The sequence below is a fragment of the Streptomyces sp. GbtcB7 genome (assembly GCF_019091445.1).
Taxonomy (GTDB): domain Bacteria; phylum Actinomycetota; class Actinomycetes; order Streptomycetales; family Streptomycetaceae; genus Streptomyces; species Streptomyces mirabilis.
In genome coordinates this window covers 1-57671 of record NZ_JAGXJM010000053.1, presented here as the reverse complement: position 1 = coordinate 57671, position 57671 = coordinate 1, and the positions used below count along the sequence as shown (strand labels likewise).

Annotated in this window: 42 protein-coding genes, 9 tRNA genes, 1 pseudogene and 1 riboswitch (1 of these 53 running past the window's edge); of the genes and pseudogenes, 26 read left to right on the top strand and 26 right to left on the bottom strand. The window is 70.6% G+C overall.

The window, feature by feature from the left end; translation table 11 throughout:
- Positions 1–1318 carry the 3' portion of a N,N-dimethylformamidase beta subunit family domain-containing protein gene (locus KVT44_RS49345; RefSeq protein WP_217574986.1) on the top strand. The gene continues 236 nt to the left of window position 1, outside the view, so only the last 1318 of its 1554 coding nucleotides appear in the window; its start codon lies beyond the left edge, outside the window; its stop codon occupies positions 1316–1318.
- Positions 1319–1392: 74 nt separating this feature from the next.
- Positions 1393–2292, top strand: a complete 900-nt coding sequence (locus KVT44_RS49340; RefSeq protein WP_217574984.1) for a phosphoribosylaminoimidazolesuccinocarboxamide synthase — start codon at positions 1393–1395, stop codon at positions 2290–2292.
- Between the two features lie 61 nt (positions 2293–2353).
- Here the strand turns inward: KVT44_RS49340 and KVT44_RS49335 are convergent.
- The 8 genes from KVT44_RS49335 to KVT44_RS49300 all read right to left on the bottom strand — a co-directional run bounded on the left by KVT44_RS49335 (position 2354) and on the right by KVT44_RS49300 (position 7133).
- Positions 2354–2426: transfer RNA gene (locus KVT44_RS49335), tRNA-Gly, on the bottom strand.
- 22 nt (positions 2427–2448) lie between these two features.
- Positions 2449–3105 (bottom strand): response regulator transcription factor, encoded by a 657-nt coding sequence (locus KVT44_RS49330; RefSeq protein WP_190173682.1) that lies wholly within the window; start codon positions 3103–3105, stop codon positions 2449–2451.
- A complete protein-coding gene (locus KVT44_RS49325) occupies positions 3102–4418 on the bottom strand; it encodes a sensor histidine kinase (RefSeq protein WP_217574994.1) in 1317 nt (438 codons plus the stop codon). Before KVT44_RS49325 ends, KVT44_RS49330 begins: the two co-directional genes overlap by 4 nt.
- Before the next feature lie 20 nt (positions 4419–4438).
- Entirely contained in the window at positions 4439–5257 is an 819-nt protein-coding gene (locus KVT44_RS49320) for an ABC transporter permease (RefSeq protein WP_217574982.1), read from the bottom strand.
- Complete coding sequence (locus KVT44_RS49315; protein ID WP_217574980.1) at positions 5254–6306, bottom strand: ABC transporter ATP-binding protein; 1053 nt, start codon at positions 6304–6306, stop codon at positions 5254–5256. Before KVT44_RS49315 ends, KVT44_RS49320 begins: the two co-directional genes overlap by 4 nt.
- A 130-nt stretch (positions 6307–6436) precedes the next feature.
- Positions 6437–6512, bottom strand: a tRNA-Gly gene (locus tag KVT44_RS49310).
- A 79-nt stretch (positions 6513–6591) separates the two neighbouring features.
- Positions 6592–6663: transfer RNA gene (locus KVT44_RS49305), tRNA-Gly, on the bottom strand.
- 152 nt (positions 6664–6815) lie between these two features.
- Positions 6816–7133, bottom strand: coding sequence for an Lsr2 family protein (locus tag KVT44_RS49300; protein ID WP_075031378.1), 318 nt, complete (start codon positions 7131–7133; stop codon positions 6816–6818).
- Positions 7134–7494: 361 nt separating this feature from the next.
- On the opposite strand from KVT44_RS49300, the gene purS reads away from it, so the two are divergent.
- From purS to purM, 7 genes are all read left to right on the top strand, one after another.
- Entirely contained in the window at positions 7495–7758 is a 264-nt protein-coding gene (gene purS / locus KVT44_RS49295; protein ID WP_005482678.1) for a phosphoribosylformylglycinamidine synthase subunit PurS, read from the top strand.
- Positions 7755–8435 carry a phosphoribosylformylglycinamidine synthase subunit PurQ gene (gene purQ, locus KVT44_RS49290; RefSeq protein ID WP_054235044.1) on the top strand — a complete coding sequence of 227 codons (681 nt, stop codon included), beginning with the start codon at positions 7755–7757 and terminating at the stop codon, positions 8433–8435. The genes purS and purQ overlap by 4 nt, the downstream gene beginning before the upstream one ends.
- The gene (gene purL / locus KVT44_RS49285) at positions 8432–10690 is read left to right on the top strand and encodes a phosphoribosylformylglycinamidine synthase subunit PurL (protein ID WP_054235043.1); all 2259 of its coding nucleotides are present in this window, start codon (positions 8432–8434) and stop codon (positions 10688–10690) included. The genes purQ and purL overlap by 4 nt, the downstream gene beginning before the upstream one ends.
- Positions 10691–10914: 224 nt before the next feature.
- Entirely contained in the window at positions 10915–11748 is an 834-nt protein-coding gene (locus tag KVT44_RS49280) for a maleylpyruvate isomerase family mycothiol-dependent enzyme (RefSeq protein ID WP_217574978.1), read from the top strand.
- Positions 11749–11908: 160 nt separating this feature from the next.
- Positions 11909–12700 carry an META domain-containing protein gene (locus KVT44_RS49275; protein WP_217574976.1) on the top strand — a complete coding sequence of 264 codons (792 nt, stop codon included), beginning with the start codon at positions 11909–11911 and terminating at the stop codon, positions 12698–12700.
- A 61-nt stretch (positions 12701–12761) separates the two neighbouring features.
- Positions 12762–14288: an amidophosphoribosyltransferase gene (gene purF, locus KVT44_RS49270; protein WP_099921838.1), complete on the top strand. Its 1527-nt coding sequence runs from the start codon at positions 12762–12764 to the stop codon at positions 14286–14288.
- A 43-nt stretch (positions 14289–14331) separates the two neighbouring features.
- The gene (gene purM, locus KVT44_RS49265) at positions 14332–15432 is read left to right on the top strand and encodes a phosphoribosylformylglycinamidine cyclo-ligase (protein ID WP_180292937.1); all 1101 of its coding nucleotides are present in this window, start codon (positions 14332–14334) and stop codon (positions 15430–15432) included.
- Positions 15433–15576: 144 nt separating this feature from the next.
- On the opposite strand, the gene KVT44_RS49260 is transcribed toward purM, so the two are convergent.
- Together KVT44_RS49260 and KVT44_RS49255 are read right to left on the bottom strand one after the other, a co-directional pair.
- On the bottom strand, positions 15577–15831 hold the full coding sequence (locus KVT44_RS49260; protein ID WP_037615441.1) for a DUF3073 domain-containing protein: 255 nt from the start codon (positions 15829–15831) through the stop codon (positions 15577–15579).
- Between the two features lie 321 nt (positions 15832–16152).
- Complete coding sequence (locus KVT44_RS49255) at positions 16153–17241, bottom strand: Glu/Leu/Phe/Val dehydrogenase dimerization domain-containing protein (protein WP_217574974.1); 1089 nt, start codon at positions 17239–17241, stop codon at positions 16153–16155.
- A 245-nt stretch (positions 17242–17486) separates the two neighbouring features.
- On the opposite strand from KVT44_RS49255, the gene KVT44_RS49250 reads away from it, so the two are divergent.
- Together KVT44_RS49250 and bldC are read left to right on the top strand one after the other, a co-directional pair.
- On the top strand, positions 17487–18335 hold the full coding sequence (locus KVT44_RS49250) for a hypothetical protein (RefSeq protein ID WP_099921841.1): 849 nt from the start codon (positions 17487–17489) through the stop codon (positions 18333–18335).
- A gap of 706 nt (positions 18336–19041) precedes the next feature.
- The gene (gene bldC / locus KVT44_RS49245; protein ID WP_003949541.1) at positions 19042–19248 is read left to right on the top strand and encodes a developmental transcriptional regulator BldC; all 207 of its coding nucleotides are present in this window, start codon (positions 19042–19044) and stop codon (positions 19246–19248) included.
- A gap of 450 nt (positions 19249–19698) precedes the next feature.
- On the opposite strand, the gene KVT44_RS49240 is transcribed toward bldC, so the two are convergent.
- The 9 genes from KVT44_RS49240 to KVT44_RS49200 all read right to left on the bottom strand — a co-directional run bounded on the left by KVT44_RS49240 (position 19699) and on the right by KVT44_RS49200 (position 28713).
- On the bottom strand, positions 19699–19887 hold the full coding sequence (locus KVT44_RS49240) for a DUF6274 family protein (RefSeq protein ID WP_190173688.1): 189 nt from the start codon (positions 19885–19887) through the stop codon (positions 19699–19701).
- A 356-nt stretch (positions 19888–20243) separates the two neighbouring features.
- A tRNA-Asp gene (locus tag KVT44_RS49235) sits at positions 20244–20318 on the bottom strand.
- 93 nt (positions 20319–20411) lie between these two features.
- The gene (hrpA, locus tag KVT44_RS49230) at positions 20412–24389 is read right to left on the bottom strand and encodes an ATP-dependent RNA helicase HrpA (RefSeq protein WP_217574973.1); all 3978 of its coding nucleotides are present in this window, start codon (positions 24387–24389) and stop codon (positions 20412–20414) included.
- Between the two features lie 67 nt (positions 24390–24456).
- Complete coding sequence (locus KVT44_RS49225; RefSeq protein ID WP_254650935.1) at positions 24457–24819, bottom strand: hypothetical protein; 363 nt, start codon at positions 24817–24819, stop codon at positions 24457–24459.
- A gap of 176 nt (positions 24820–24995) precedes the next feature.
- Entirely contained in the window at positions 24996–26624 is a 1629-nt protein-coding gene (locus KVT44_RS49220; RefSeq protein WP_254650934.1) for a hypothetical protein, read from the bottom strand.
- A gap of 69 nt (positions 26625–26693) precedes the next feature.
- Positions 26694–26767 (bottom strand) — tRNA-Phe (locus tag KVT44_RS49215).
- Between the two features lie 24 nt (positions 26768–26791).
- A tRNA-Asp gene (locus tag KVT44_RS49210) sits at positions 26792–26866 on the bottom strand.
- A 47-nt stretch (positions 26867–26913) separates the two neighbouring features.
- Positions 26914–26986 (bottom strand) — tRNA-Glu (locus KVT44_RS49205).
- 80 nt (positions 26987–27066) lie between these two features.
- Positions 27067–28713: a metallophosphoesterase gene (locus KVT44_RS49200; RefSeq protein WP_217574972.1), complete on the bottom strand. Its 1647-nt coding sequence runs from the start codon at positions 28711–28713 to the stop codon at positions 27067–27069.
- Between the two features lie 94 nt (positions 28714–28807).
- Here KVT44_RS49200 and KVT44_RS49195 point away from each other — a divergent pair, with 94 nt between their 5' ends.
- From KVT44_RS49195 to KVT44_RS49170, 6 genes are all read left to right on the top strand, one after another.
- Complete coding sequence (locus tag KVT44_RS49195; protein ID WP_067377126.1) at positions 28808–29158, top strand: metallopeptidase family protein; 351 nt, start codon at positions 28808–28810, stop codon at positions 29156–29158.
- Between the two features lie 176 nt (positions 29159–29334).
- Complete coding sequence (locus tag KVT44_RS49190; protein ID WP_099921846.1) at positions 29335–29856, top strand: hypothetical protein; 522 nt, start codon at positions 29335–29337, stop codon at positions 29854–29856.
- Between the two features lie 358 nt (positions 29857–30214).
- Positions 30215–32473, top strand: a complete 2259-nt coding sequence (locus KVT44_RS49185; RefSeq protein ID WP_217574971.1) for a DEAD/DEAH box helicase — start codon at positions 30215–30217, stop codon at positions 32471–32473.
- A 257-nt stretch (positions 32474–32730) separates the two neighbouring features.
- Positions 32731–35847, top strand: a complete 3117-nt coding sequence (locus tag KVT44_RS49180; RefSeq protein WP_217574969.1) for an FG-GAP-like repeat-containing protein — start codon at positions 32731–32733, stop codon at positions 35845–35847.
- 58 nt (positions 35848–35905) lie between these two features.
- Positions 35906–37441, top strand: a complete 1536-nt coding sequence (locus KVT44_RS49175; protein ID WP_217574967.1) for an amino acid permease — start codon at positions 35906–35908, stop codon at positions 37439–37441.
- A gap of 109 nt (positions 37442–37550) precedes the next feature.
- Positions 37551–37623 (top strand) — tRNA-Lys (locus tag KVT44_RS49170).
- Between the two features lie 72 nt (positions 37624–37695).
- Here KVT44_RS49170 and ribA read toward each other — a convergent pair.
- Positions 37696–38322 (bottom strand): GTP cyclohydrolase II, encoded by a 627-nt coding sequence (ribA, locus tag KVT44_RS49165; RefSeq protein ID WP_060898662.1) that lies wholly within the window; start codon positions 38320–38322, stop codon positions 37696–37698.
- Positions 38323–38528: 206 nt separating this feature from the next.
- The gene (locus tag KVT44_RS49160) at positions 38529–39032 is read right to left on the bottom strand and encodes a MarR family winged helix-turn-helix transcriptional regulator (RefSeq protein WP_099921850.1); all 504 of its coding nucleotides are present in this window, start codon (positions 39030–39032) and stop codon (positions 38529–38531) included.
- A 72-nt stretch (positions 39033–39104) separates the two neighbouring features.
- Between KVT44_RS49160 and KVT44_RS49155 the strand changes: the two genes are divergently transcribed.
- From KVT44_RS49155 to KVT44_RS49130, 6 genes are all read left to right on the top strand, one after another.
- Complete coding sequence (locus KVT44_RS49155; RefSeq protein WP_217574966.1) at positions 39105–40247, top strand: dihydrofolate reductase family protein; 1143 nt, start codon at positions 39105–39107, stop codon at positions 40245–40247.
- A gap of 73 nt (positions 40248–40320) precedes the next feature.
- Positions 40321–40394: transfer RNA gene (locus KVT44_RS49150), tRNA-Met, on the top strand.
- 151 nt (positions 40395–40545) lie between these two features.
- Complete coding sequence (locus KVT44_RS49145) at positions 40546–40737, top strand: hypothetical protein (RefSeq protein ID WP_190173693.1); 192 nt, start codon at positions 40546–40548, stop codon at positions 40735–40737.
- A gap of 191 nt (positions 40738–40928) precedes the next feature.
- The gene (locus KVT44_RS49140) at positions 40929–42041 is read left to right on the top strand and encodes a PP2C family protein-serine/threonine phosphatase (protein WP_254650940.1); all 1113 of its coding nucleotides are present in this window, start codon (positions 40929–40931) and stop codon (positions 42039–42041) included.
- 256 nt (positions 42042–42297) lie between these two features.
- A riboswitch (cyclic di-AMP (ydaO/yuaA leader) is annotated at positions 42298–42455 on the top strand.
- A gap of 11 nt (positions 42456–42466) precedes the next feature.
- Positions 42467–43504: a M23 family metallopeptidase gene (locus tag KVT44_RS49135; RefSeq protein WP_217574962.1), complete on the top strand. Its 1038-nt coding sequence runs from the start codon at positions 42467–42469 to the stop codon at positions 43502–43504.
- A 58-nt stretch (positions 43505–43562) separates the two neighbouring features.
- Complete coding sequence (locus KVT44_RS49130; RefSeq protein ID WP_217574960.1) at positions 43563–44507, top strand: aldo/keto reductase; 945 nt, start codon at positions 43563–43565, stop codon at positions 44505–44507.
- Between the two features lie 3 nt (positions 44508–44510).
- Here the strand turns inward: KVT44_RS49130 and KVT44_RS49125 are convergent, their stop codons facing one another.
- From KVT44_RS49125 to KVT44_RS49110, 4 genes are all read right to left on the bottom strand, one after another.
- On the bottom strand, positions 44511–45908 hold the full coding sequence (locus KVT44_RS49125; RefSeq protein ID WP_190173697.1) for a PrsW family intramembrane metalloprotease: 1398 nt from the start codon (positions 45906–45908) through the stop codon (positions 44511–44513).
- Between the two features lie 67 nt (positions 45909–45975).
- Positions 45976–46815 (bottom strand): tRNA (guanosine(46)-N7)-methyltransferase TrmB, encoded by an 840-nt coding sequence (trmB, locus tag KVT44_RS49120; protein WP_217574958.1) that lies wholly within the window; start codon positions 46813–46815, stop codon positions 45976–45978.
- Positions 46816–46986: 171 nt separating this feature from the next.
- Positions 46987–48201 (bottom strand): L-2-hydroxyglutarate oxidase, encoded by a 1215-nt coding sequence (gene lhgO, locus KVT44_RS49115; RefSeq protein ID WP_217574956.1) that lies wholly within the window; start codon positions 48199–48201, stop codon positions 46987–46989.
- A 181-nt stretch (positions 48202–48382) separates the two neighbouring features.
- The gene (locus KVT44_RS49110; RefSeq protein WP_099921857.1) at positions 48383–49807 is read right to left on the bottom strand and encodes an MFS transporter; all 1425 of its coding nucleotides are present in this window, start codon (positions 49805–49807) and stop codon (positions 48383–48385) included.
- Between the two features lie 748 nt (positions 49808–50555).
- On the opposite strand from KVT44_RS49110, the gene KVT44_RS49105 reads away from it, so the two are divergent.
- Positions 50556–52655 (top strand): asparagine synthase-related protein, encoded by a 2100-nt coding sequence (locus KVT44_RS49105; RefSeq protein WP_217574954.1) that lies wholly within the window; start codon positions 50556–50558, stop codon positions 52653–52655.
- Positions 52656–53076: 421 nt separating this feature from the next.
- Entirely contained in the window at positions 53077–56640 is a 3564-nt protein-coding gene (locus tag KVT44_RS49100; protein WP_308314342.1) for a BTAD domain-containing putative transcriptional regulator, read from the top strand.
- A gap of 46 nt (positions 56641–56686) precedes the next feature.
- Here the strand turns inward: KVT44_RS49100 and KVT44_RS49095 are convergent.
- Positions 56687–57583: pseudogene (locus KVT44_RS49095) on the bottom strand (NPCBM/NEW2 domain-containing protein); the annotation flags it as partial.
- 15 nt (positions 57584–57598) lie between these two features.
- On the opposite strand from KVT44_RS49095, the gene KVT44_RS61250 reads away from it, so the two are divergent.
- Positions 57599–57671 (top strand): hypothetical protein (locus KVT44_RS61250; protein ID WP_368857610.1); only part of this gene is annotated, 73 nt, incomplete at its 3' end.

Genomic DNA, 57671 nt, shown 5'->3' with positions numbered 1-57671 from the left:
CAAGCCCCCCATCCCCCGCCCCCGCGCCGGCGGCCCCCGCTCGGCCGACGACGTGCACCGCCAGATCAAGGGCTTCGCCTCCAACGGCGCGGCCGCGCCGGGCGAGGCCATCGACTTCCACGTCACCGTCGACCCGCCCCAGGAATTCAGCGTCGACATCTACCGCATCGGGCACTACGGAGGCGACGGGGCCAGCAAGATCACCACCAGCCCCCGCCTGTCGGGCATCGTCCAGCCGCCGCCCCTCACCGCCGACAGAACCGTTTCCTGTCATCACTGGTGGCTCTCCTGGCGCCTGCAGATCCCGAGCTTCTGGAACATCGGCGCGTACGTGGCCGTACTCACCACCGCCGACGGCTACCGCTCCCACGTCCCCTTCACCGTCCGCGACAACCACCCCGCGGACCTCCTCCTCCTGCTCCCGGACGTCACCTGGCAGGCGTACAACCTCTACCCGGAGGACGGGCACACCGGCGCGAGCCTCTACCACGCCTGGGACGAGAACGGCCGTCTGCTCGGCGAGTCCGAGGCCGCGACGACGGTCTCCTTCGACCGCCCGTACGCCGGCGCGGGCCTTCCCCTCCACGTCGGCCACGCCTACGACTTCATCCGCTGGGCCGAGCGCTACGGCTACGACATCGCCTACGCCGACGCCCGCGACCTGCACGCCGGCCGTGTCGATCCCACCCGCTACCGCGGCCTGGTCTTCCCGGGGCACGACGAGTACTGGTCGTTGGCCATGCGCCGCACCGTGGAACTCGCCCGCGAAAGCGGCACCTCCCTGGTCTTCCTCTCCGCCAACACCATGTACTGGCAGGTGGAGTTGGCCCCGTCCCCGTCCGGCGTCGCCGACCGCCTGCTGACCTGCCGCAAACGCAGAGGCCCGGGAAGGCCGGCGCTGTGGCGCGAAATCGACCGTCCTGAGCAGCAGCTCATCGGCATCCAGTACGCGGGCAGGGTCCCGGAACCCCACCCCCTGGTCGTGCGCAACGCCGACCACTGGCTGTGGGAGGCGACCGGCGTACACGAGGGCGACGAACTCGACGGCATGGTCGCGGGCGAGGCCGACCGTTACTTCCCGCGTACCCCGCTGCCCGAGCACCAGGGCCGCATCCTGCTCGCCCACTCCCCTTACCAGGACAGCGAGGGCGCCACCCGCCACCAGGAGACCTCCCTCTACCGGGCTCCCTCCGGCGCCCTGGTCTTCGCGGCCGGGACGTTCGCGTGGTCCCCGGCCCTGGACCGCCCCGGCCACGTCGACGCCCGTGTCCAGCGAGCCACCGCGAACCTCCTCGACCGCATCTGCAAACGCGACTGACGAACCCCCTGGCCGAAGCCGCTCTCCGGATACGGGAGAATCGAGCCACTTGGACAGAACCACGGGGAGGAACCGTGTCCGGATTCGTCGAAAAGCCCGAGCCCCTCCAGGTCCCGGGTCTGGTACATCTGCACACCGGCAAGGTGCGCGACCTGTACCAGAACGAGGCGGGCGACCTCGTGATGATCGCCAGTGACCGCATGTCCGCCTACGACTGGGTGCTGCCCACCGAGATCCCCGACAAGGGCCGGGTCCTCACCCAGCTCTCGCTGTGGTGGTTCGACAAGCTCGCCGACCTGGTCCCCCACCATGTGCTGAGCACCGAGCTCCCGCCGGGCGCCCCCGCCGACTGGGAGGGCCGCACCCTCATCTGCAAGTCCCTGCGGATGACGCCGGTCGAGTGCGTCGCGCGCGGCTATCTCACCGGCTCGGGCCTCGTCGAGTACGACGAGTCCCGCACGGTCTGCGGCCTCGCCCTCCCCGAGGGCCTCGTCGACGGCTCGGAACTCCCCGCGCCGATCTTCACCCCCGCCACCAAGGCCGCGGTCGGCGAGCACGACGAGAACGTGTCGTACGAGGAGGTCGCCCGCCAGGTCGGCGCCGAGACGGCGGCCCAGCTGCGCCAGACGACCCTCGCCGTCTACGGCCGCGCCCGTGACATCGCGCGCGAGCGCGGCATCATCCTCGCGGACACCAAGTTCGAGTTCGGCTACGAGGGCGAGACGCTCGTCCTCGCCGACGAGGTGCTGACCCCGGACTCCTCCCGCTTCTGGCCCGCCGACGTGTGGGAGCCGGGCCATGCCCAGCCGTCCTTCGACAAGCAGTTCGTCCGCGACTGGCTGACGTCTCCCGAGTCGGGCTGGGACCGCAGGAGCGAGCAGCCCCCGCCGCCGCTGCCGCAGCACATCGTGGACGCGACCAGCGCCAAGTACATCGAGGCGTACGAGCGCCTGACCGGCATCAGCTGGAGCTGAGGACGCGAAGGAGCACACGAAGAAGCCCCCGACCCTGAAGGGTCGGGGGCTTCTTTCTCTGAGCGGACGACCAGGTTCGAACTGGCGACCTCAACCTTGGCAAGGTTGCGCTCTACCAACTGAGCTACGTCCGCATGCGCTGTGGTGCGAGAACAACTATACCCAACCTCGCTCCCGTGCGAGACGCACCGCCGCGTGACGGTTCTCCGCCCCGAGCTTCGAGACGGCCGACGAAAGATAGTTGCGTACCGTCCCCTGGGACAGTGCCGCCCGCTCCGCGATCTCCGCGACGGGCGCCCCGTCGGCGGCGAACTCGAGTACCTCGGCCTCGCGCGCGGTCAGCGGCGAGTCCCCGGCGGAGATCGCGTCCGCGGCCAATTCCGGGTCCACATAACGGTTTCCCGCGTGCACGGTACGAATGATCTCCGCGAGCCGCTGTGCGCTCACCGTCTTCGGGACGAACCCGCGCACACCTGCCGCGAGCGCTCGCTTCAGATGCCCCGGCCGCCCGTGACTCGTCACGATCAGCACCTGACAGCCGGGCAGTTCGGCCCGTAGCGATGTGGCCACCCTCACACCGTCCGCCCCCGGCATCTGCAGATCCAGAACGGCGACATCGGGCTCGTGCGCCAGCGCCATCGCCAGCGCCTCGGGCCCGGTCGCGGCCTCGGCGACCACCACGAGGTCGTCCTCCAGTCCCAGCAGCGCGGCGAGCGCACCCCTGATCAGGTGCTCGTCGTCGGCGAGCAACAGCCGCACGGGCGGTGCGGATGGGGCGGGTGGGACGGGTGAGGTGGGTGGGGTGGACGTCATGAGGTGACCTCGCGCACAGGGTGGGGGACGGGTCGGGGCGACCCACCCGGTTCCGGGGCCGGAGCCTGTTCCGGGACCGAGTCGGGGGGCAGCGGCACCTCGGCGGTCAGGCGGAACAGGTCACTCCCGGCGGGCCCGGCCCGCAGCACCCCGTCCACCTCCCTGAGCCGCTCCCGCAGCCCGGCGAGCCCGGATCCCCTTCCCGGTTCGGCGGTATCGGTGTCGGTACTGGAACCGGTACCGACACCGGGCGCCCCGTCGTTCTCGACGGTGAGGGTCACCCGGCCCTCCGCCACCCGCAGGGACACCGCACACCGTCCGGCGTCCCCGTGCCGCAGCACGTTCGTCGTCGCCTCCCGTACGACCCAGCCGAGCGCGGACTGGATCTCCGCGGGCAGTCCGGTCACCGGGCCGCTGACCTCGCAGTCGATGCCGGCGGCCGTCAACACGCCCTGCGCTCCCGCGAGTTCGGTCCGGAGATCGGCCTCGCGGTAGCCGCGTACGACCTCGCGGACCTCCCGTTGTGTCTCCCGCGCTATCCGCTGGACCTCGATCATCTGCTCCACGGCCTCCGGCCGTCCGCGCCGGGCCAGTTGCACGGCGAGCTCGCTCTTCAGCGCGACGACCGCAAGGTTGCGGCCCATCACGTCGTGCAGATCGCGCCCGAAGCGCAGCCGTTCCTCGGCGACGGCGAGCCGGGCCCGGGTCTCGCGGGCCTCGTCGAGTTCGTAGACGGCGTTCAGCAGCCAGACGGAGAAGGCGGAGGTGAAGGTGAAGAAGCCGGCGGCGAGGACGACCGCGCCGGCGGCGACGGCGGCACCGGGCGCCGGGACACCCGCCGGGACGGCCACGGCGCCGGCACCCACGGCGGCGCCGAGCACGCCGTACACCATGCGTCGTGTCTCGCGCACCGCGAGCGCCAGAGTGCCGATCCCGAACGACAGGACGCCGACGAACACCGTGCCCGCCGCCGCCCCGTTGTCCGCGCCGCGCGGGCCGTGCAGCGCGACCACCAGGCTCACGACGGCGATCACCACGGTGGCGGTGCCCAGCGCCCAGAGCAGCCGTACCGGCAGCGGGCGGCGGCCGCGAGTCCAGTCCAGGGTCAGCGAGGCGGTCACCGCGGCGAGCGCGGCGTGCACGCTCACCAGCAGGAACAGGATCCAGTTCACCGGGGCGGGCACGTATCCGAAGGCCGGCAGCGCGAAGGTGGCGACCTCGACGAACGGGAAGGTGTGGAACGACCACCGTGTGTACGTCTCGACCTTCGCCGGCGTGCTCTTGCCGCGCCACCAGCCACCGCGCCCGCCCATGCCCACCACCGAGTCCCTGGTCAACGCCGCGGCTCCCAGCGGAACCACCGCCGTACAGCAAACACCGCGAACACGATCCAGGCCACCGCCGTCCCGAGCGCGCCCAGGGTGTCGTGCGCGGAGAGGCCGCCGGTCCAGCCGCCGCGTATCAGCGTGATCACCGGGGTCAGGGGCAGCAGTTCGCAGGCCGAGGCCAGCTGGTCCGGCATGACCTGGAGGGGGAAGAAGGTGCCGGAACCGAACAGCGACACCAGCATCAAGGGCATGGTGGCGACCTGGGCGCCCTCCACGCTTTTGCTGAAGTTCGCCGTGATCGCCGCGAGCGGCGGCCACATGGCCAGGCCCAGGAGCAGCCCCAGGACGGCGAGATGGGGTGCCCGGGGCGCGCCGACGTCCAGCAGCGCGGCGCACGCGACCGTCAGGACCAGGCACTGCACCAGGCCGATCGCGACCGAGGGCAGGGCCGCACCCGCGAGGATCTCCGCGTCCCGCGGCTCCCCGGTGCGCAGCCGTTTGAGGACGAGCTCCTCGCGGCGGGCCGCGTACACGCTCACCAGCGGGCTGTAGACCGCGAAGAGGAGTGAGAAGCCGACGGAGGACGGCACGATGACCGAGCCGACCGAGAGCCCGGTGCCCTTCAGGTCCATCTGGTCGACCGTCGAGCGGAGGCTGAACGGCAAGAGCAGCGGCATGAACACGGCGGCGGCGAGGGTCGCTTTCGAGCGGCCCAGCAGGGTCAGTTCGGCGCGCGCCAGGGCGGCCATCCGCCCCGCGGCCGTCGTCGTACCCATACCCGCACCCGCACCGGTTTGCTCGGTCGCCGGGACTGTCGCGCTCATGCCACCGTCCCCCTTTCCTGCTCCCGCGCATCCGCACCCGGCGCATCCGCACCCCGGACATCCGCACCCCGTACATCCGCGTCCCGCGCACCCGCATCCCGGCCCGCGGCGTCCCGTGCTATCCGTAGGAACGCCTCCTCCAGTGAGGCCGACCGCACATCGAGCCCCCGCAGCTCGACCTGCTTCTGGTGGGCCCACACCAGCAGCGCGGTGGCGGTGCGCTGGAGTTCGTCGGTGCGCAGCCTGACGGCACGGCCCGCCGTCTCGTGATCGGTCACGCCGAGTCCGGCGAGCGGGGGCAGATCTCCGAGGAAGTAGCCGTCGGGCAGTTCGAAGGAGATCCGGGACGGTGAGGACGCGGTCACCTCGGCAGGGGTGCCGGAGGCCGCGATGTGCCCCTCGTGGAGGATCGCGAGCCGGTCGGCCAGCTCCTCCGCCTCCTGCAGGTAGTGCGTGGTCAGCACCACGGTCGTACCGCCGTCGCGCAGCTCGCGCACCAACTCCCAGGTGTCCCGGCGTCCTTCGGCGTCCAGGCCGGTCGTCGGCTCGTCGAGGAAGAGGACCTCGGGGCGGCCGAGGAGCGCGAGGGCCAGGTCCAGGCGCCGTTTCTCGCCCCCGGACAGCTGCTTCACCCGTACCCCGGACCGCCGGGTGAGCCCGACCATCCCCAGGGCCTGAGCGGTCGGCCGGGCTCCGCTCGTGCAGCCCGCCCACATCCGTACGGTCTCCGCGACCGTCAGTTCGGAGGGGAAGCCGCCCTCCTGCAGCATCACGCCGATCCGGGGCCGGACGGCCGCGCGCTCCTCGTACGGATCGTGTCCGAGGACCCGCACCCGGCCGCCCGCTGGAGGGGCGAGGCCCTCCAGCAGCTCGACGGTGGAGGTCTTGCCGGCGCCGTTGGTCCCCAGCAGCGCGAAGAGCTCACCGCGGCCCACGGAGAAGGTGATTCCGCGCACGGCCTCGAAATCTCCGCCGGCTCCCCGTTCTCCCCCGTACACGCGCCGCAGATCAGTGACCTCGATCACGTCATCCTGCTCGTTCGTGTTCATGGAATCAGCGTCCCCGCGGACGGGACCCGACAGCAGTGCGCGGTGTCATCACTCCGCATGACAAATGTCAGGGGACGCTCGTACGCGCACACGAGAAAGACCCCGGTCGATGACCGGGGTCTTTGCTTCCTGGAGCGGACGACGAGGCTCGAACTCGCGACCTCAACCTTGGCAAGGTTGCGCTCTACCAACTGAGCTACGTCCGCATTGCCTCCGACCAGCTTTCACCGGTCGGTGCGAGCACCACCTTACCTGATCCACAACAGTGATCGGTAAGGGCTGCAGAGCGGGTGACAGGAATTGCACACTGCGCCTTCCCCCTGGAAGGGGGATGTTCTGCTACTGAACTACACCCGCGTGACTCCTCGGGGTCCGGCTTTTCGGCCTTGCCCCTCGGCGTGCTCCAGACTCTAGCTGATCAGCAGGGGGTCAGCGCAAGTCGGTTGCGCGCGGGGGCGGATGGCCGGCCGGAGCGGGACCCCGGCGAGCCATCCGGCGGACCCTCGGACTCAGTGCGCCTCGGCGAACGCCTCGTAGACCTTCTTGGGGATGCGGCCGCGCGGGGGGACGTCCAGCTTGTTGGAGCGGGCCCAGGCACGGACGGCGGCCGGGTCGGGGGTCAACGCGGTGTGCGTGTACGCCTTCCCGGACTTCGACTGCTTGCGGCCGGCCTCGACGTAGGGCGCGAGCACCTTACGCAGTTTCTTGGCATTGGCTGGATTGAGGTCGATCTCGTACGACTTGCCGTCGAGTCCGAAGGCGATCGTCTCCGCCGCTTCCGAGCCGTCGATGTCGTCAAAGAGAGTGACCACGACACGCTGCGCCACGAATATCGGTCCCTTCGTGCGGCACCTCTGCGATCGCCCCCCATGACGTGCGTGGACGTCACGGAGTTGTCGGGGAGATGTCGACTGTCCGGCTGTTATTGGGCAAAGTATCGGCTATTGCCAATTCCTTTGTACAGTGCCGGGCATTGCATTGTGAAGCCCGACTAAAACCTTCCGCGTGTCCGAAGGTAATGGGGCCCAGCCGCTCTTCTGCGATTTTTCCCAGGATTTTCCGTACAGGTCCCCGCGTCGATGCGGGATCGTGATCGGGCTCACGTAGGATTCTACGAATCTACGCGAGTAGAAATTTTGTGCGGGTAGTCTGAAGCGACCTGCTCAGCACCACACACCGGGAGTGCCAGTGGCACGCGTCGTAGTCGACGTCATGCTCAAGCCGGAGATCCTCGACCCCCAGGGCCAGGCGGTGCAGCGTGCACTGCCGCGCCTCGGTTTCGAAGGTGTCTCCGACGTACGTCAGGGAAAGCGATTCGAACTGGAAGTGGACGGACCGGTGGACGACGCCGCGCTCGCCCGCATCCATGAACTGGCGGAATCCTTCCTCGCCAACACCGTGATCGAGGACTTCACCGTCAAGGTCGAGGAAGTCGCGGAGGCAGGAAAGTGACCGCTCGTATTGGAGTCGTCACCTTTCCGGGCAGCCTCGACGACCGGGACACGCAGCGTGCGATCAAGCTCGCCGGTGCCGAACCCGTCGCCCTCTGGCACAAGGACAAGGACCTCAAGCAGGTCGACGCCGTGGTGCTGCCCGGCGGTTTCTCGTACGGCGACTATCTCCGGGCCGGTGCCATCTCGCGCTTCTCGCCCGTGATGGAGACCGTGATCGAGCAGGCGAAGTCCGGAATGCCCGTCCTCGGCATCTGCAACGGCTTCCAGGTCCTCACCGAGGCGCACCTCCTCCCCGGCGCGATGCTCGGCAACAACCACCTCCACTTCATCTGCCGCGACCAGAAGCTGCGGGTGGAGAACGCGGAGACGTCCTGGACGGCCGACTACGAGTCCGGCCAGGAGATCCACATCCCGCTGAAGAACATGGACGGGCGGTACGTCGCCGACGAGCACACGCTCGACATGCTGGAGGCGGAGGGCCGGGTCGCGTTCCGTTATGTGGACGTCAACCCGAACGGCTCGCTGCGCGACATCGCCGGCATCACGAACGAGGCGGGCAACGTCGTCGGTCTGATGCCGCACCCGGAGCACGCCGTCGAGCCCCTCGTCGGCTCCGGCCGCACCGACGGCCTCCCCTTCTTCACCTCGATCCTCAAGAAGCTGGTCACCGCATGAGCCGCACGCCTCTGGACACGGTCGAGAACGCGGCCGCGACCCCCGACGTCGAGCTGCCCTGGGCCGAACTGGGCCTGAAGAAGGACGAGTACGAGCGGGTCGTCGAGATCCTCGGCCGCCGCCCGACCGGCGCCGAACTCGCCATGTACTCCGTCATGTGGTCCGAGCACTGCTCGTACAAGTCCTCGAAGGTCCACCTGCGCCAGTTCGGCGAGAAGGCCCCGCAGTCCGACGCCCTCCTCGTCGGCATCGGCGAGAACGCCGGTGTCGTCGACGTCGGCCAGGGCTACGCCGTCACCTTCAAGGTCGAGTCGCACAACCACCCGTCGTACGTCGAGCCCTACCAGGGCGCGGCCACCGGCGTCGGCGGCATCGTGCGCGACATCATCGCGATGGGTGCCCGCCCGGTCGCCGTCGTCGACCCGCTGCGCTTCGGCGCCGCGGACCACCCCGACACCAAGCGCGTCCTGCCGGGCGTCGTCGCGGGCATCGGCGGCTACGGCAACTGCCTGGGCCTGCCCAACATCGGCGGCGAGGTCGTCTTCGACGCCTGCTACCAGGGCAACCCCCTCGTCAACGCCGGAGCCATCGGCGTCATGAAGCACGAGGACATCCACCTCGCCAAGGCGTCCGGAGCCGGCAACAAGGTCATCCTCTACGGGGCCCGCACCGGCGGCGACGGCATCGGCGGCGCCTCCATCCTGGCGAGCGAGACCTTCGACGACGCCAAGCCGTCGAAGCGCCCCGCCGTCCAGGTCGGCGACCCCTTCCAGGAGAAGCTGCTCATCGAGTGCACGCTCGAGGCCTTCGCCGAGAAGCTGGTCGTCGGCATCCAGGACCTCGGCGCGGCCGGTCTGTCCTGCGCCACCTCCGAGCTGGCCTCCAACGGCTCCGGCGGCATGCGCGTCACCCTGGACGACGTACCCCTGCGGGACTCGACTCTCTCTCCCGAGGAAATCCTCATGAGCGAGTCGCAGGAACGCATGTGCGCGGTCGTCGAGCCGGCGAAGGTCGACCGGTTCCTGGAGATCTGCGACAAGTGGGACGTCATCGCCACGGTGATCGGTGAGGTGACGGACGGCGATCGCCTCGAGATCTTCTGGCACGGCGGCAAGATCGTCGACGTCGACCCGCGCACGGTCGCGCACGACGGCCCGGTCTACGAGCGCCCCTACGCCCGCCCCGAGTGGCAGGACGCCCTCCAGGCCGACGACGCGAACAAGCTGCCGCGCCCGGCGACGAGCGAGGAGCTCAAGGACCAGGTCCTCAAGCTCGTGAGCTCGCCGAACCAGGCCTCCAAGTCCTGGATCACCTCCCAGTACGACCACTTCGTGCAGGGCAACACGGTGCTGGCGCAGCCCGAGGACTCGGGCATGATCCGCATCGACGAGGAGACCGGACTCGGCGTCGCCATCGCCACGGACGGCAACGGCCGGTACGCGAAGCTCGACCCGTACACGGGTGCGCAGCTCGCGCTCGCCGAGGCCTACCGCAACGTAGCGACGACCGGCGCCAAGCCGCTCGCCGTCTCCGACTGCCTGAACTTCGGCTCGCCCGAGGACCCGGCCGTCATGTGGCAGTTCGCCGAGGCCGTCCGCGGTCTCGCCGACGCCTGCCTGCAGCTGGGCACCCCGGTGACCGGCGGCAACGTCTCGCTCTACAACCAGACGGGCGAGGCCGCCATCCACCCGACTCCGGTCGTGGCCGTGCTGGGCGTCATCGACGACGTCGCCCGCCGCACGCCGGTCGCCTTCCAGGAAGAGGGCCAGCTCCTCTACCTGCTCGGTGACACCCGCGAGGAGTTCGGCGGTTCGGCCTGGTCCCAGGTCGTCCACGACCACCTCGGGGGCCTGCCCCCGAAGGTCGACCTGGAGCGCGAACGCCTCCTCGGCGAGATCCTCATCTCCGCCTCCCGCGACGGCATGATCGACTCGGCGCACGACCTGTCCGACGGCGGTCTGATCCAGGCCGTGGTCGAGTCGGCGCTGCTCGGCGGCAAGGGCGCCCGGCTGGTCGTCCCCGACGGTCTCGACGCCTTCACCTTCCTCTTCTCGGAGTCGGCGGGCCGCGCGGTCGTCGCCGTCCCGCGCTCGGAGGAGCTCCGCTTCAACGACATGTGCGGTGCGCGGGGTCTGCCCGTCACCCGGATCGGTGTCGTGGACGGAGACGCGGTCGAGGTCCAGGGCGAGTTCGCACTCCCGCTGGACGAGCTCCGCACGGCCCACGAGGGCACGATCCCGGCGCTGCTCGCGTAAGCGGTCGTACGGCGCCGACGGCCCCGACCGTTTCGACGGTCGGGGCCGTTGCCATGCCGGAACGGGCTCGGTCGCCAGGGGCGGGGTCGCGGCGCCCTTCTGTCACCGGCCTCCCAAGAGCCGGCCGAACCCGGCGCCGGCCGGCAGGAGCGCGCCAGCGTGACGTTTCTGTACGGACATCGACTTCTTCACGTCCTCCGCCGGACAGGCCCTAGGCTCGCCCTATGCCGCCGGCCAGGAAACGCACCCGTACCTATGACCCCGCCAAGATCCGCGTGGCCGTGCTCGCGCAGTTCGGGAACGTGCGCCAGGGCGTCCACACCCTGACCGAGGAGCAGCTGGCGCGGCCCGCGCGGCTCGGGGACTGGAGCGTGCGGGAGCTGGCCGCGCACCTCACGATGGCGGTGGAGACCGTGAGCCGCAACCTCGACCGGCCCGAGCCCGGTGCGAAGGAACTCGCGCTGCTGGACTGGCCGTTCGCGACGGCGGCTCGCGCCGGGGACATCGCCGAGGGCACCCGCGAACTCGCCCGCGACAACCCCGACCTCGACGCGCTCTACGCCCGCGTCGAACAGCGGATCACCGAGCGCCTGGCCACGGCCCCCGACGACCGGCTGCTCGCCGCGCTCCCCCAAGCTCTCGGCTCCGCTCGAGCAGGGGGGACCCCCATCGGAGCCATGACCCTCGCCGACTACCTCGTCACCCGCACCGTCGAACTCGTCGTGCACACCGACGACCTGAACCGCGCCGCCGGCACCGACATCCCCCTCGACCGCCAGGCCCTCGCCGCCTGCACCCGGCTGCTCGCCGACGCGCTCGCCGTGAAGGCACCCGGCGCGTCGACGGAGGTGCGGATCCCGCCGTACGCCGTCGTGCAGTGCGTGGAGGGCCCCCGGCACACCCGGGGCACACCGCCGAACGTCGTGGAGACCGACCCGCTGACCTGGATCCGGCTGGCGACGGGACGTACGGACTGGAAGACCGCGCTGGACGACGCGAAGGTCAGCGCCAGCGGTGAGCGGGCCGACCTCGGCGGACTGCTGCCCCTGATGGGCTGACTCCACCCGGCGGCTCACCCTGCTGACCTCACCCGCTGACTCCACCCGGCGGCTGAACCCGCCGACTCCACTTGCGGACCCCACCCGCCGACTCCACCTGCGGAGCCCCCGCACCGCCCCGGAGGGGAACCGGCCACCCCACCCCTCCCGTCACACCGTCATGGACAAGCAGCGACTGACCCTCAGCGTCCTGACCCTGCTTCCGCTCGCCGTGGCCTGCGGCACCGAGACGGCGGGTGGTGGTTCCGTGGGGACCGGATCGTCCCCGGTCACCGGCGTTCACTGGAGTGTCGACACCCTCACCACGCATGGCCGGACCCGGCAGGCGCCGGACAGCGCGTATCTGCGGATCGGCGAAGACGGTCGCGTCAGCGGCAACCTCGGCTGCAACACTTTCGGCTCCACCGTCACCCTCAAGGGTGACCGTGTCGACTTCGGGGAGATCGAGGCGACCGACATGGGCTGCCAGAAGGACCCCATGAGCTTCGAGCAGAGCCTCAGCCGTGCCTACGTCGACAACACGTTCACCAGCGAGGTCAAGGGCGACAAGCTGACGCTCACCACCGACGGCGGCGACCGCGTCGATCTCACCAAGGAGCCGGACGCACCCCTGTACGGCACGAAGTGGACGGTCACCTCCCTCGGGGACGGTGACGTGGCCCAGTCCCTTCCCGAAGGGGCCGACGCCCACTTCACCCTCGACAAGGCGAACGGCACCCTTTCCGGTCGCCTCGGCTGCAACCACGTCACCGCCAAGGCCACCGTCCGCGACGGACATATCACCCTCGGCGCCGCCAAGACCACCCGGATGATGTGCGACGGCTCACTCATGGACACCGAGAGGACCTTGCTGGGCCTCTTCGACAGCACGGTCGTATACGAGTTGAACCACCGATCCATCGCGCTGACCAGCCCAAACGGAAAAACCGTCCAAGCCGTCGCCGACGAGTGATCCGTCAAAGATCCGTATCCCCAATTCGGACCAGTGGTCGATCTCGCCTACACTCGGTGGCGTGCCACGTGGTGACGGTCGACTCAATCATGATCTGCTCCCCGGCGAGAAAGGCCCCCAGGACGCTTGCGGCGTCTTCGGAGTCTGGGCCCCCGGTGAAGAGGTCGCCAAGCTCACTTACTTCGGGCTCTACGCCCTCCAGCATCGGGGCCAGGAATCCGCGGGTATCGCGGTAAGCAACGGCTCCCAGATCCTCGTCTTCAAGGACATGGGCCTCGTGTCCCAGGTCTTCGACGAGACCTCGCTCGGTTCGCTCCAGGGTCATATCGCGGTCGGTCACGCCCGCTACTCGACCACGGGCGCCTCCGTGTGGGAGAACGCCCAGCCGACGTTCCGTGCCACCGCGCACGGCTCCATCGCGCTCGGCCACAACGGCAACCTGGTCAACACGGTGCAGCTCGCCGAGATGGTCGCCGACCTCCCCAAGCAGGACGGCCGCACCACGCGCGTGGCGGCCACCAACGACACCGACCTTCTCACCGCGCTCCTCGCGGCCCAGGTCGACGACGACGGTAAGCCGCTGACCATCGAAGAGGCCTCCGCCAGGATCCTCCCGCAGGTCAAGGGCGCCTTCTCCCTCGTCTTCATGGACGAGCACACCCTGTACGCGGCCCGCGACCCGCAGGGCATCCGCCCGCTGGTCCTCGGCCGGCTGGAGCGCGGCTGGGTCGTCGCCTCCGAGTCCGCCGCCCTCGACATCTGTGGCGCGGCCTACGTCCGCGAGATCGAGCCGGGCGAGTTCATCGCCATCGACGAGAACGGCCTCCGTACCTCGCGATTCGCGGAAGCGAAGCCCAAGGGCTGCATCTTCGAGTACGTGTACCTGGCCCGCCCGGACACGGACATCGCCGGCCGGAACGTGTACCTCTCGCGCGTCGAGATGGGCCGCAAACTCGCCAAGGAAGCCCCTGTAGAGGCCGATCTGGTGATAGCGACCCCGGAGTCCGGGACGCCCGCCGCGATCGGTTACGCGGAAGCCAGCGGGATCCCCTTCGGCGCGGGTCTGGTCAAGAACGCGTACGTCGGCCGGACCTTCATCCAGCCCTCGCAGACCATCCGCCAGCTGGGCATCCGTCTGAAGCTGAACCCCTTGAAGGAAGTCATCAAGGGCAAGCGCCTGGTCGTCGTCGACGACTCGATCGTGCGCGGCAACACCCAGCGCGCCCTGGTGCGCATGCTCCGCGAGGCGGGCGCCGCCGAGGTCCACATCCGGATCTCCTCGCCCCCCGTGAAGTGGCCCTGCTTCTTCGGCATCGACTTCGCGACCCGCGCCGAGCTGATCGCCAACGGCATGACCATCGAGGAGATCGGCACCTCGCTCGGCGCCGACTCCCTCTCGTACATCTCCATCGACGGCATGATCGAGGCGACCACCATCGCCAAGCCGAACCTGTGCCGCGCCTGCTTCGACGGCGAGTACCCGATGGAGCTTCCCGACCCCGAGCTGCTCGGCAAGCAGCTTCTGGAGACCGAGCTGGCCGCGGGTCCCGCAGCCACGGCAGCGGCTGACGCCATCCGTCGCCCGTAAGCGCCGCAGAGCCCCGTATCACCAACCCGAAAGATCCCAGGCAATGTCTTCTGTGTCTGATCAGTCACCTCCGGCGACGGGCACTGCTTCCGGTGCTTCCTACGCGGCTGCCGGCGTCGACATCGAAGCGGGCGACCGCGCGGTAGAGCTGATGAAGGAGTGGGTGAAGAAGACGCAGCGCCCCGAGGTCCTCGGCGGCCTCGGCGGCTTCGCCGGCCTCTTCGACGCCTCCGCCCTCAAGCGCTACGAGCGCCCGCTGCTCGCCTCCGCCACGGACGGCGTGGGCACCAAGGTCGACCTCGCCCGCCGGCTCGGCGTGTACGACACCATCGGCCACGACCTGGTCGCGATGGTCATGGACGACATCGTGGTGTGCGGCGCCGAGCCGCTCTTCATGACCGACTACATCTGCGTCGGCAAGGTCCACCCGGAGCGCGTGGCGGCCATCGTGAAGGGCATCGCCGAGGGCTGTGTGCTCGCGGGCTGCGCCCTGGTGGGCGGCGAGACGGCCGAACACCCGGGCCTGCTCGGTCCGGACGACTTCGACGTCGCGGGCGCCGGTACGGGCGTGGTGGAGGCCGACCGGCTGCTCGGCCCGGATCGTATCCGTACGGGTGACGCGGTGATCGCCATGGCGGCCTCCGGTCTTCACTCGAACGGGTACTCCCTCGTCCGGCACGTCCTCTTCGACCGGGCGAACCTCAGCCTGGACCAGCACGTCGAGGAGTTCGGCCGCTCGCTCGGCGAGGAGCTCCTGGAGCCCACCAAGATCTACTCGCTGGACTGCCTGGCGCTGACGAGGACCACCGACGTGCACGCCTTCAGCCACATCACCGGCGGCGGGCTCGCGGCCAACCTGGCCCGGGTGATCCCGGACGGGCTGCACGCGATCGTGGACCGTGAGACCTGGACGCCGGCCCCGGTCTTCGACCTCGTCGGCAGGACAGGCGAGGTCGAGCGTCTGGAGCTGGAGAAGACGCTGAACATGGGCGTGGGCATGATCGCGATCGTCCCCGAGGAATCGGCGGACGCGGCGGTGACCACCCTCGCGGACCGCGGCGTGGACGCCTGGATCGCCGGTGAGATCACCGAGCGCGGCGAGCACGCGACGGGCGCGGCCCTGATCGGCGACTACGCGAGCTGAGGCCCCAGGGGCAGCACAAAACCCGGTCCGGCGTTGAGGCCCCGGACCGGGTGAAGTGCGGTTACTACGAGAAATCCGCCAACAGAGATCTGCTCACCGCTACAGCTACGAGAGATCGCGGAAACCGCGAGGGACGCTGGTGCGTCAAGCGCCGCGACGTTGAGACTGTGGACCGGACTGGTCGTCCTCATCCTCATCGTCGTCGTTGTAGAGATCCGCGTACTGGGCGTACGGGTCGTCTTCCTCGTCGTCGTCCTCGAACGGCTCGCCATTCGGCGGCTGGCTCGAAGTCGAAGCGCCCAGCTCATTGGCCAGACGCGAGAGGTCAGTCCCGCCGCTGCTGTACTTCAGCTGGCGGGCGACCTTCGTCTGCTTGGCCTTTGCCCGGCCGCGCCCCATGGCTCGACCCCCTCGGATACGGGGCTCGGTGGCCCCAGAGTCTTGACACGCGTTCATGATCTGGAACGGGCTCTCCATGGAGAGACCGGTCCGTAGGGCTTCCACGGTACCTGAGCCCGCGCCCATACGGTACGTCGCCCGCAGGACGCGCCTTGGCCCAGAACCTGCGAGGTGCCCTGTCCCCGCTGGTCAACCGCGATTTTAACCTCTTCTTGGCGTACGACCCGCCGACGGGAGTGAGAGTTCTCTCGAAGTGTCCCCTCGGCGGGTCCCTGACAAGCGTCGAGACACGCGCGGAATGCGACGGAACAGAGGGTTCCGTTATCCGCGGCGGCGCGCCTCCGCCATCCGCTGCTCGGCGATCCGGTCGGCCGCGGCGGCCGGCGGAATCCCGTCCTCCTTCGCACGTGCGAAGATGTCCAGCGTGGTGTCGAAGATCTTCGTGGCCTTCGCCCTGCACCGGTCGAAGTCGAAGCCGTGCAGCTCGTCGGCGACCTGGATGACACCGCCCGCGTTCACCACGTAGTCGGGCGCGTAGAGGATCCCGCGGTCCGCGAGGTCCTTCTCGACGCCCGGGTGCGCGAGCTGGTTGTTGGCGGCGCCGCACACGATCCGCGCGGTGAGCACCGGCACGGACGTGTCGTTCAGCGCCCCGCCCAGCGCGCAGGGGGCGTAGATGTCCAGGCCCTCGGTCCGGATCAGCGCCTCGGTGTCCGTGGCGGCCGTGACGCCCGTCGGGTGCTTGTCCAGGATCCGCTGTACGGACTCGTCGCGTACATCCGTGATCACGACCTCGGCGCCGTCCTCGCGCAGATGGTCCACCAGGTGGTGGCCCACCTTGCCGACGCCCGCGATGCCGACCTTGCGGCCGCGCAGCGTCGGGTCGCCCCACAGGTGCTGGGCACTGGCCCGCATGCCCTGGAAGACCCCGTAGGCGGTCAGGACCGAGGAGTCGCCGGCGCCGCCGTTCTCGGGCGAGCGGCCCGTCGTCCAGCGGCACTCGCGCGCCACGACGTCCATGTCGGAGACGTACGTACCGACGTCGCACGCGGTGACGTAGCGCCCGCCGAGCGAGGCCACGAACCGGCCGTAGGCGAGGAGCAGGGCCTCGCTCTTGATCTGCTCGGGGTCCCCGATGATCACGGCCTTGCCGCCGCCGTGGTCGAGACCGGCCATGGCGTTCTTGTACGACATCCCGCGCGAGAGGTTCAGCGCGTCGGCGACGGCCTCCTCCTCGCTCGCGTACGGGTAGAAACGCGTCCCGCCCAGGGCGGGGCCCAGAGCGGTGGAGTGGATGGCGATGACGGCCTTGAGGCCGCTGGCCCGGTCCTGACAGAGCACGACTTGCTCATGACCCCCCTGGTCCGAATGGAACAGGGTGTGCAGGACGCCGTCGGTTAGGTCGGTCACGGTGGTGACTCCCAGGTAAGTAGCGGCGGTTGTGGACGGTGCCCGTGCGGATGGCGGGCTTCCGTGGGCATGAGATTAGAGCCTGTGCCCGGTCGCCATCCGCGCAGTGTTCAGGATCACCTCCTCCCGGAGTACGTTTCCGCACGGTCGTGGGACGATTTGCAGTGATTTCCCGGTCGCCCGCGTGCCACTCGCCCGGGATCCCGCCCGGGTTTCGTGTCCGGTCCTTTGGGGAGGGAGCAGGGGTGCCCAAGGTGTCCTCGGTGATCGTCCCGTACGCGTCCTATCTGCGCGTGTACGAACCGCTGGCCGCCTTCCCGGAGCCTGAGCGAACCCACTGGGCGCGTTACGCACGACGCGCCGAGCGCCCGTCGTACCAGGACGAGTTGCGCCGCTCCCTGGCCGACCTGCTGCCCACCCCGCCGATCCCCGTGCCGGTGCACGAGAGCGCGGACGCGTTCGTGCTGAGCGTCGACGGAGTGCTCTGCGTCTGTCCCTGGCGCACCCGGCTGCGCGGCTGGCAGGCGCTGGAGGAGCTGGCCGACGAACTGCCCGTGTCCGTCCTGGACGCGGTCCTGCCGCCGCTCGTACGCCGCCAGGCGGCCCTCGACTACGAGCGCTGGCTGGCCCGCAACCCCGACGCCCGCCCGTGGATCCGCACCTCGACCTGGCAGGTGCCGTTGAACTGGTTCGTGCTCGTCACCGACGAGGAGCGGCGGTACGACAAGGGGGCGGGCGGCGACGGAGCGCCGCCGATGCTGCGCTACCGGACGCCGATGGTGCAGGCGCGGCGGCGGACGGCGCGCGCCCTGAAGACCCTGCGGGACACCCTGGACGAGGGACCCCTCATCGACGGCCTGGTGGACGTGGGGCGCTGGCTGGAGGAGTTCCATCCGCGCTCGCTGGTCGAGCTGGACTACGGCGGGCTCGTGCACGCCCTGCCGGCCGGGCACCTCGAGGACGACCACTCGGCGGCCGACGTCGCCGAGGGCATCGAGGCGCTGCGTCATGGGGACGGGGCGGCGGCGGGCGAGGCGTACGGGCGGCTCGTGGAGCGCTGGCGCTCGGTCCGGGACCTGCGTTCGTCGAACTGAGGGACGTCCAGGGTCTTTGGGCCCGCGGGGCGCGTGGGTCCTGTGTGTCGCGTGGGTTCCGTGTGCCCTGTGGGACCTGTGCGTCCTGTGGGGTGTCTGAGTACCTCGGGACCGGCTAAGTGCCTCGGGACGGCTGGGGCGGGGTTTGCCGCACGAGAAGTGTGATGTGCTTCTCACTGGTGTTCGCCCGAACTGACGTATGGTCCTCGCACGCTGAAGAACCCTCACTGCGGGAGAAGACCACGCAGGGCGGGACCTAGGTCCCGATCCGGTCTTTTGTGTCAACGAGTGTCAAGCGTGACGGACGGCACTTACCTGGCTCTTGCATCGCTTGCCCCTCCTCGTGCCAAAATAGGACAAGGAGCCCGGGGGAGGGCTCCATCCGTCCATGTCTGGGCGGGAATCTCGGTATTGCGCGCTATGGGGGGTCTGATGACTCCTGATCGTCCTGTGACTGATCGTCACAGTGGCGTGACTGTCCGCTATGGCATGGTCCATCGGCTTCCGTCGCTGATGAACACCTGGGAGGGCAATTCCATCGGTTTGGCCGACGCGGCTGGACGGATGGTGTAGTTGTAGTGCCGAGGACAAGCCGTTCGTCCTATAACCGACTCGACTCGCGTCCGCCATTTCGGGCAACGCGGGTCAAGGTGCAGAATTTAGAGGAAAGAACCGAGAAGGTTCGGTTCTCCCGAGGAGGCCGCTCATGACCGCTCGCACCCCTGATGCCGAGCCGCTGCTGACCCCGGCTGAGGTCGCCACGATGTTCCGCGTCGACCCCAAGACGGTCACGCGGTGGGCGAAGGCCGGCAAGCTGACATCCATCCGCACGCTCGGCGGGCACCGCCGCTACCGCGAGGCTGAGGTCCGCGCGCTACTCGCGGGTATCCCGCAGCAGCGCAGCGAGGCCTGAACAATCGCATAACCGGGCAATTCGGCAGGTCCCCCCACCTGTGCAAGACGCCCGAACCACAGCTCCAAGCGACGCGGGTCCTGCCCCAACAGGGCTCACGCCCGACCCAGTTACACATGCGACAAGGGTGCGTCGTCGATCGCGCTGGACTCCGCCGGGTCCAGCGCGATTTTTTTTGTGCCCTGCTCAGGCGCCGAAGGGGCGTTGGTGTGGACTGTGCGGTGGGCCTGTGAGCGGCCTTGTCGGAGTCTGGGGCGGGCTGTCGGATCTCCTGTGGGAGCTCTCGGAGAGTGGTGCAATTGCACATATTAAATTGACCAGTTGTAGGTGGGGTGTAAGTTCCGCCCTTCTGAAAACTTATGCGGTGACACCCGTCACATGCCAGAGTCCTTGTTGCCTGTGACGCGTCTGCGCTAAAGGAGTTGGGCGGATGTGCCCTCCCGCGCGAGGTCACGCATGGGAGGGTGTTTCGTCCTCGGTCGCCGTCTCGTCCTCCTCGCCGTGCGCGGAGGGCTCCATGGCCAGTCTCAGGAGCTGATGGCAGATCGGGCAGTGCCGCGTCAGATGGCGATACCCGGAGGCGGCCGACAGATGGGCGCGGAGCAGAGCGCGCGTCTCGTGCCGAGCGGACGCCGCCATGAACCACCTCCAGGAGGTCGAGGGCCCTGGATTCCGGGGTACCCGCCGAATGTGACGGCGTCAAGGTGCGGGGGGCTCCGCCGGTCGGGCGGGGCTGCGTCCTGCGTGCGGTGGGAGGGCCTGGGAAGCGGCCGTGTGGGGGTGGGGGCGCGCGAGGCGCGTGAAGGGGCGTACGGCGCCCGGAGTCTGTGGATACGCGCCCAGGGGCTTGAACGTGCGCTGCGGGGGGTTCGGTCCGCGCGGGGCGGTCCGCGCGCGGGTGGTCCGTGAGCGAGTGGTCCGTGAGTTCGTGCGGCTGCGCGGAGTGCGTACGCACGAGAGCCCGGGTCCGAAGACCCGGGCTCTCGTATCTCTTGCGGTCCTGACGGGATTTGAACCCGCGGCCTCCACCTTGACAGGGTGGCGAGCACTCCAAACTGCTCCACAGGACCAGGTTTCGCAGTCACTTTCTTGCGCTGTGCTGCGAGAAGAGACTGTACAGGAGGGTGAGCCCGGGGTCGAACTCACCCACCGTGCAGGTCCCGTTACGGCACCGCCGCGTCGATCGCCTTCACGATGCGCTTGTCGGAGACCGGGTACGCCGTGCCGAGCGCGTGGGCGAAATAGCTGACCCGGAGCTCCTCGATCATCCAGCGGATGTCCAGGACCTGCTGCGGGACCGGCCGGCCCTGCGGCATCTGCTCCAGGAGCCACGCGTACTCGTCCTGCATCTCGTGGACCTTCTCCATGCGGGTGGTGTCCCGCTGGACGCCGGTCGGCATCTGCTGCAGGCGGCGGTCGGCGGCGACCAGATAGCGCATCAGGTCCGGGAGCCGGCGCAGGCCGGTCGCCGTGACGAAGCCGGGCTTCACCAGGGCGTTCAGCTGCGTCCGTACGTCCGTGAGGTTTGCCAGCAGGGTGGGGCTGCTGGTGGCCTTCAGACGGCGCTCACAGGCCTGCCAGGCGGCGAGGACCTGCTGCACCTGGCCCACCGTCCGGACCGTCGTGTCGACGATCTCGGCGCGCACCTTGTCATACAGCTTCCGGTACGACTCCTCGTCCCACGCCGGGCCTCCGAAGTCGCCGATCAGCTTGTCCGCCGCCGCCGTCGCGCAGTCGTCGAACAGGGCCTGCACGGAGCCGTGCGGGTTGGCGGACAGGGCGAGCTTCTGGGCGTTGGTGAGCTTGTCCGAGGCGAACTTGGCAGGGTTCACCGGGATGTTGCGCAGGATCAGCCGCCGGGTGCCCGTCCACATGGCCTGCGCCTGCTCGGCCTCCGTGTCGAAGAGACGTACGGAGACGGTGTTCGCCGTCGGGCCGTCGTCGACCAGGGCCGGGTACGCCTTCACCGGCTGACCGGCCCGGCGCGTCTCGAAGACGCGCGTCAGCGTGCCGATCGTCCAGTCCGTGAGGCCCGTGCGTTCCAGGGACTCGCCGCCCTCGCGCTCCGCCGTCGCCGCCGCGGCCTGCGAGATCGCCTTGCGCGCCTTCGGCTTCAGCTGGAGCTGGAGGGTCGAGAGGTCCTTGTCCTCGGCCAGCTTGCGGCGCCGCTCGTCGACGATCCGGAAGGTGATCTTCAGGTGGTCGGGGACACGGGACCAGTCGAAGTCGTCGGCCGTGACCGGCACGCCGACCATCCGCTTGAGCTCACGGGCGAGGGTCGTCGGCAGCGGCTCCTGAAGAGGCACGGCCTGGTCGAGGAACCGCTTCGCGAAGTTCGGGGCGGGTACGTAGTTGCGGCGGATGGGCTTGGGGAGGGAACGGATGAGTTCGGTGACCACCTCTTCGCGCAGACCCGGGATCTGCCAGTCGAAGCCCTCGTCCGTCACCTGGTTCAGGACCTGGAGCGGGATGTGGACCGTGACGCCGTCGGCGTCCGCGCCCGGCTCGAACTGGTAGGTCACCCGGAACTTGAGGCGGCCCTGACGCCACGAGTCGGGGTAGTCGTCCTTGCTGACGTCACCGGCTCGCTCGTTGATGAGCATCGAACGCTCGAAGTCGAGGAGCTCGGGCTCGTCATGGCGCTTGTGCTTCCACCAGGAGTCGAAGTGCGCGCCGGACACGACGTGGGCCGGCACCCGCTGGTCGTAGAAGTCGAACAGCGTCTCGTCGTCGACCAGGATGTCCCGGCGGCGGGCACGGTGCTCCAGCTCCTCGACCTCGGTCAGGAGCTTGCGGTTGTCGGCGAAGAACTTGTGGTGCGTGCGCCAGTCGCCCTCCACGAGGGCGTTGCGGATGAAGAGGTCGCGGCTCGTCTCGGGGTCGATACGACCGAAGTTGACCTTGCGTTGGGCGACGATCGGGACGCCGTAGAGAGTGACCTTCTCGTACGCCATCACGGCCGCCTGGTCCTTCTCCCAGTGCGGTTCGCTGTAGGTGCGCTTGAGGAGGTGTTCGGCCAGGGGTTCGACCCACTCAGGTTCGATCCTGGCGTTCACCCGGGCCCAGAGACGGGAGGTCTCCACCAGTTCGGCCGACATCACGAAACGCGGCGGCTTCTTGAAGAGGGCCGAACCCGGGAAGATCGCGAACTTGGCGTTGCGGGCGCCGAGGTACTCGTTCTTGCCCGTGCTCCTCCCGCTCTCGCCCCCGGTCTCCTTCACGTCCTTCATGCCGACGTGCGAGAGCAGGCCGGCGAGGAGGGAGACATGGACGCTCTGCTCCGCCGCGTCGTCCTCGTTGAGGTGGATGCCCATCTGCTTGGCGACCGTGCGCAGCTGGGTGTAGATGTCCTGCCATTCGCGGATACGCAGGAAGTTGAGGTACTCCTGCTTGCACATGCGGCGGAAGGCGGACGATCCTCGTTCTTTTTGTTGCTCGCGGACGTAACGCCAGAGGTTGAGGAAGGCGAGGAAGTCGCTCGTCTCGTCCCTGAAGCGGGCATGCTGCTGGTCCGCCTGCGTCTGCTTGTCGGCGGGGCGCTCGCGCGGGTCCTGGATGGAGAGCCCCGCGGCGATCACCATGACCTCGCGGGCACAGCCGTTCTTGTCGGCCTCCAGGACCATGCGGGCCAGCCGGGGGTCGACGGGGAGCTGGGCGAGCTTGCGGCCGGTGTCTGTGAGGCGCTTGCGTACGTCCTTCTGGGACGGGTCCAGCGCGCCCAGTTCCTGGAGGAGTTGGACACCGTCGCGGATGTTGCGGTGGTCCGGCGGGTCGATGAAGGGGAACTTCTCGATGTCGCCGAGGCCGGCCGCCGTCATCTGGAGGATGACGCTCGCCAGGTTCGTACGGAGGATCTCCGCGTCCGTGAACTCCGGACGGGTGTTGAAGTCGTCCTCGGAGTACAGACGGATGCAGATGCCGTCCGACGTACGGCCGCAGCGGCCCTTGCGCTGGTTGGCGCTGGCCTGCGAGACCGGCTCGATGGGCAGGCGCTGGACCTTGGTGCGGTGGCTGTATCTGGAGATACGGGCGTTGCCCGGGTCGATGACGTACTTGATGCCCGGGACGGTGAGCGAGGTCTCGGCGACGTTGGTCGCCAGAACGATCCTGCGGCCGGTGTGGGCCTGGAAGACGCGGTGCTGCTCCGCGTGGGAGAGGCGGGCGTAGAGGGGGAGGACCTCGGTGAAGCGGTAGTTCTTTTTCGTGAGTGCGTCCGCCGTGTCGCGGATCTCGCGTTCGCCGGAGAGGAAGACCAGGATGTCGCCCTTGCCCTCGGCCTGCAGTTCCTCGACCGCGTCCGTGATCGCGGTGATCTGGTCGCGGTCGGCGTCGTCGCCGTCCTCCTCGAGGAGCGGGCGGTAGCGGACCTCCACGGGGTACGTACGGCCGCTGACCTCGACGATCGGGGCGTCGCCGAAGTGGCGGGAGAAGCGCTCCGGGTCGATCGTGGCCGAGGTGATGACGACCTTGAGGTCCGGGCGCTTGGGGAGCAGCTGGGCGAGGTAGCCGAGCAGGAAGTCGATGTTGAGGGAGCGCTCGTGGGCCTCGTCGATGATGATCGTGTCGTACGCGCGCAGCTCGCGGTCCGTCTGGATCTCGGCGAGCAGGATGCCGTCCGTCATGAGCTTGACGAAGGTGCCGTCCGGGTTCACCTGGTCGGTGAAGCGGACCTTCCAGCCGACGGCCTCGCCCAGGGGGGTGTCCAGCTCCTCCGCCACACGCTCGGCGACGGTGCGGGCGGCGATGCGGCGGGGCTGGGTGTGGCCGATCATGCCGCGGACGCCGCGGCCCAGTTCGAGACAGATCTTGGGGATCTGGGTGGTCTTTCCGGAGCCGGTCTCACCCGCGACGATGACGACCTGGTGGTCGCGTATGGCGTCGGCGATGTCGGACTTCTTCTGGCTGACCGGGAGCTGTTCGGGGTAGGTGACGGCGGGCACGCGGGTGCGGCGCTCGGCCATGCGGGCCTCGGCCTTGGTGACCTCCGCGTCGATCTCGGCGAGCACGGCGGTGCGGGCTTCGGGTTTGCGGATCCGGCGCGCGCCCTCGAGCCTGCGGCCGAGCCGGTGCGCGTCGCGCAGGGACAGCTCGGCCAGGCGGGGGGCGAGGTCGCCGAGGACGGGGGCAGGATGCGTAGACATACGCCGTCCAGGATCTCACCTCGCCGAAATTACTGGCTAACGGTTTTGGGCGGGGCGTGGGGACAGGTCAGGGGGTGCGCTGCGTCGGAGGCTCGGGGGAGGCGGCGAGGGCGGGCTCGGGCGTGGCAGAGGGCGCCGGTGTCGCGGCGGGCGCGGACTCCTGGCGGGGACGGCTTCCCCGGGCCATGGACTGGGCGGTGTTGGAGACGGCTTTGATGCCCAGGTAGGCGGTGGTCATGCTGCTCACCGCGGTGAACGCGGCGGTGAGCACACCGACGATCACGGCCTTGTCGCCGTCGAGCCGCCAGACGCCGAAGATCGCGACGCCCGAGATCGCGAGAATGCTGACGACCACGGCCAACAGCCCGTACCGGGCCCGGTCCTTCTCCAATTCGGTGTCCTGAATCACTCTGGCCACGTTCCGGCTCATGTCTTCCCCGCCCCGAAGAAACCTGCTGGACCGGCCAGAACATAGCGGCGGCCGAGCGCCGGTGCCAAGCGAGCCGCCCGTTACCGGTCGCGCCCGTCACCGGTCGCGCCCGTCCCGGCGCGAAGAAAGGGGCGAACCCTTTCGGGTCCGCCCCTCCTCAGCTGTCCGCGCGGGTGTCATCGCACGTCGACGTAGTCCTCCGCGCCGTCGCCCACGAAGTGCTTGCTGTCGGGATACAGGAAGACGGGTACCCAGGTGCCGTCCTGCTGGGCCTTGAAGCCCTTGCTGAAGGATCCGTTCGATTTCGTGGTGACGGTGGACATCAGGTACCAGGTCTTCTTGCCCTTGGGCCGGAAGAGGATCTCCACCTTCTTGGCGCCGTACGCCTTCCAGGAGGTGGTGCCGGCCTTGCGCTCCTGGAGCACGCCCTTGACGGTGATCGTCCGGCCCTTGGAGACGGGCTCGGGGGACGCGTTGGCGTCCTTGATCCGGGTGAGGGCGCGGTTCCTGCGCAGGCTGCCGCTGACGCCGCCCTTGATGTCCTTGGCGGTGGAGCCCGCGTAGTGCAGCCGCCAGTAGCCGTCCGTGTAGCCCGGCAGCTTCTCGACGATGAACTGCGAGCCGTTGGTGGTCTGCACCGTCTTCTTGGTGCTCCAGCCCGTCCTGCCGTCGGGCGAGTACTGGATGTCGACGCCGATCCGGTCGTTGCTGTCGCGTCCGACCAGGTCGACGATGCCGGTGATGTCCAACTGTGCGTACTCGTCCAGTCGCGCCGTGAACTCGGTGAACTTCGTCGTGGCGGTGGCCGCGACGGTGACGTCGGCCTTCGTGGTGCGCTGGATGAAGGGGTTGTACGGGTACGGCGGGAAGCCGACCTCGTAGACCACCTTGCTGCCGTACGCGTACTTCGAGAAGGAGAAGCGGCCGTTCGCGTCGGTGGTCGACTGGACGGGGCTGCAGGTGGTGCAGTCCTTGTAGTCCATCTGCAGCGCGATGCCGGACAGCGGCTTCCACTCCGTGCCGCTCTGGTACTGGAGCGTTCCGGCGACGTTGAACTTGTCGTTCGCGGTGACGTGGAGGCTGCTCTTGTCCAGGACGATCCGGGTCGGCGCGGTCTTCGGCCTGACCTCTACCCAGGGGCCGGCTGCGAAGCCCAGGTCGCCGTTGTACCGGGCGAAGGTCCAGCCGCCGTCCACCACCTCGTGGGAGGCGGAGAAGTGGCCGGCGTCGTCCGTGACAGCGGTCGTCTCGTCGTTCCCGTCGAACGTGAGGTCCACGGTGGCGCCGGGCAGTGGCACCGTCTCGCGGGTGCTGGGGTCGCGGACGGCCATGTCACCGGTGGCCGTGACCGTCTTGTGCTCGATGTCCGGTTCGGTCGGCGTGACCGAGTAACCGGTGATGACGGGCTGCTTCTGGTAGCGCAGAGTGCCGGCGTTCTGCTGGACGGTGGTCTCGCCCGAGGAGTCCGTGGCCTCGATGTCGATCGTGTAGTCGCCCAGAGTGTCCAGGTGGATGGGCTGGGAGGCCCAGATGCTGTCCCAGGAGCTGTAGTCGTACTTGCGCGTGAAGTCGGTGATCGTGGCCACCGGTGCGTCCGACTCGCCGCTGCCTGCCGGGCGGAGCTTGGCTGTGATCTTGTCGACCGAGCCGCTGTAGTTGAGGCGGACGTCGAGGACCGACCAGTCGGCCTGGTCGCTGTACGCGTTCTCGACGTTCGGCCCCGCGGCGTGGGCCGTGCCGGGTATCGCGAAGGTGCCGACCAGGACGGCGCCGGCCGTCACCAGTCCTCTGGCGATATGTCTCAAGAACCCCCCTAAGGCTCCGCGAGCGACGAAAACCCCCTCCAGTTGACCCGGAGGGGGTTCTCGTTCTTGTGGCTGGGGCCGGGGTCGAACCGGCGACCTATCGCTTTTCAGGCGATCGCTCGTACCAACTGAGCTACCCAGCCACGAGGTTTCATGTGAAACCTCAGCGGTCCTGACGGGATTTGAACCCGCGGCCTCCACCTTGACAGGGTGGCGAGCACTCCAAACTGCTCCACAGGACCAAGCTGTTGCGTGCGACGCGTAAAACAGTGTCGCACACGGCGTTGCGTGCCCCCAACGGGATTCGAACCCGTGCTACCGCCTTGAAAGGGCGGCGTCCTAGGCCGCTAGACGATGAGGGCTATCGGCCCGCCTGGGCGCTTCTCAGCGCGTCGGGGACGTGAGAAGCATATGGGATGGCGGGAGGTATCGCCAAAACGGTTTACGGGGTGGTCGTGGAGGTGGTCGGGGAGGGGGAGGAGGACTGGGGCGCGCCCGGTTGGTTCTCCTTCGGGAGGTGGCGGCTGACCTCGGCCGTCGTCAGGCCCAGGCCCCCCAGTTTGATCTCGTCCCAGGCCTGGAGACGGCGGGTGTCACGGTCGACGTAGAGGACCGAGGCCTCGATGGGGTCCGGGTACTTGCCCTCGATCGCGCGCAGGCCGCTGCCGCCCGTCGAGCCCTCGACGCGCAGGCGGGTTCCGTACTTCATGACCTCCGTCTGTTCGTGGTGGAGGTGACCGGCCAGGACGAGGGGCACCTCGCCGTCCGTCCCGCGGGCCGCCGACGGCTCGTGGGCGATGGCGATGTCGACGGGGGTGCCTGCCGTGCGCTGGCCGCGGAGGGCGGAGGCCAGGCGGGCACCGGCCAGATCCTCCGCCGCGTCGCCGCCGGGGGCGACCGAGCGGTCGGGGGTGAACTGGGGGTCGCCGATGCCGGCGAAGCGCAGGCCCGCGACCGTGATCGCGCGGCCGTCGTCCAGGACGTGCACGTTCTTCAGGCGTTCCAGGTAGCGCTGGGTGACGAGGCTGTCGTGGTTGCCGCGCACCCAGATATAGGGCGCGCCCAGGTCGGGGATGGGGTCCAGGAAGCCGTTCTCGGCCGACGTGCCGTGGTCCATGGTGTCGCCGGAGTCGACGATCACGTCGATCGCGTACTGCTTCACCAGTGACGCGATGATCTTCCAGCTCGCGGGGTTGAGGTGGATGTCGGAGACGTGCAGGACCCGGATCGTGGACGGGTCGGGCTCGTACGTCGGGAGCGTGGAGGTGACGTCGTACAGCTTCGTCACGTTCGTCACCAGACGTGCCAACTCCTTCTGGTAGACGTCGAATTCACTGACGATGTTGCGGGCGTTGCCGACGAGGGAGGGGGCGGAGGAGAGCAGCCCGGAGAACCTCGGTTCCAGCACCGAATTCGGGTTCCAGGTGGCGAAGGCCGTCGCGCCGGAGGCGGTGAGCAGGGTGAGGGCCAGGCCGCCGGCGGCCAGGGCGCGGCGCGGACGGCGGTAGACCGCGAGGCCGAGGGCCGTGGCGCCCGACACGACCGCGACGCAGGACCGTACGGCCAGGTCGAGCGTGCCGTGCTCGACGTCCTGCGCGACCTCGTCCTGCAGGCCCGAGAGCCGCTCGGGGTGGTCGACCAGGGCCTGCGCGCGGACCGGGTCGAGCTGGTCGACGTTCACGTCGAGGCGGACCGGGGCGATGTGGCTGTTCAGCTCCAGGGCGCCGAGCGGGGAGACGTTGATCTTGGTGCCGCCGGTGACCGAGGGGCGCAGGGTCATCGTGGTGTTCATGGGGCCGACCGGGACGCGCACATTGCCCACGACCAGCAGGCCCAGCCAGGCGCCGAGGAGGACGACCGCCATCAGGCCGAGCGCCCGGGTGTACGGGTTCGGCTGCTGGACGAGTTCCTCGGTCACGGGGCGGAAGCGGGGAGAGCGGCGGGAGCTGAGGGCGCGGCGGAGGCGGAGGCGGCGGAGGTGCGGGGTGTGGCGGGGACGGCGTGTGCGGGCCAGGGCGGTGATGACGGCGGATATGGAGGTGGTGACGGCGGATGTGGCGGTGGTGACGGCAGCGGGGACGCGGACCATTGGTCCCGTATGCCCAAGTGCGGGGGTTCGTATGCGGGGTGTACGGGGCTGTCGTCGACTCTCCTGCGAGGCGGTCGTACCGGACAATGGCCGTGTGCTGGAGATGACGCGCGAGGAGTTCGAGGAACTGGTCGCCGAGGCGCTGGACCGGATTCCGCCGGAGCTGACGCGGTTGATGGACAACGTGGCGGTGTTCGTCGAGGACGAGCCCGACCCCGCCGATCCCGAGCTGCTCGGGCTCTACGAGGGAACTCCCCTGACCGATCGCGGGGAGTGGTACGCGGGGGTGCTGCCGGATCGGATCACGATCTACCGGGGGCCGACCCTGCGGATGTGCGAGACGCGGGAGGACGTGGTCGCGGAGACCGAGGTCACCGTGGTGCACGAGATCGCGCATCACTTCGGGATCGACGACGAACGGTTGCACGCGCTCGGCTACGGGTGAGTGAGCGGGGAGTGGGTGGCGGGGGCCGACGCCCCCTGGGGCTCGGGACGTGTGTCATGTTCCCGCGTGTCCTCTTGTGGGCGGCGGGAGTTGGACAGGGGGACTGGACTCCCCGATCCATCCCCAGGCTCTCGGCCTCGCCGAGCAGGGGAGACCCCCTCCGGAGGTGGCTGCCCGTGCGCGCCTTGTACGTACCCGTCCGTCTGGCCGCCACGGTCATCGTCGTCGCGTCCGCCGCCGGCTGTATGAGCGTGGGTGACGACGCGGGCCGGCCCGGGCCCGCGCACTCGGCGGGGCGGCACGGCGGCCAGGCCCCCGACGGGGGGTCCGCGGAGAGCGGGGGCGGTGGCGGGTTCCACGGAGGGACGGGTGTGAAGGGCGGCGCCTCCGCCAAGCCCGGCGAGAAGGCCTCCGGGTCGGCATCTGCGTCCGCGTCGGCCTCCGGCGGTGCGAAGCCGTCCGTCAGGGCGACGGGCAAGGGGGACGGCAAGGGGCAGCCGGAGCAGCCTCCGCCGTCGAACGGGGTGCCGAGCCCCACGCATGCCACGTCCGAACCGACTCCGCCGCCCCCTCCTCCGCCACCGCCCGTGACGCCGACGCCCGATCCGACCACGGCTGAGCCCTCGTCCTCCGCGCATGAGCAGACCACGCAACTGGTGGATCGGGAGCCGGCGCCGCAGGCGGGCCAACCGGCGTGAACGGGGTGGTGGACGGGCGGCGGGGAGAAGCGGAGGGCCGACGAGCGGAGGGGCGGCGGGAAAGTCGGCGGAGGGGGCGGGAATACGCTCGGCCACCGCTGGTGTTGGAGCCCCTGCCAGCAGACGTAAGACCTGCCCTGCGTGCCTGACCTGCCCCTTTGGGGGTCAGTTTGCCTTCAGGGGTGGGGGGTGCGTATGGTGGTAGATCGTTTGATCCCATTTGCCCGGCGCCATTGCAGAGAGCGCCGCGTGTGGCGCGTACTCTCCCTTGCCGTGGCCGGACCGCATAGAGGCGGTCGATTGCGACTTCACGGAGTTTGGGCGCGTGCCGAAGAACTCCGGAAGGTTCGCATTTCGCATGTCTGTTTCCAGTACTGATCACGTCGTCGTGCCCGAGAACAACGAGAACGACAACAACGAGGGCGTCCAGGCCGCCGTCGAGACCGTGGAGACGGTCGAGACCGTCGAGGCCGTCGAGTCCGCCCCCGAGATCACCTTCGACTCCCTCGGCCTCCCCGAGGGCGTCGTCCGCAAGCTCGCCCAGAACGGTGTGACCACCCCGTTCCCGATCCAGGCCGCGACCATCCCGGACGCCCTGGCCGGCAAGGACATCCTCGGCCGTGGCCGCACGGGCTCCGGCAAGACCCTCTCCTTCGGTCTGCCGACCCTGGCGCGACTCGCCGGCGGTCACACCGAGAAGAAGAAGCCGCGCGCCGTCATCCTCACGCCGACCCGTGAGCTGGCCATGCAGGTCGCCGACGCGCTGCAGCCCTACGGCGACGTCCTCGGCCTGAAGATGAAGGTCGTCTGCGGCGGTACGTCGATGGGCAACCAGATCTACGCCCTGGAGCGCGGCGTCGACGTCCTCGTCGCCACCCCGGGCCGACTGCGCGACATCATCAACCGTGGCGCCTGCTCGCTGGAGAACGTCCAGGTGGCCGTTCTCGACGAGGCCGACCAGATGTCCGACCTGGGCTTCCTGCCCGAGGTCACCGAGCTGTTCGACCAGATCCCGGCCGGCGGCCAGCGGATGCTGTTCTCGGCCACCATGGAGAACGAGATCTCCACGCTGGTCAAGCGCTACCTGACCAACCCGGTCACGCACGAGGTCGACAGCGCCCAGGGCAACGTCACGACGATGTCCCACCACATCCTCATCGTGAAGCCCAAGGACAAGGCGCCGGTCACCGCCGCGATCGCCTCCCGCAAGGGCCGCACGATCATCTTCGTCCGCACCCAGCTGGGCGCCGACCGTATCGCCGAGCAGCTGCGCGACGCCGGTGTGAAGGCCGACGCGCTGCACGGCGGCATGACCCAGGGCGCGCGGACCCGGACGCTGGCCGACTTCAAGGACGGTTACGTCAACGCGCTCGTCGCGACCGACGTCGCCGCCCGCGGTATCCACGTCGACGGCATCGACCTCGTCCTGAACGTGGACCCGGCCGGTGACCACAAGGACTACCTGCACCGCTCCGGCCGTACGGCCCGTGCGGGCCGCAGCGGCACCGTGGTGTCCCTCTCCCTGCCGCACCAGCGCCGTCAGATCTTCCGGCTGATGGAGGACGCGGGCGTCGACGCCGCGCGTCACATCATCAACTCCGGTACGGCTTTCGAGCCCGAGGTCGCCGAGATCACCGGCGCCCGGTCGATGACCGAGGTCCAGGCCCAGTCGGCCGGCGACGCCGCGCAGCAGGCCGAGCGTGAGGTCTCGCAGCTCACCAAGGAGCTGGAGCGCGCGCAGCGTCGTGCGGTCGAGCTGCGTGGGGAGGCCGACCGTCTGGTGGCCCGTGCCGCGCGCGAGCGGGGCGAGGACCCGGAGGCGGCGGTCGTCGCGGCCGCGGAGGCCCTGGCGGAGCAGGCGGTGGCCGAGGCCCCGGCCGAGACGCCGGCCGTGTCCGAGCAGCCCGTCGCCGAGCGTTCGTCCTACGAGCCGCGTCAGCGCCGTGACGAGCGGGGCAACTACGAGCGCCGCGACAACGACCGCGGTGACCGTGGCGGCTCTGGCTTCCGTCGGGACAATGACCGTCGTGATGACCGTGGTGGTCGTTCGTTCGAGCGTCGTGACGACCGCGGTGGCTCCGGCTTCCGTCGGGACAATGACCGTCGTGATGACCGTGGTGGTCGTTCGTTCGAGCGTCGTGATGACCGCGGTGGTTCCGGCTTCCGTCGGGACAATGACCGTCGTGATGACCGTGGTGGTCGTACCTTCGAGCGTCGTGATGACCGCGGTGGCTCCGGCTTCCGCCGTGACAACGACCGTCGTGACGACCGTGGCGGCTTCGACCGCGACCGTCGGGACGGCGACCGTGGTGGTCGTACCTTCGAGCGTCGTGACGACCGCGGTGGTTCCGGCTTCCGCCGTGACAACGACCGTGGCACCGCAGGCCGGTCCTTCGAGCGTCGTGACGACCGTGGCGGTCACCGTGGCAGCGACCGTCCCTTCAACCGCGACCGCCAGGACAACCGTCCCTCCAGCGGTTTCCGCGCCGGCAGCCACGACCGCCCGTACGGCCGTCGCGACGACCACCGCGGCACCGGCACGGGTACCGGCACGGGTACCGGCACCGGTTCCTTCGGCCGCCGCGACGAGAAGCCCCGCTGGAAGCGCAACGGCTGATATCCGCTGACGTCCGACGACATCTGCTGACGTCCGCTGACGTCCGCGCATGCTGAACGCCGTGGCCCCCACCGATCCGGTGGGGGCCACGGCGTTTTCCGTGCCCGTGGCTGTGCCCCGCACTGTTTCGAAAGGCTTTCCGGAAACTTTGAACTCGCTGTAGGATCAGCCGACTTCTGAGACGGATGCGACGGCCGGGGGGCCGGGGGCATCGAGGAGCGGTGCGCGTCCCGTCTCGTTCTTCGGGGAGGGTCTTCTTGACTCGTCATGCCTTCGTGCGCCTCCGTCTCGTCGCCGCCTCCGCAGTGCTGGCGGCCGGCCTGAGCCCGTTGCTGCCGTCGCCGACGGCGGTCGCGGACGCGCCGCAGGAGACGGTGGTGCCGGCGACGCTGCGCGGCACCTACACCTCGGCCGAGCTCTACAGCGGGTCGACGTCCGGCGGCCACGACGGTGCGGGGCAGCAGGGCGTCTTCCACACGCTGGAGGGGTCCGGGCTGGTCTGGACGCGGTACGCGGACGGGACGTCCGTGCCCGTGACGCGGCCGGAGGGGATCACCGGTACCTGGGGGACCGGCGGCGATGTCCTGGCGTACCGCTACGCGGGGGGCCGGGTCGACCTGTGGAACGCGGTCGACGGGACCACCCGCACCCTCCAGACACCCTCGGGCCTGACGCTGCTCACCGCGTACAGCGACTTGGCGGTCGCCCTCCGAGGCGTGAAGGACGAGAACGGCAGGGCCTGGCGGGAGATGCACCTGCTGTTCCCGGAGGCCGACGGCACCACGCGTGACGTGCCGGTCGGCGGAGTGCCCGCGGGCGTGGACCTCGGAGCGCCCGTGGGCGGGGACGCCGACGGGCTGCTGTTCCAGGCCTCGAAGGACGGGCAGTACCTGTCGGTCATGGTCGACCGGCGGACGGGGCAGGTGCGGGACTGGACTCCGCCGCGCTCCAAGGTCTACCTCAGGGCCCAGGTCACCGCCGAGCACGTGGTCCTCTTCAACGTCAACGAGACCGCCGTGCAGGTGTTCTCCCGCTCCGACCTCTCGGCGGCCCCGTCCGAGGTCACGCTGTCGGGCAGCGGCAGCGTGAACCCCGCGCAGGATCTCGCCGTGGTCGGCGACTGGCTGGTCCACCGGCCCAGCGGCGGTACGGCGGTGATCGCCAAACCGATCGCGGGCGGTCCCGCGGTCACCCTGATGCCCTCGTCGGGTGTCTACTCCTCCGCCGTCTTTGACGGCACCGCCGTCCTGATCGGCCGCACCACCGCCGACGACTGGGGCGTCCAGCGCATCCAGCCGGGCCCGGACGGCAGTCCGGTCGTCACCCAGGTCAAGGCGCTGCCCAAGCCGGCGTTCCCGATTCAGGGGCTGTCGCTGCACCAGGGGCGGCTCGTCGTCGCCGACTACGGGACTGGCGACGGCGCCCAGGGCGACCGCACCACCCGCATCCGGACCGTCACCGCGGCCGGGAGCCCCACGTTCGGCGCCGGCTCCCGGTTCCTCAGCACGAACTACCTCATCGACAACTGTCCGGCCGACGACGCCGGTTGTGCCGCCTTCCACGGCCTGGGCGACGGGCAGGTCGCCTGGGTGAACCGCGGCGGCACGGGAGGATCGGCGTCCGACCGGATCGAGGTCGGTGGGCAGGGCCCGTACGACGGCGACACCATCGACGTGCCCGCCGGCGGGCGGATCACCGACGCCTCGGGCCACTACATCCTCTACACCACGGCCGGTCGGCAGTACGTGTACCGGGTGCGCTCCGCCCCGAGCCCGTACCTCACCCGAGCCCCCGGCGCCGCCGCCCTCTCCGGGGACACCCTGTGGACCGCCGGGACGACGCCGGGCAGCCTCGTGCCGTACAACCTGACCACGAACAAGAGCGCCGCCCCGGTCACTACCGACGCGGGCTGCACCCCCACCGAACTCCAGGCGCTGGGCCGCTGGCTGTACTGGGCGTGCGACGGCCGGGCGGGTGTCTACGACCGTACGGCGGGCAGGTCCGTGCCCGTGCCGACGGACGAGGCGAAGCTCGGCGACGGGTACGTCGTCACGCACGACAAGCAGGACGGGAAGCTGGTCCTCACGACGGTCGCGGACGGTACGCCCACGAGCCGGGTGATCGGCGCCCTGGCGGACACCGGGGTCTCCCAGCGGGACGTGCGCTGGACGGTCGACGAGTCCGGTGCGAACGCCGCCTACGCCGATGCCCAGGAGCGCGTGCACCTCGTCCCGTCCGGTGTGCCGCAGCAGCCGCTGCGCCCGCTGGAGGGGGCGCAGATCGCGCGGGAGGTCTACGCGGACGAGAAGCATCCGGATCTGGTCTCCCTCACGAACGTGCTGCTGTCGAAGCCCGCCGCGAGCTGGAAGCTGACCGTGCGCGACAAGGCGACCGGCAAGGTCGTCGGCACCGGGGACGGCGGCGCGGTGCGCGGCGAGCTGAAGGTCGGCTGGCACGGCACCACCAGCACCGGGCAGTACCTGCCCAACGGCTGGTACGACTGGACGCTCTCGGTCGTACCCGCGGACGGCGTCGGCGCGCCGCTGGAGGTGCGCAGCACGGTCCAGCTCCTGCGCGGCAGCGCGGTGCGCCGCGACTACGTGGGCGGCCCTGTCTTCGAGTACCCGGACGGCACCGGCGACCTGCTCACCCTCACCTCCTCGGGCACGCTGACGTTCCAGCAGGGCACGGGCAAGGGCACGTTCTCCAAGAAGGTCAGCGGCGGCGGCTGGCCGGCCGGCATCACTGCGGTGCCCTTCGGCGACCTGAACAAGGACCGCTGCAACGACGTCCTGGTGCGCCTCGCGAGCGGGGCCCTGCGGCTGTACAAGCCGGCCTGCCACACCGCGCTGAAGCCGTCGACGCCGTACACGACGCTCGAGTCCGGCGGCTGGAACCAGTACGACGTCCTGACCTCGCCCGGCGACGTGACGAAGGACGGTCTGCCAGACCTGATCGCCCGCAACGCCGCGACCGGCACGGTCTACCTCTACAAGGGCACGAGCACGGGCAAGCTGTCCGCGCGCGTGAAGCTGTACGCCAACTGGAAGACGTACAAGAAGGTCGTCGGCGTCGGTGACCTGAACGGCGACGGCATCGGTGACCTGCTCGCCCAGGACAAGGCCAACACCCTGTACCGCTACTACGGCACCGGCAAGGGGTCGTTCGGCGCGCGGACGAAGGTGTTCGCGGGCTGGGGCGGGTCGTACAACGTCGTCGTCGGCGCCGGGGACATCACGGGTGACGGCAAGGCGGATCTGGTCGCGCGGGACACCGCGGGCAATCTGTACCGTCAGAACGGCACCGGCAAGGGGTCGTTCGCGGCGCGGGTGAAGATCGGGAGCGGCTGGCAGGGCTACAAGGGCCTTTTCTAGCCAACCCGACGTCTTGATCGGTGCATGTCGATCCCCCGGCGAGGGAATCGCTGGGAGCATGACAGATGACGCCAAGGCGAGTGGGCTGTCGGACGAAGAACGGCTTGCCCAGCTCGGCTATACGCAGGTTCTCGCCCGCCGCATGTCGGCGTTCTCCAACTACGCGGTCTCGTTCACGATCATCTCGGTTCTTTCGGGGTGTCTGACGCTGTATCTGTTCGGCATGAACACCGGCGGCCCCGCCGTGATCACCTGGGGGTGGGTCGCGGTCGGACTGATGACGCTGTTCGTCGGGCTGTCGATGGCCGAGATCTGTTCGGCCTATCCGACCTCGGCGGGGCTGTACTTCTGGGCCCACCGGCTGGCGCCGGCGAGGTCGGCCGCCGCCTGGGCCTGGTTCACGGGGTGGTTCAACGTCCTCGGGCAGGTCGCGGTGACCGCCGGGATCGACTTCGGCGCGGCGTCCTTCCTGGGCGCGTACCTGAACCTGCAGTTCGACTTCACGATCACGCCGGGCCGCACGATCCTGCTCTTCGCCGGGATCCTCGTCCTGCACGGGCTGCTGAACACCTTCGGGGTCCGGATCGTCGCCCTCCTCAACGACATCAGCGTGTGGTGGCACGTGCTGGGCGTCGGGGTGATCGTGGGCGCGCTGGCCTTCGTGCCGGACCACCATCAGTCGGCGTCCTTCGTGTTCACGCACTTCGTGAACAACACCGGATGGGGCAGCGGCGTGTACGTCGTCCTCGTCGGCCTGCTGATGGCGCAGTACACCTTCACCGGGTACGACGCCTCCGCCCATATGACCGAGGAGACGCACGACGCGTCGACGGCGGGCCCGAAGGGCATCGTGCAGTCGATCTGGACCTCGTGGATAGCCGGATTCGTGCTGCTGCTGGGCTTCACCTTCGCCATCCAGTCGTACGACAAGGAGCTGGGCTCGGCGACAGGCGCGCCGCCCGCGCAGATCCTGCTCGACGCGCTGGGGGCGACGGCGGGCAAACTCCTGCTCCTGGTCGTGATCGGCGCGCAGCTCTTCTGCGGGATGGCGTCCGTCACCGCCAACAGCCGCATGATCTACGCGTTTTCGCGCGACGGGGCGCTGCCGTTCTCCCGGGTCTGGCACACCGTGAGCCCGCGCACACGCACGCCGGTCGCGGCGGTGTGGCTGGCGGCGCTGGGCGCGCTCGTGCTGGGGCTGCCGTATCTGATCAATGTGACGGCGTACGCGGCCGTGACGTCGATCGCCGTGATCGGGCTCTACATCGCCTACGTCATCCCGACGCTGCTGCGGCTGCGCAAGGGGGAGGCGTTCGAGCGGGGGCCGTGGCACCTGGGTCGCTGGTCGCGCGCGATCGGCGTGGTCTCGGTCGCCTGGGTCGTCGTGATCACGGTCCTGTTCATGCTGCCGCAGGTCTCGCCGGTCACCTGGGAGACCTTCAACTACGCCCCGGCCGCGGTGCTCGTCGTCCTCGGCTTCGCCGCGGCCTGGTGGCTGGCCTCGGCCCGCCACTGGTTCCTCAACCCCGACCACGCCCGCACGGCCGCCCGCCTGGCGGCGCGCAAGGACGCGCCCGAACCGGTTGATCCATAGGGCTGTTCGCTGTTGGCGTGGCCGGGACGCGGATACCCGATCGGAGTCCCGGCCACGTCCGGCTATGCTCGGGGATGCATCGGCACGGGATCGATACGGGCCGGCGTGTGGACCCTTAGCTCAATTGGCAGAGCAGTGGACTTTTAATCCATTGGTTGTGGGTTCGAGTCCCACAGGGTCTACCGAAAAGCCCCAGGTCAGAGGGAATCTGACCTGGGGCTTCGGTGTGCTTGGGGAGTGTGGGGCCCGATGGCTCAGCCCGCCGTGAGTTCCGGCAGGGGGAGCGTGTGCTGGGTCTGGAGGACCTTGGCACGCAGGTAGCGCACGTTGTGGGCGGTGGTGAAGACGCCCGTCGGGACGCGGTGGGAGACCGTGACGCCGAGGTCGCGCAGCTGCTCGGCCTTGTCCGGGTTGTTGGAGAGCAGGTCCAGGTCGTCGATGCCGAGGGCCTGGAGCATCTGGGCCGCCGCGGTGTAGTCGCGGCCGTCCTCGGGCAGGCCGAGGGCGGCGTTGGCGGCGTACGTGTCGAGGCCCTGGTCCTGGAGTGCGTACGCGTCGAGCTTGTTGTAGAGGCCGATGCCGCGGCCCTCCTGACGGAGGTACAGGAGCACTCCGCCGCGCTCCGCGATCCGCTCCACCGCCTCGCGCAGCTGCGGGCCGCAGTCGCAGCGGGCCGAGCCGAAGACGTCACCGGTCAGGCATTCGGAGTGGAGCCGCACCAGCGGGGTCGCGCCGGGTTTGCCGAGCACGACGGCGAGGTGTTCCTTGTCGTCGGCGAGGCCGTGGAAGGTGACCAACTCCGCGTCGACCGAGTAGCCGTCGCCGAAGCGCAGGGGCACAGTGACGCGGGTGCGCACCGTGGCGGTGGGGAAATCGCGCATGTTGTCTCTCCGGTCCAGCGGGTGTCGTGCGAGTTGTGCCGGTGGTGCTTCAGTTTTGAAGCACTGCCTCGGAGACAGACAGTACACGGTGCTTTAAAGTTCAAGCAACGGCTTTGCTCGATTCTGTGTCGTACGGCTCACGAAGAGTGCTGTCGTACGGTTCACGAGGAACGCCGTCACCGACTACGAGGAACGCCGTCGCCGACTCACGAAGAACGCCGTCGCCACGGCAGATCTTCCCCGCAGGCCCCGGGATTCTCCCCCTGGATGCCGCGGGTGATGGCCCCGCAGATCTCCTCCAGTTGCCCCACCTGCTCGGGGGTCAGCCGGTCGAAGACCGCCGTCTTGACCTGCTCCGCGTGACCCGGCGCCGCCCGCTCCAGGACGGCCATCCCCTCGTCCGTGAGGACCGCGATCTGGGTGCGCTTGTCGCTGTGGCAGCCCTCCCGGCGCACCAGACCGTCGCTCGCCAGCCGGGTCACGCCGTACGTCAGCCGACTGCGGGTGATCTTCAGGGTCTCGGCGAGGTCGGTCATCCGCAGCCGCCGGTCCGGTGCCTCGGACAGCATGGCCAGGATGGAGTAGTAAAGGTGGGGCATGCCGGTCTCGGCCTGGAGCTGCCGGTCGATCGTGTCCTCCAGGAGCGAGGCGGCGGCGGTGTACGCGCGCCAGGCGCGCTGCTCGGCGGGGGAGAGCCAGCGGGTCGTCATGCCGCCAGTCTAGGTATTGTTTAAAACTTGAACCACTAGGAGCCCTGCGCTCGGAGCTGGAGAGTGCGCCCCATGCCCCACCCCTATGTCCTGTTGTCCGCCGCCGTCTCCCTCGACGGCTTCCTGGACGACACCGGCCCCGACCGCCTGCTGCTCTCGGGCCCGGCCGACTTCGACCGGGTCGACGAGGTACGGGCGTCCAGCGACGCGATCCTGATCGGCGCCGGCACCATCCGCGCGGACAACCCCCGGCTGCTGGTCAACTCCGCCGAGCGGCGGGCGGCCCGGGTCGCCGCCGGGCGCCCGGAGTACCCGCTGAAGGTCACCGTCAGCGGCTCCGGCGACCTCGACCCGGACGCCCAGTTCTGGCACACGGGCGGCGAGAAGGTCGTCTACACGACGGACAAGGGCGCCGAGCGCGCCACCGACGCCCTGCGCGGACTGGGCGTCGACGTGGTCCCGACCGGCGCCGAGCTGGACTGGCGCGTCGTGCTCGAACACCTCCACGACGCCCGCGGAGTGCGGCGGCTCATGGTCGAGGGCGGGGGGCGTGTGCACACCCAGCTGATGACACAGGGGCTGGCGGACGAGCTGCAGCTCGCCGTCGCGCCGCTCTTCGTGGGGGAGCCGGACGCGCCACGGCTGTTCGGACCCGGGGGATATCCGCCGGGCCGGATGCGGCTGGTGGAGACACGACCGGTCGGGGACGTCGTCCTCGTCCGCTACGTCCCCACCGCACCCGGGGAAGGCGCCCTCGCCTCCGCCGCGGACCGGCACTGGCTGGGCGTCGCCTGCGAGCTGGCGGCGCTGTGTCCGCCGTCAAAGACCGCGTTCAGCGTGGGGGCGGTGGTGGTGGCGGCCGACGGCACCGAGCTGGCGCGCGGGCACTCGCGGGAGGGCGACGACCCCGTCGTACACGCCGAGGAGGCGGCACTCGCGAAGATCGATCCCGCGGATCCGCGTCTGCGCTCCGCCACCGTGTACAGCAGCCTGGAGCCGTGCGCGCGGCGAGCCTCCCGGCCCGCGCCCTGTGCGCGGCTGATCCTCGACGCGGGGGTACGGCGGGTGGTCACCGCGTGGCGCGAGCCCGACACGTTCGTGACGGAGGCCGACGGAAGCGGTCTGCTCGTGGCCGCGGGGGCGGATGTCGTCGTACTGCCGGAGTTCGAGGAGCGGGCCGTGGCGCCCAATCGTCACCTTCTCGCCGCCGGGTAGGGGCGGCCTCGCGGTCGTCCGCGAAAAGCCTGGTGAACCGGGCCCCGCGGATGGCGTACACTAATTTCAACGACGCGGGGTGGAGCAGCTCGGTAGCTCGCTGGGCTCATAACCCAGAGGTCGCAGGTTCAAATCCTGTCCCCGCTACTGAAGGCCAAGGGCCGGAACTCGGAAACGAGTTCCGGCCCTTGGTTTTTTCCCGTTCACCGTTCCCGTTTTCCTGCCGCCCGGTTTTCCCGTTTGCCGTCCCGCCCCGGTTTTCCCTGCCTACCCGACTTTCTGTAGTCTTCCGCTCACTATGAGTTGTCATTGGTGGCTGGTCCGGCGCGCGCCGGCGCTCGCGCTGCTGCTCGCCGTGTGCGCGCTGTTCCTCGGGGCCTGTCACGACGGTCATGACTTCGTGCCGGACGGCGGGACCGTCGTCGCCCCGGCCGGGCACCACCACGAGCGCGGCGGAGCGGGCGGCGTCCGGTGGTCGGCCTCGGACTGACGCGTCCCCCGGTCGGCCCCTCACCGCTCGCCCCCCGCCCCCGTGCCGGGAAGCCTGGACGGGTGGGGCAGCAGCAAGGAGGCGCGCATCGGGCCGAGGATCCGTACGGCGAGCCGTACGAGAAGCCATGTGACGAGCAGTACGACCGGTCCGGTGGGCGATTGCCCGGGGACCCCGTGCCCGATCCGGGGCTGGGGGACGAGCCGGTGCCCCGCCCGGCCGAGGCGGACCGGAGCCGGATCTCCTGCGCGCGCAGCCTCGTCCGGGTCCTGCCCGCGCTGCTCATCCTGCTCGGCGCGTTCTACGACTACTTCACCCCGATGGCCTTCACCGCGGGCCCCCTCTTCACGGCCGCGCCACTCGTGGCCGCCCCGCTCTTCTCGCTGCGCGGCACCGTGCTCACCGGCGTCACGGCGCTCGTCGCGGTGCTCACGATCCACATCCGGCTCGGCATCGTCTTCAAGGTGGACGCGCTCACGGAGGTCGCCACCGTGGCGACCGTCGGAGTGCTGGCCGTGCTCATCAACATCCTCGTCCGCCGCACCGACGAACGACTCGCCTCGGCCCACCAGATCGCCGAGGCGGCCCAGCGTGCCGTCCTGCCGGAACCCGACCAGCGGATCGGCGGCCTCGACGTCGCGGCGCGCTACGAGGCCGCGCAGGCGGGCGCGTTCATCGGCGGCGACCTGTACGCGGTGCAGGACTCCCCGCACGGCGTACGGCTGGTGGTGGGCGACGTACGCGGGAAGGGCATGGACGCGGTGGCCGCCGTCGCGGTGGTCATCGGGGCGTTCCGGGAGGCGGCCGAGCAGGAGGCCACGCCGGAGGCGGTCGCGCAGCGGCTGGAGCGGGCGCTGGCCCGCGAGGGCACCCGGCGCGAGGGCCTCGACGCCTTCGAGGGGTTCACCACCGCCGTCCTCGCGGAGATCACGCACGAGGGCGGCCTCGTAAGGATCGTCAACCGCGGCCACCCGCCGCCGCTGCTTCTGCACGCGGACGGAACGCTGGTCACGCTCGCCGCCGCGAACCCCGCACTGCCGCTCGGCATGGGCGAGTTGGGCAGCTGGCCGGACCGTGCCGAGGAGACGGAGTTCCCGCACGGGGCCACGCTCCTCTTCCACACGGACGGACTGTCCGAGGCCCGCGACGCGCAGGGGCGCTTCTACGATCCGGCCGCGCGCCTGGCCGGACGGACCTTCCCCGGCCCCGACTCCCTGCTGGCCACCCTTGTGGAGGAGGCCCGACGGCACACGGGCGGCGCCCTGACGGACGACATGGCACTGCTCGCCGTACGGCGACCGTAGCCACGGAAAGGGGCGTTCTTGATCGATGTCACGAGGGGTGATCGGTCGATGCCCCTCCGCATAACGACTGACACACCGTCAAATAACCGCCAGGTAGGGAGGCGCGGCCAACTCGCCCGATTTCCGCCGGTCATGGGCGGTAAGTCCTGGCCAAAAGTGGTTAATGATCAGTACGAACAGCTTGGAATCCGGTACCCGCGTCTATTAACGTTCGATAACGCAGCGCGGTCGTCCCAGCCGTCACAAGAGTCGGCTCCGTGCGCACGCGCCGAATCCCGCGAGGGAACCGGGGAACCACCAACTTGGGGTGAATCGAGCGTCTTTCACGGTGGAGACACCGTGGGTTGACGCGCGTAGGAGACCTTCCTGCTCCGAACCCGTCAGCTAACCCGGTAGGCGAGAAGGAAGGAAAGGAGCACGCCCACGTGGCGTCCAACCGGCCCGCCCAGCCCACTTCGTTCCCGCCGAACGACACCCAGACTTTTGGCTACGCCTACGGCAAGGACGAGGGCCCCTGGGAGGAGTGGAACCCCACCGAGGATTCCATCCGTCCCCTCCGCGGCCGGCACCGCGTCTCCAAGCAGCGCGGCGGGGGACTCGCCCGCAGCTCCACGGTCCTGGGTGTCGGCGTCATCGCCGCCGTCGGCGCGGGCGGCATGGCCACCGCAGCGCCCGGCAAGCCGCCGGTCTCCATCTCGCTGCCCGACCTCTCCTCGGTCACCGAATCGGCCAAGGCGCTGATATCCGACGGCGGTTCCAGCACGCCGAAGGGCTCCGCCACCCCGCTCACCAGCGCCGGTGTGACCAGCGCCGACGCCGCGCAGGGCAACACGGACGCGGGCGAGGCGCTGCGCGCCCGCATCATCCAGCAGGCCGAGTCGCAGCAGGACCAGATCGACAAGGCGGCCCAGGACGCCGCCGAGTCCGCCGCCGCGAAGAAGGCGGTCGCGCTGGCCGCCCAGCAGAAGGACGACGCCGAGGCCAAGGTCGCCGCCGCGAAGAAGAAGGCGGACGAGGACGCCAGGCAGAAGGCCGAGGCCGCGCGCCTCGCCGAGCTCGCCAAGAGCTACTCGCTGCCGACCTCCTCGTACACCCTGACCTCCCGCTTCGGTGACGCCGGTTCCATGTGGTCCTCCGGCTATCACACCGGCCTCGACTTCGCGGCCCCCACCGGCACGCTGATCAAGGCCATCCACAGCGGCACGATCACGGAGGCGGGCTGGGCCGGCTCGTACGGCTACCGCACCATCCTCACCCTCGACGACGGCACGGAGCTGTGGTTCTGCCACCAGTCGTCCATCAGCGTCAGCGTGGGACAGAAGGTGGCCACCGGCGACGTCATCGGGCGCGTGGGCGCGACCGGCAACGTGACCGGGCCGCATCTGCACCTGGAGGTTCACCCGGGTGGCGGCAGCGCGATCGACCCGATGGCGTGGCTGCACAGCAAGGGCCTGAACCCCTGATCGTTCCCGGGGGCCGTGTGCGGAATATGGCAATCCGGTACGGCTGTTGAAATAAGGCATGACTTCTCTACGCAAGCTCGGCTCCTCCGACCTCGAGGTCTTCCCGCTCTCCCTCGGCGGCAACGTCTTCGGCTGGACCGCCGACGAGGCGCAGTCCTTCGCCGTGCTCGACGCGTACACGGCCGGGGGCGGCAACTTCGTCGACACCGCCGACGGCTACTCCGCGTGGATCCCCGGCCACACCGGCGGTGAGTCGGAGACGATCATCGGCAAGTGGTTCGCCGCGCGGGGCAACCGCTCCGACGTCGTCCTCGCCACCAAGGTCAGTACCCACCCCGAGTACAAGGGCCTGTCCCCGGCGAACATCAAGGCCGCCGCCGACGCCTCGCTGCGCCGCCTCGGCACGGACTACATCGACCTCTACTACACCCACTTCGACGACACCTCGGTGCCGGTCGAGGAGATCATCGGCGCGCTGGACGAACTGGTCCGGGCCGGCAAGGTCCGGGAGATCGCCGCCTCCAACATCTCCGCCGAGCGGCTCGCGGAGTCCGTGGAGTTCTCCGACCGCGAGGGCCTCGCGCGCTACGTCGCCCTCCAGCCCCACTACAACCTCGTCTCGCGAGACACCTACGAGGGCCCGCTCCAGGAGGTCGCCTCCCGGACCGGCCTGGCCGCCGTCCCGTACTTCGCGCTCGCGTCCGGCTTCCTCACCGGCAAGTACCGCCCGGGTACGACGGTCGACTCCGCGCGGGCCGAGGGCGCGCGCAAGCACCTCGACACCGAGCGCGGCATCCGCGTCCTGGCCGCCCTCGACGAGGTCGCCGGGGCCCATGACGCCGAGGTCGCCACGGTCGCCCTCGCCTGGCTCGCCGCCCGGCCGACGGTCGCGGCGCCCATCGCCTCCGCACGGACGGTCGAGCAGCTGCCGGCCCTGCTGGCGGTCGCCGACCTGACCCTGACGGACGCGGAGGTGGCCAGGCTGACAGAAGCGTCCGCCTGAGGCCTACGACTGGTAGGGGTTGTACGCGGGGTACGGCGTCGCCGGGGCGGGATACGGGGTCGTCGCACCGGCGGGATACGGGGGCGCGCCGGCGGGGTTCACCTGGCCGGGCACCGGCGCGTAGCCGTAGCCGGGCCACGGCGGCGGTAGCTGCGGCGGCACCGGTACGGCCGGGGCCGCCGCGTGGGCCGCGTACGCGAGGGAGGGGCGGGCGACCTCCCGGCGGCGCCACAGCTCGTGCAGCAACTCCCGCTCCCGTACGACGAAGTCCGCGTTGGCGCGGCCACTGCGCCCCCGGTGCCGCAGAAACGCCAGCGAGGTCGCGTACGCCTCGTACTGCGCGACCGAGCGCGCCGCCGCCCTGCCGAAGTGGTGGGCGGCGTAGTCGCGGGCCAGCCGCCGCGCCCGCATCGAGCCGAGCACGTACGGCTCGGGCGGGGTGAGCCACCCGGCCGCCGCGTACGCCGGAAGTTCGGTCCGTACGGTCTTCAGCTCCCGCTGCCGCGTCCAGATGACGAGGAAGGTGAGCAGACCGAACGCGGGCACCATGAACGCCCCGTACACCGCGTAGAAGCCGTACTCCCCGAAGTTCGACGAGCCGTTCCACATGGAGTGCATGCCCATCGCGAGCAGCAGTCCGGTCAGAGGCAGCAGGACGCGGCGCACATGCTGGCGCTCGGCGGACAGCGCCGCGATGCCGAAGCCGATGCCGGTGAGCACGGTGAACAGGGGATGCGCGAAGGGCGACATCACGACGCGGACGAAGAAGGTGGCGGCGGTGACGGAGGCCAGGCCGCGGTCGCCGTTGAGCTGGTCCGTGCCGAAGGCGGTGCCGAGATAGAGGATGTTCTCGGTGAAGGCGAAGCCGGTCGCGGTGACTCCGGCTATCACGACCCCGTCGACGATCCCCGTGAAGTCCCGGCGGCGGAAGAGGAAGACCAGGAGCACGGCGGCGGCCTTCGCGGACTCCTCCACGATCGGCGCTATGACGGTCGCGCCGAGGGTGTCGGCGCTGGACGGGTCGGCGGTGGCGGTCGCTATCCATCTGGTCGCGAAACTGTTGGCGACGATCGCTATCAGCGCCGCCGCGCAGGCGCCCCACGCGAAGGCGAAGAGCAGGTTGCGCCAGGGGCCGGGCTCCACCCGGTCCAGCCAGCGGAACGCGGCGACGAGGAGCGGCACGGGCAGCACGGCGAGGCCGAGCCCGACCAGGAAGCCCTCGGTGCCGGTCTGTTGGCGGACCAGGGCCAGGATGACGAGGCCGGAGAGCGCGAGCAGGGTGATCAGCGCGCCGTAGCGCACCCACTTCCGCTGCCACCAGTGCGCGTGCCGCAGTGCACCGTCGGCCGGCCCACCGGTGGGACCGCCGGGATACGTCGGGTACGGGGGGAAGGTGGCCACGGCATTGACCCTAACGAGGGAGGGGCGCTGCCCGCGACGGCGCCTGGTGGTGTTCGTCCGCGGGTCTTCAGTCGCCGGATGTGTCCTGGTCTCGGTGCTGTACGCGCCGGAACAGGAGGTCGTTCACCACATGACCCTTCTCCAGTCCCTGACCCTCGAAACGGGTCAGTGGCCGGAAGTCCGGACGCGGCGCGTAACCGCCGTCCGGCCGGGTGTTCTCGAAGTCCGGGTGCGCGCTCAGTACTTCCAGCATCTGTTCGGCGTACGGCTCCCAGTCGGTCGCGCAGTGCACGAGGGCGCCGGGCCTGAGGCGGGTCGCGGCGAGGCTGAGGAACTCCGGCTGGATCAGCCGCCGCTTGTGGTGCCGTTTCTTGGGCCAGGGATCGGGAAAGTACACGCGCAGCCCGCTCAGGGAATCCGGCGTGAGCATCTCCCTGAGCAGAATGATCGCGTCACCGTTGCCCACGCGGATGTTGGTGAGCCCGTTCTGGTCCGCGAGGTTGAGCAGGTTGCCCTGCCCCGGCGTGTGCACGTCGACGGCGAGGATCCCCGTCTCCGGGTCCTCCGCCGCCATCCGCGCGGTGGCCTCGCCCATCCCGAACCCGATCTCCAGCACGACGGGCCGCTCGCCCCCGAACAACTCCGCGAGATCGATCACCCGCTGCCCGTCGATGTCGAGCCCCCACTTGGGCCACAGCCGCTGCAACGCGTCGGCCTGCCCCGTGGTGACCCGGCTGCGCCGCGGCTGGAAACTCCGGATCCGCCGCTCGAAGTGCGATCCGGCGGGGTCGGCCTTCGGACCGTCGGGGAACCGGGGCTCCCCCTTGGCCCGGACATGCCGATGGGGCTCACCTCCGGCGACGGAGCTGGACCGGGGCTCTTCGGGGGAGTCAAAGGAGTCAGACACAGTGAGGACGATTTTACGGCGCCCCCGGGAGCAGCCTGCCGCCCCTACCCGTCCCAGAGGCTCCGCCCCAGACTTTCGAACGCCGGACGGCCGAGGCTTTTGGGGGCGCGGGGAACCGCGCGATCGGCCCCCACCGGCCCGCGGACAAGGACTCACCGGCCCGTCACCCCGTCACGTCCCCGCCAGCACCCCCAGCGCCCGGCGCGCGACCTCCCGCCCGATCGGGAGCGACGCCGTGGCGGCGGGAGACGGTGCGTTCAGGACGTGTACGGTCCGCGGGCCCTCCTCGATGAGGAAGTCGTCCACCAGGGTGCCGTCCCTCAGGACGGCCTGGGCCCGGACACCTGCCGAGGCCGGGACCAGGTCGTCCGGCGTCACCGCCGGCAGCAGCCGCCGCACCGCCCCGGTGAACGCCGCCTTGGACACCGACCGCCGCAGCTCCCCCGCCCCGTACCGCCAGTGCCGCCGCGCCATCCGCCAGGAACCGGGCCACGCCACGGCCACGCCCACCTCACGGGGCCGGACGACCCCCCACCCGTACCCCTCCCGGGCGAGCGCGGGCACCGCGTTGGGCCCGATGTGGACGTCTCCGTCGATCCCCCGGGTGAGGTGCACGCCGAGGAAGGGGAAGGCGGGGTCGGGGACCGGGTAGACCAGGCCGTGGACCAGCTCGGGACGCGCCAGGGAGTAGTACTCCCCGCGGAAGGGGATGATCCGCATGCCGGGTTCGTCCCCGGCCAGGCGTGCGATCTCGTCGCAGTGCAGCCCGGCGCAGTTGACCAGCACTCGTCCCCGCACGACCGCCCCGTCCTCCGTGCGGACGGCGACACCGAGCGCGGGCCGGCGGTCGATGCGGACGACCTGCGCCCCGTACCGGATCTCCGCCCCGGAGGACTCGGCGAGCTGCCGGGCCACGGCGACGAAGTCGCACACCCCCGTCGTCCCGACGTGGATCGCGGCGAGCCCGCGCACCTGCGGCTCGTACTCCGCTATCTGGGCGGGGCCCAGCTCCCGCACCGGAATCCCGTTCTCCCGGCCGCGCTGCACGAGCCCGTGCAGACGGGGCAGCTCCTCCTTCTCCGTGGCGACGATCAGCTTTCCGGTGACGGCGTGCGCGATGTCGTACTCCGCGCAGAACTTCACCATCTCGGCGGCGCCCCGCACGGCGTACCGCGCCTTCAGTGAGCCGGGCCGGTAGTAGATCCCGCTGTGGATCACCCCGCTGTTGCGCCCCGTCTGATGTCGGGCGGGGCCCCGCTCCTTCTCCAGCACCGTCACGCGCGTGCCCGGCGCGGCGCGCGTGATCGCATATGCCGTCGCCAGGCCGACGATCCCGCCGCCGATCACCAGCACATCGCAGTCGTAAGCGACCCGCACCTGTTCCACCTCCCGGCTTCAAGAGTGCACTGCGCCACTGACAATGCCTTCAAACCCAGGAAGTGGGCCGCGCCCCCGAAGGGGCGCGGGGCTGCGGCATTGTGCGGCTCCGCCGCGTGGGCGCGACCGGCCCCGGACAACCCGCAGTCCCAAGATCACGACAACCCGGCAGACGCGAAGGCGCCCGCTCCTAGGCGGGAGCCATCAGCAGCGGCCGTGCCCGCTCCCTCAGCTCCACCACACGCGGTTCGTCGCCGTAGGGCTCCAGACGGTGCAGAAGGTCCTTCACGTACTCCGTCGTGCGCGCGGAGGAAATCCGCCCGGCGACCTCCACCGCCCGTACGCCCTGCTCGCATGCCGCGTCGAGATTGCCCGACTCGAGCTCGGCGACCGCCGACACCACCAGCCGCAGACCGTGGGAGCGTACGAACTCCTCCGTCGGCTTCGACAGTGCCTGCTCGGTGAAGCGGCGCACCTGGCGCGGCGCCTTCAGGTCGCGGTAGCACTCGGCCGCGTCGGCCGCGAAACGGTCGTACGAGTAGAAGCCGAGCCAGCTCGGGTCGTGGTCGCCGTCCCGGGCCCGCTCCAGCCAGCCCTCGGCGGCCTTCAGGGCCCCGCCGGCCGCCTGGGCGTCACCCGCGCGCGCGTGAGCGCGTGCCTCGACGAGACGGAAGAAGCTCATGGTGCGGGCGGTGGCGAGCCCCCGGTTGCGCTCCAGGGCTGCCTGGGCGAGGTCGACGCCCTCGTCGCCGAAGCCGCGGTAGGTCGCCTGGAGGGACATGGAGGCCAGTACATAGCCGCCCAGAGGGACGTCGGCGGCGGCTCGGGCCAGGCGCAGGGCCTGGATGTAGTAGCGCTGGGCGGCCTCCTGCTGGCCCGTGTCGAAGGCCATCCAGCCCGCCAGGCGGGTCAGCTCGGCACTCGCCCCGAACAGGGCTCTGCCCACTTCGTCGGAGTAGGCGCCGAGCAACAGCGGTGCCGCCTCGACCCGCAGACATTCCGGCACCATCGACGAACGCCAGTCGCCACCTCCGTACTTGGAGTCCCAGCGCCTGGCGTCCTCTGCTGCCTCGCGGAGCTTCTGCACATCGCTGTGGCCGACTTTCAGTGGTGCCCCGGAGCCCTCGGAAGGGTTCACGTCCCGCGCCACCGAACTGTCGGCCGGGGTTATCAGCCACCGTGAGGCGGGAGTCGCGTAAGCGCTCACTGCGAAGGATCCCGCCAGGGACTGCCAGATGCCGCCGCTGCCGGCCCGGCGGCCGGCGAGGTCGAGGCGGTACAGCTCGGTGGCGGACCGCACCGCCTGCCCGACGTCACGGGGGAAGGCGAGGCCCACTTCGGGCGCGGGATCCGCGTCCGCCAGGCCGATCTCGTGGAGCGGCACCGGGCGGCCGAGCTTCTGACCGATGGCGGCCGCGATGAGATGCGGCGCCGCACCCTGCGGCACCATTCCCTTCGACACCCAGCGCGCCACCGACGTCTTGTCGTAGCGAAGAGTCAACCCGCGTTGAGCGCCAAGATCGTTGACGCGCCGCGCGAGTCCTGCATTGCTGATTCCCGCGAGGGCGAGAACGGCGCCGAGTTTTTCGTTCGGCCCGCGTTGCTCCCTGGACATGCGCCACCCCTCGACACAGACGGCTGCCGCGCTGGCATAACCATGCGGCATTCGTAAACCCAGCGTAGTTCGCCGCATCCCAAGCGTTAAGGGGCGTTGTTCCGGATGGCGGGATTGTGGTCCGTACGGAAGTACGGACGGTTGCATCGTGCTCCCGCTGTGTGGCTGTGCGCCCGTCCGTGCGCTCTTCTCCGGCCATCGGGGGAGCGCTTCCATGGATCGTGCGTGGGTCGGCCCGCTGTACTGGATCCAGTGGGCTGGGGGACACCGCCGCCTACATCCCCGCGGGCGGCGGACCGGTCCGGGAGGCGAACTCCGCCTCCCGGACTGTGCGTTGTCGGAGCGATGCGCAGGGGCCTGCACGGAGCGTGTGCACGCCTGTCCGCCCGCAGCCGATTTGGCCGAAAATCGACGGTGGCCTTTGCGGGCAAATAGCGCTCCTACCACGTCACTTGAGGGCGCATGAGGTGCTTTCGGGGAGCGTACCGGGGGCGCATTCGCGTCGCCGATCCACCCCCGCCCACTCGTCGTTCCCGGTGAATCCCTCGTGATCACCTTGCCTCGGGCGGGTGTTCGCATCTGCTTCGGATCGGCTTTGCAGCGGCCTCCCAACGGCGCGAACGTATTCGCGGGGGCGCATTCCAGGGGGCGCAAGCCGCCCCAGGGGCCCTCCCGTACGCGGTCTTCGTGGCAGCATGGAGCCGAGTTCGTACGGTGCACTGGTTGTCCACAGCCTGTGGAGGCGTCGATGCGGTGGTTGGTGGGGTGGAGCAGTACCGCCGCCAGAGCGCCCGAGATCGGCATGGCGGGCGCCACCGGAAGTGACGGCGAGACCGTGCACCCGGTGGGCTCCCAACTCCTGTGGGGCGACCCCGATCCGCTCTGGGCGGTCGGCGACTGGCGCCCCGACGAGGTCCGCGTCATCAAGGCCGACGCGCAGAACCGGATCGCCGTCCTCGGCACCTGCGGGGCGAGCGACGAGCAACTCAAGGTCGGCCTCTTCGCCGCGCGCGGCGGCGCACTGCGCCACCTCACCGCCTGGTCCGGCAGCTACACCGCCGTCGTCCAGGTCGGCCGCCGCACCACCGTCGCGGGCGACCTCGCGGGCGCGCGGCCCGTCTTCCACACCCCCTGGGCGGGCGGTACGGCCTACGCGACCGCCGCCCTGCCGCTGGCCGACCTCATCGAGGCCAACCTCGACTTCGGGCACCTGGCGGCCCTGCTCGCCGCCCCCGACGTACCGGCCGCGGTCCACGACTCGACCCCGTACGAAGGCGTACGACGCATTCCGCCGGGGCACGCGCTGATCATGCGCGCGGGTGCCCGCGAGGTCGCCGGCTACGAGCCCGTCGCCTCCCTCGCCGTCGCCGCGCCCACCGCGGACCCCGACAGCGCGGTGGACGGCGTCCGGGACGCCCTGGTGGAGGCCGTACGCGCGCGCCTCGCCGCTCCCCGGCACGTACCCGGGACCGACATCGACCCCGGGCCCGTACCTGGGATGGGGCCCGCGGAGCGGCGCGCGGCACGCGGGATGCCCGTACCGGGAATCGGCGCCGACCTCTCCGGAGGGCCCGCCTCCGGGACGCTGGCCCTGCTCGCGGCGGGGCTGCCGGGGGCGCCCGGCACGGTCCTCGGGCACGGCACGGGCGCCGGTGAGCGGCTCCTCGCCGTCACCTTCAACGACCTCGCCGTGCGCGGACGGGAGGCCGAGGTGGAGCGGGCCGGGACGCTCGCCGCGAACCCCCGGCTGCACCACGTGGTCGTCGCCGGGGGCGAGGAGACGCTTCCGTACGCCGACCTGGAGGGGCCGCTGACGGACGAGCCGGGGCCGTCGCTGGTGACGGCGGCGCGGCACCGTGCGCGGCTGTCCTCCGGCAGCGCGGACCACTTCACGGGGTACGGGGCCCGGCAGGTCCTGGACGCGCACCCCGCGCGGCTGGCCGACCTGCTGATGGACCGCAAGAGACGCCATCTGGTCCGGCCCGTCGCCGCGTTGGCGAAGGCGGACGGGTCCGTCATGGTTCCCGCGCGCGTGTACGGCGCCGCGCGCAAGCTCGCCCGTACGCCGTACCGGACCGGCGTCGACGTTCTCGCCGACCGGCTGCTGCACCGGCGCTTCGACGAACCGGGCGGCGCGGTGGGTGCGTCACTCGCTGCGCTCACCTGGGCCAGGCCTGGTCCCGCGGCGCGTTGGCTGACCGGTGAGGCGCTGGCTGAAGTATCGGTTCGCCTACAAGGAGCCGCAGGTCGGACCGGGGTGGTCGGTCCCGGGCAGCGGCCCGGTGACTTCCGCGCCCGGGCGGCGCTCGCCCGCCACGCCGCCGATCTTCGCGTCCTGGAGCAGGCCGCCGAGATCCGCTTCCAGCGGCTGCACGCGCCGTTCCTGGACAACCAGGTCGTCCGCGCGTGCCGGGAGTTGCCGGAGGCGCTGCGGGTCCAGCCCGGGGCGCGCGCCGCGATCCTCCGGACCGTCCTGGAGGGCGCCGGGGTGGCCGAACTGCCGCCCGGCTGGGGCGCGCCGTCGCACGCGTCCTCGGCGGCGGCCGCGCGGACGGGGTTGCGGGTGGCCGCGGATTCCCTGATCGCCTTGTTCGACACTCCTCTGCTGGCGCAGGCGGGGCTCGTCGAGGCACGGGTCGTCCGCAAGGCGCTGCGGGCGGCCGCGGCGGGGGAACCGCTGCCGCTGGACGGGCTGGCGGATCTGGTCTCCCTGGAACTGTGGCTGCGCCGTCTGCTGGCCCGCCGCGGCACCTGCTGGACGGGCACGCCCGCCCGCCAACGGGCCGTACCCGCGGGGATCGTGCCGCAGGGGCGGGCGTTGGGGGCGGGGGCCGGGGGGCGGGGCTAGCGGCCGGCCGGCCGGCTCTGGGTCGTCGTTGGGTCGGGGCCGTGCCGGCACGTCGAGCCCGTCGCCGCCGGATCAGGCCTTGCCCTACAGGGAGCCGCTTCCAGACCCGAACGTAAGCGACGGGCTTACGACGCACCGGCACGGCCCCTTCCGCGCGCGGACGACTGCGGGCCGGTGGGGGCCGGGGGCGCAGCCCCGGCCCAGGGGCGCGGGGAACTGCGCGATCGGCCCCCACCGGTCCGCAGCCGACGAACCCACCTGGGGGTCTGGGGGCGGAGCCCCCAGTGGGGTCGAAGGGGCGGAGCCCCTGGGGATGGGACGGGTAGGGGCGGCGGGGGCGGAGAAACCGGGCGTGGGACGGAGTGGAGGCCCGCCGGGGAAAGCCTCGGCTCTGCGCACCGGGCGAGGTGAGAATGGGCGGGTGCGGTACAGAATCCTGGGGGTCGCCCAGGCGGAGGATGAACAGGGTGCCCCGGTCGCGCTGGGCGGCCCCCGGGTACGCGCCCTGCTCACGGCGCTCGCCCGACGAACGGACCGCACGACCACCCCTCAGACCCTGATCGACGAGGTATGGGCGGACGACCCCCCACTGGACGCCCCGGCGGCGTTGCAGGCCCTGGTCGGCCGCCTGCGCCGAGCGATCGGCAAGGACGCGGTCGCCTCGGAGACGGGCGGCTACCGGTTGCGGGCCACCAAGGACGACGTGGACCTGTTCGTCTTCGAGCGGCAGGTACGGGACGGCAAGGCCGCCCTCGATCGCGGCGACGCGTCCACGGCCGCCCACACCCTGCGGGACGCCCTCGCCCTGTGGCACGGCCCGGCCCTCGCGGACCTCCCCGACCGAGACGCCGCCACCCGCTGGGACGCGCTCCGCCTGCAGGCGACGCGCACCCGCCTCGACGCGGACCTGCGACTGGGCCGCGCCCCCGACGTCGTACCGGAGTTGAAGGAGCTGACAACCGCCCACCCGTACGACGAGGCCCTGCACGTCCTGCTCATCCGCGCCCTGCGCGACGCGGGCCGGGGAGCGGACGCGCTGGCCGCGTACGAAGGGGTGCGCCGCGCCCTCCAGGAGGGCCTGGGTGCGGATCCCGGCCGGGAACTGCGGAGGCTGCACACGGAGTTGCTCGACCCGGCGGGAGCTGGCGGGCCGGGGCCCATACCCGTGGACGCCGACCATCGCGTACGGCGGGAAGGGGACGGGGCGGGGGCGGGCACAGGGCGAGGGCGGCGCGTCGACATCGGCTCCTTCGACGAGCGACCGACTCCGCATCCGGCCGAGGACGGACACCTCCCCGGCCCCGACCCCCGCCTGGACCCCGAGCGCACCGGCAACCTCCGTCCCCGCCTGAACTCCTTCGTCGGGCGGGAACCCGAACTCGACGCGATCCGTTCGGATGTGCAGAGGGCACGCCTGGTCACGCTGACCGGACCGGGCGGTTCGGGAAAGACCCGCCTCGCCGAGGAAGCCGCCGCCGGGCTCCCGCAGGCCTGGCTGGTCGAGCTGGCCCCGCTCGACCGGCCCGAGGCGGTCCCGGGCGCGGTGGTCAGCGCCCTCGGTCTGCGCGAGACCGTGCTGATGACCCACGAGATGGCGATGGTCGGCCAGGACGACCCGCTCGGCCTGCTCGTCGAGTACTGCGCCCCGCGCAGCCAGCTCCTGATCCTTGACAACTGCGAGCACGTCATCGGCGCGGCCGCCGAGCTCGCCGAGACCCTGCTCACCCGCTGCCCGGGACTCACCATCCTCGCCACCAGTCGTGAACCCCTCGGCGTCCCCGGCGAGTTGGTGCGCCCGGTCGAGCCCCTGCCGCCCGACCCCGCGCGCCGGCTGTTCATGGAGCGCGCGGCGGCCGTACGTCCCGACGCCGGCGCCGCGCTCCACGACTCCGAGGCGGTGGACGAGATCTGCCGGCGGCTCGACGGCCTGCCCCTGGCCATCGAGCTGGCCGCCGCGCGCCTGCGGCTGCTGACACCCCGCCAGATCGCCGACCGGCTCGACGACCGCTTCCGGCTGCTCACCTCCGGCAGCCGCACGGCGCTGCCCCGCCAGCAGACCCTGCGCGCGGTCGTCGACTGGTCCTGGGACCTGCTCGACGAACGGGAGCGGGCCGTGCTGTGCGAGGCGTCCGTCTTCGCGGGCGGCTGGGACCTCACGGCCGCCGAAGCCGTCTGCACCGGTGCCCTCACCGGTTCCGTCACTGGTTCCCTCGCCGGTCCGGTCGCCGGTGGCGTGGCCGATCTTGTCGGGGCGCTCGTCGACAAGTCACTGATCGTCGCGACCCCGTCCGCCCCGTACGAGGAGGACGGTGGCGGCGGCATGCGGTACCGCATGCTGGAGACGATCCACGAGTACGCCACCGAGCGCGCCGCCGAAGTCCCCGAGCTGCGCGCCGCGGCCGAGCGGCGCCACCGCGCGTGGGCGCGTGACCTCGTCGAGGAGGCCGAGCCACTGCTGCGCTCCGCCGCGCAGCTGCCCTGGATCCACCGCCTGGAGACCGAGCTCGACAACATCCGGGCGGCGCTGCACCGCGCGATCGTCGCCGGTGCGGAGGAGGACACCGGTGCGATCGTCCTCGCCATGGGCTGGTTCTGGTGGCTGCGCAACTTCCGCCGCGAGGGTGGGGAATGGACGGACCGCCTGCTGCGGCTGGGCGCGGCGCTCGACGCGAGGCGCGTCGTGTCCGAGGAGAACCGGGCGCACGGCGGGGAGGGCGGTGACGGTGGTGGCGGTGGTGACGGGTGCGAGGGCCGTGGCGGTGGCGGCGACCTCTTCGCCGACCTGGACCGGTTCGACCCACTGGCCGCTTTCCTCGACGCCCCGGACCACGAGGAGTCCCATGCGCTGCACGGCATGCGGATGCGGGCGCGCATGCTGCACCTGTTCATGCTGGTGGACACCGATCCGGTGGACGCAGGGGAGTACCCGTGGATCCCGGAGTACATCCTGCGGGTGCGGGACTTCTTCGAGAAGGGCGGTCCGGACGCGGCGACCATGCCGGGCATCGTCTGGCCGATGACCGCCTTCTTCCTGAGCGGTTGGCACGACGTGCGTCCGTCGATGGACGCGGCCCTCGCCAACTGCCGTGCGTACGGCGGTGAGTGGGAGATCGGCGTCACCCTGATGTTCCGTACGCACATGGTCGTCGACGCCCCGGGCGGCATGCCGGGCGTGGACGACGACCTCGCGGAGCTACGGGTGCTCAGCCGGCGGGTGGGCGACCGCTGGGTGCGCGCCCAGGTGTGCAGCGCCGCGGGGGAGGCGGCCATGGCGCGCGGTTTCTACGGCGAGGCCAAGGGCGAGTACGAGGAGGCACTGCGGCTGGCCTTCGAGGTCGGCGCGTACGCCGAGACGCCCTTCCTCATGGCGCGGCTGGCCGAGCTCGCCTACCGCGCGGGCGAGCGCTCGCAGGCGCTGGCCGCACTGGACGAGGCGAACGCCGCGGCCGAGCGGTACAGCGTCACGGACTCCGGCGCCTTCGTCCGTCTGCTCCGCGCCCAGCTGGCCCTGGACGACGGCGAGGTCGCCGCCGCGCGTGAACAGTGGGAGCAGGCGTGCGAGATGACCGCCCGCGGCACCCCGCCGCCGCAGTTCATGGCGGCGCTGAACTGGGTCGAGGCACTCGTGACGGCCGCCGAGTCCGGCCCGGAGCCCGGCCTGCGCAAGATGGTCGACGCGTTGGCCGGGGCGGTGACGGGGCGGTGCGCCGACGTGGTGACGGCGAGCCTCGTCGAGAGTGCGGCGGGCTTGTTGTCCGAGCTCGGCGACCATCCCCGAGCGGCCCGTCTGCTCGCCGCCGGTACCTCCTGGCGCGGCGGTCACCCCCGTCCCACCCAGGAGCGCACCGGCGCCGAGCGCACGGAGACCGCCGCGCGTGCCGCTCTCGGTCCCGTCCGTCATGAGTCCGAGCAGACGACGGGGGCGGGCTTCACCCAGGCCGACGCCCTGCGGGAGCTCGCGGAGGCGCTGAAGGAGTACGAGTAAGGAGTACGAGCAAGGAGCGCGGGTCGGGGCGAGGGAGTAGTTCACCTCACTGGCACTGGAACTTGGACTCCGCCCAGTCCACCAGAGCCGCCGCGTCGAATCTCGTGTGCGGTTCGACGGCCAGCCGAACCGTTTCGCGGCCGGTGAGGTTCACATGCACGGGGATCGCGGGTTCGCCGCCCTTGACCAGTGGCGACTGCCACAGGCGCGCTCCGTCGGCGTACACGGAGAAGTTCACCTGGCCGAGGCCCAGCGTCAGGTCGTCCACGCCGACCAGCGCGTCGTACGCCGAGCAGCTGCGGTTGAGGTCGATGGTGACCGAGGACTCGCCGTGCACGGTCACGCCGTGGGTGTACCGCTGACCCGCGATCGAGACTCCCCACCGCTGCCACACCCAACTGCTCTCGCCGAGCCGCATCTCGGGCTTGGTGTGGTCACCGGTGACGCCGTACTTCAACTCGTTCCACTGGTAGACGACCGGTGCGGGAGGCGGTGGCGGGGTGGGCGTCGGAGTGGGGGCCGGTGCGGGGGTGGGTGTAGGGGTGGGCTTCGGCTTCGCCTGCGTCGGGGTGGGTGCGGGTGTGGGTGACGGCTTGGGTGTGGGCTTCGGGGTGGGCCGGGGAGTCGGGGTCGGGCTGGGCTTCGGTGCGGAGGCCACCACCGGGGCCCCCGGCGCGGGCTTCTTCGACGGAGTCGGCGTCGCCGTCGGCTGTGGCTGTGGCGCTTCGACCCCCGGCGAGGTGGCCGGCTGCTTGGCCTCGGGCTTCTTGGCCGGGCTGCCATTGCCGACGAGGGCGAGTGCCACCGCCGCCGCTGCCACCGCGACGACTCCCGCCGCGATACCGGCCTTGACCGGCGCGCCGAGCCCCTCCGAGGCGGCCGCGGCGCCCCTGGCGCCCGCCCCGCCCGAGCCGCTGCCGGCCGCCCCGGCCGCGCCCGCGACACCGTCCGCCGGGCCCTGGCCACCCTGTCCAGCGAGCGTCCCGACGGCCCCGTCGGTAACGACGACCTCGGCGCCATGTCGTCCTGGG

Bases quoted from the DNA above. Each gene is read 5' to 3' on its own strand.
- KVT44_RS49325 (WP_217574994.1), bottom strand. From the start codon at position 4,418: ATGGGCGGGCGCGGTGGCTGGTGGCGCGGCAAGAGCACGCCGGCGAAG.
- purL (WP_054235043.1), top strand. From the start codon at position 8,432: ATGAGCCGCACGCCTCTGGACACGGTCGAGAACGCGGCCGCGACCCCC.
- KVT44_RS49200 (WP_217574972.1), bottom strand. From the start codon at position 28,713: ATGGTCCGCGTCCCCGCTGCCGTCACCACCGCCACATCCGCCGTCACC.
- bldC (WP_003949541.1), top strand. From the start codon at position 19,042: ATGACCGCTCGCACCCCTGATGCCGAGCCGCTGCTGACCCCGGCTGAG.
- KVT44_RS49175 (WP_217574967.1), top strand. From the start codon at position 35,906: ATGACAGATGACGCCAAGGCGAGTGGGCTGTCGGACGAAGAACGGCTT.
- KVT44_RS49130 (WP_217574960.1), top strand. From the start codon at position 43,563: ATGACTTCTCTACGCAAGCTCGGCTCCTCCGACCTCGAGGTCTTCCCG.
- KVT44_RS49330 (WP_190173682.1), bottom strand. From the start codon at position 3,105: ATGACGTCCACCCCACCCACCTCACCCGTCCCACCCGCCCCATCCGCA.
- purM (WP_180292937.1), top strand. From the start codon at position 14,332: ATGTCTTCTGTGTCTGATCAGTCACCTCCGGCGACGGGCACTGCTTCC.
- KVT44_RS49105 (WP_217574954.1), top strand. From the start codon at position 50,556: ATGCGGTGGTTGGTGGGGTGGAGCAGTACCGCCGCCAGAGCGCCCGAG.
- KVT44_RS49280 (WP_217574978.1), top strand. From the start codon at position 10,915: ATGCCGCCGGCCAGGAAACGCACCCGTACCTATGACCCCGCCAAGATC.
- KVT44_RS49315 (WP_217574980.1), bottom strand. From the start codon at position 6,306: ATGAACACGAACGAGCAGGATGACGTGATCGAGGTCACTGATCTGCGG.
- KVT44_RS49260 (WP_037615441.1), bottom strand. From the start codon at position 15,831: ATGGGGCGCGGCCGGGCAAAGGCCAAGCAGACGAAGGTCGCCCGCCAG.
- hrpA (WP_217574973.1), bottom strand. From the start codon at position 24,389: ATGTCTACGCATCCTGCCCCCGTCCTCGGCGACCTCGCCCCCCGCCTG.
- ribA (WP_060898662.1), bottom strand. From the start codon at position 38,322: ATGCGCGATTTCCCCACCGCCACGGTGCGCACCCGCGTCACTGTGCCC.
- KVT44_RS49240 (WP_190173688.1), bottom strand. From the start codon at position 19,887: ATGGCGGCGTCCGCTCGGCACGAGACGCGCGCTCTGCTCCGCGCCCAT.
- KVT44_RS49155 (WP_217574966.1), top strand. From the start codon at position 39,105: ATGCCCCACCCCTATGTCCTGTTGTCCGCCGCCGTCTCCCTCGACGGC.
- KVT44_RS49275 (WP_217574976.1), top strand. From the start codon at position 11,909: ATGGACAAGCAGCGACTGACCCTCAGCGTCCTGACCCTGCTTCCGCTC.
- KVT44_RS49110 (WP_099921857.1), bottom strand. From the start codon at position 49,807: ATGTCCAGGGAGCAACGCGGGCCGAACGAAAAACTCGGCGCCGTTCTC.
- KVT44_RS49320 (WP_217574982.1), bottom strand. From the start codon at position 5,257: ATGAGCGCGACAGTCCCGGCGACCGAGCAAACCGGTGCGGGTGCGGGT.
- KVT44_RS49225 (WP_254650935.1), bottom strand. From the start codon at position 24,819: ATGAGCCGGAACGTGGCCAGAGTGATTCAGGACACCGAATTGGAGAAG.
- KVT44_RS49160 (WP_099921850.1), bottom strand. From the start codon at position 39,032: ATGACGACCCGCTGGCTCTCCCCCGCCGAGCAGCGCGCCTGGCGCGCG.
- KVT44_RS49145 (WP_190173693.1), top strand. From the start codon at position 40,546: ATGAGTTGTCATTGGTGGCTGGTCCGGCGCGCGCCGGCGCTCGCGCTG.
- KVT44_RS49185 (WP_217574971.1), top strand. From the start codon at position 30,215: ATGTCTGTTTCCAGTACTGATCACGTCGTCGTGCCCGAGAACAACGAG.